Here is a 57,671-nt window from a genome sequence, read left to right as displayed (position 1 = left end):
AAGCAGGAGTATGGTCAACGATAAAAATTCCAATTAGACCAACATCAGAAACTTCATTGGATAAGACAGGAGTCAATTTAATCATTATTGAAAATATCAAATCTTCTAATGTAAAAACTATTTATCTAGATAATATGTATTTCTATAAAGAGTAACAACAATGGAGAAAATATTAAAACAAGAAAAAATGAAAAAAATAAATAGAAATTTAATGTTAATAAAAGGACTAGTTTCTAAGGCTCTCCTTTTGGTATTGCCAATATTTGTGATTTCTAGTTGTACTACAGATGAAAAGCAAACGGTCACCACTTTTAGTGAATTGGTTATGGCGGATGAGTTTGATACTGATGGTGCTCCTAATAATAAGATTTGGGGGTTTGACATAGGTACTGGAACTAATGGATGGGGAAATAATGAATTGCAGTATTATACAAAACGTACCGATAATGTAAAAGTTGAAAACGGATACTTATTGATCACCGCTAAAAAGGAAGATTTTAATGGATCTTCATATACTTCTGCAAGACTATTAACTAAAGGTCTGTTTGCACAGAAGTATGGTCGTTTTGAAGCGCGAATTCGACTTCCGTATGGTCAAGGGATCTGGCCAGCTTTTTGGTTATTAGGAGACAATTCGGATGAAGTTGGTTGGCCTAAATGTGGAGAAATTGATATTATGGAATATCGCGGTCAGGAACCTACTAAAGTGTTAGGTACTGTACATGGTCCTGGATATTCAGGTGCAACATCAATTTCAAAAGGGTATAGCTTGTTAAATGATCGTTTTGATACAGGCTTTCACATATTTGGTATTGAATGGGGACCAGAATATATCAATTATTATGTAGATGATGTTTTATATAATCAAATTACACCAGCCAATGTTACAGGTGAATGGGTTTTTGACCATCCTTTCTATATCATTATTAATCTTGCAGTAGGGGGCGATTTTTTAGGAGCTCCTAATAATGAAACCGTTTTTCCTCAAACCATGTTGGTTGATTATGTGAGGGTATATAAAAATAATAAACTAAACTAATAAACTAAAAATTATGAAACAATTTCTAAAAAAAGCAATGACCTTTATTACGATATTGGTAGTATCACTATCCTTTAATGGTTGTGAAAACGATGACTGTAATATGCCTGAAATCTTTGCTGGTTTCTCTCATACTATTAATGCAAATACTGTGACATTTATCAATACGTCTACAGAGGTTAGATATTACGATTGGAATTTTGGAGACGGAACAACTTCTACCGAAATAAATCCTGTTAAAACTTATGCTAATGGTACTTATACGGTACGTTTGAAAATAACAAATGTTGCTGGAGAATCAGCCGTTTATGAGGACATTATAATAATTAGTGGTGCTAGCGTAGGTAGTGCATGTACAACTGAAACAGCTGAGTCTATGCTTGCAGCAAGTTTGAATGTGACTTTTAAGACAGATCAAACAGCAAATATCATTAAAGATGGTGCTAATTTTAGTTGGTCAGACAACCCTAAATCAGATGCAGGTATCAATTTGTCATGTAAAGTAGGTAAAGTAACAAAAACAGGAACGAACCCTTGGGATAACGTTCAAATCAGTTTAGATGCGAAATTAGACTTTACAACTAAATCAGGTTTGAAGTTAAAAGTGTTTTCTATTGTACCAGGATATAAAGTTTTAGTAAAATTGGAAGATAAAGCTAATCCAGGAACAAATACGGAACTTGAAATTACAACAACTAAAACTAATGAATGGGAAGAATTAAGCTTTCCTTTTGCAGGAACTCAAAGTGGTAAATATGATAAAATTGTTTTGATTTTTGATTTAGCGACCAAAAACACTAATAGTTATTATTTTGATGACCTTACTTTATACGGTACAGGAAGTGGTACGCCTACTGGTACTGCATGTACAACTGAAGCAGTTGAATCTATGGCAGCAGCAAGTTTAAATATTACTTTCAAAACAGATCAAACGCCAAATGTAATAAATGATGGAGCCAATTTTAGTTGGGTAGCTAATCCTAAATCTGACACTGGAATAAATACTTCATGTAAAGTGGGTAAAATAGTAAAGCTAGGGAACAACCCTTGGGATAACAACCAAATTAATTTGAATGCAAAATTAGATTTTAATACTAATTCTGGTTTAAAGATAAAAGTGTATTCTGCAAAAGCTGGATTTAAAGTTAGAATCAAGTTAGAAGAGAAAGCAAATGCGGGAAATAATACGGAACTAGAAGTTACAACCACTAAAACCAATGAGTGGGAAGAACTTACATTTCCTTTTGCTAGTACAAATAGTGGCAAATTTGATAAAATAGTATTGTTTTTTGATTTGAATGCTAATAATAAGGATACGTATTATTTTGATGATCTTGCTCTTTATGGTACTGGGTCAGGAACAGGATCAGGAACTGGTGGAGGAACAGGGACACCTGGGACAGCTACTGGAGATATAGCTGTAAACGGTGGTTTTGAAGATGGAAACCTTGATGGTTGGGCAGTTTATAAAAATGGAGGAATTATTATTGCTGATAATACAACAAGTAAAACAGGAACATGGTCTGCAAAACTTTATGCTAGTCCTGATGGAAAGAACCCAACGCTTAAGCAAGAAAGAAAAGGTGCAGGTGGAATTAAAGTAGGAGATAAAGTAAAAATCACTTTTGATTATAAGGGAGCATTAACTGGAGAAAGTGGTACTTATTCATTACAATCTTTTGTTGAAGCGGCAAATGGCGTTAATCAAGTGGTAAACATGTCAGTTAATCCAACAAGTACATGGCAAAATTATACTATAACTTATACGGTAGCAGCGGGCGATGTAAGTGGTGGAATTACTACTGAGTTTGTCGCAATTTGTGGTGGAGTAGCAGGTTGTAGTTCAACTTTATATTTAGATAACGTTTCTGTTGTAATAAATCCATAATATTAATAATACTGACTGGCGGCATAGATTAGCTGCCGCTAGTCAGTACTTTTATTGACAACGTAAATAGGATTCAATACAGAAAATTAAAAAATAAAAAAGGTAGGTTTTTTTGCCTACCTTTTATTATTATAAAAAAGCAAACAAATGAAAAATTTATTTTTATCATGCAGCGTAATTGTTTTAGTCTTTGCCTCTTGCAGTAAAAAAATCACACAACCCTCGACTGCTTTCTCTATTGAGAATCCTTTAGAGAGAAAAGTTGATTCAGTTTTAAAGTTGATGACTTTAGAAGAAAAAGTGGGACAACTGAATCAATACAATGGTTTTTGGGAAATAACTGGACCAACTCCTAAAGAAGGACAGGCGGCTAAAAAATACGCAGACCTTAAAAAAGGTTTGGTAGGATCAATGCTAAATGTAAAAGGAGTCAAAGATGTTAGAGCACTTCAAAAAATTGCTGTCGAAGAAACACGATTAGGAATTCCACTTGTTTTTGGTTTTGATGTCATTCATGGTTATAAAACAATAAGCCCAATACCATTAGCTGAATCAGCAAGTTGGGACATGGAAGCGATAAAAAAATCAGCAGCTATTGCTGCAGAAGAAGCAGCTGCCGTAGGTCTAAATTGGACTTTTGCACCTATGGTCGATGTGGCTAGAGATGCAAGATGGGGAAGAGTAATGGAAGGAGCTGGTGAAGATCCTTATTTAGGAAGTAAAATTGCTGTAGCTCGTATACAGGGCTTTCAAGGTGATGATTTAGCAGCAACCAATACTATTTTAGCTTGTGCAAAACATTTTGCAGGTTATGGATTTGCTGAGGCCGGAAGAGATTATAGTACTGTTGATGTTAGTGAAACGGTTTTACAAAACACTATTTTCCCTCCATTTAAGGCAGCTGTTGATGCAGGCGTTAGAACTTTTATGAACTCTTTTAATGAGTTGAATGGAATTCCGGCAACGGGTAGTAAATATCTACAAAGACAGATTTTAAAAGGCGATTGGCAATTTGAAGGTTTTGTAGTCTCAGATTGGGGTTCTATCAATGAAATGATGAATCATGGGTATGCGAAAGACAGTAAACAAGCTGCAGAAATAGCTATTAATGCAGGGTCTGATATGGACATGGAATCCAGTGCTTATGTGGATCATTTGGTTGCATTAGTTAACGAAGGAAAAGTAACAATAGCCATTGTTGATGATGCTGTTAAAAGGATTTTAAAAGTAAAATTTGAATTAGGTTTATTTGATGATCCTTATAAATATTGCGACGAAAATCGCGAAACTGCAACCGTAGGAAAACCAGAATTTCAAGCGGGAGTTTTAGATATGGCAAAAAAATCAATTGTGCTTTTGAAAAACGAAAAGGAATTATTACCTCTTAAAAAATCAGGACAAAAAATTGTTGTAATTGGAGCATTAGCAAATGATAAAACAAGTCCGTTAGGAAGTTGGAGAATTGCTGCTGATGATAATACAGCCGTTTCTGTTCTGGAAGGAATGCAAAACTACAAAGGCAATCAAATCACTTATAAAAAAGGAGCTGATGTCGCTGTGGGAAGAACTGAATTTGTTTGGGAAACTAAAATCAATATGACTGATAAAAGCGAATTTGCCGAAGCTATTGCTGCTGCAAAAGGAGCTGATGTTGTAGTAATGGTTTTAGGAGAACATGGCTTGCAATCTGGAGAGGGTAGAAGTAGAGCCGATATTGGCTTGCCTGGTGTTCAGCAAGAATTATTAGAAGAGGTTTACAAAGTCAATTCTAATATAGTTTTGGTTTTAAACAACGGACGACCTTTAGCTATTCCATGGGCAGCCGAAAACATTCCTGCTATTGTTGAAGCATGGCAATTAGGAACTCAAAGCGGAAATGCAATAGCGCAAGTATTGTATGGTGATTACAACCCAAGTGGTAAACTGCCAATGACTTTTCCAAGAAATGTGGGGCAGCTACCTTTATATTACAATCATAAAAATACGGGAAGACCCGAAATGACTGAAGAAGATAGTGTTTTCTGGTCTCATTATATTGACGAAAAAACAACTCCTTTATATCCATTTGGTTATGGTTTGAGCTACTCAAAATTCGAATATTCTGACTTACAATTGTCGGCATCTTCATTCACACAAGGTGGTAGTATTAACGCCACAGTTACAATTAAAAATACAGGGAAAGTAACTGGTAAAGAGGTAGCTCAATTTTATATTAGAGATTTAATTGGTAGTGTAACAAGACCAGTTAGAGAACTAAAGGGGTTTGAAATGATTGAGTTAAAACCAAATGAATCCAAAACTGTATCTTTTGTAATTGATCAAAATACAATTCAATATTATACTGCGAATTCTAAATGGGAAGCAGAAGCAGGTGATTTTAAGGTTTTTATTGGAGGTAGTTCAGCTGCAACACTAGAACGCAGTTTTTCTTATACTAATTAATTTTATCTGGGCGATAAAAAATAATTAATTCATAATGAATCGTTTTAAATCTATATTCTTTTTACTTCTAGTAGTACCCTTTATTAGCTATTCGCAATTGGGTAGTTGTTCTGGAAGTAAGGGGATTCCTGTTTTTGTTGAGGATTTTGGAAGCGGAACTAATTATGGTCCTCAATTACCTTCAGGCGTTACCAATTATACATATATTGCTGGTAGTCCTAACGATGGTTTTTATACCTTGTTTAACAGAACAAATCTCTATGATACCTGGCACAATTCTTTAGATCATACTCCTAATGATACTGACGGAAAAGCACTAATTGTTAATGGAAACGCATTGACAACTGGAGAATTTTATAAAAGAAAAGTTACAGGTTTGTGTATTAATACAACTTTTGTTTTTTCGTCTTGGCTTTTAAATGTTTATAATCCTAATTCCAATTTTTGTGGTGCCAATGAAATCCCCATTAATGTTCGATTTGAAATTTGGGATGAAACAGAATCTACACTTTTAGGATTTGGAGATACGGGAAGTATTATTGGGAATTCAAGCCCTAATTGGCAACAATTTAGTCTGGTATTCACTACTGGAAATCAAACAGCAGTAGTGTTGAAAATGAAAAATAACAGTACTGGAGGATGTGGAAACGACTTAGCACTAGACGATATCGAATTTAGATCTTGCGGTGATTTCACAACGATTACAAGTCCAACCGTAACAGGAGATGCTTATAAAACTTGTTCCAATTCACCGCCTGTCACACTTGATTTAGAGGCTAAAACTCTCGGCTCTTCATCCTATTTTTATCAGTGGCAATCTAGTACTGATGGTGTAAATTGGACTGATATCATTGGAGCCAATACGGCTAATTATAAAGCTTCAAATGTCACTGTTTCGACTTATTATAGAACAAAAGTAGCTCAAGATATTGCTAATTTAGGTAATGATTTTTGTTCTGCTGTCTCGGATATTTTTACAATATCATTTTCAATTGTTACACCTAATGCTGTTAGTAATGGAGATAAGACCATTTGTAATAACACAGCAATACCTCCTTTAACGGTATCGGTAAATACTACCTCTGGTGTCAATTGGTATGATTCACTCACAGGTGGTAATTTGATATTAGCAAATAATGTGTCGTATACTCCCACAAGCGCTGGGACGTATTATGCAGAAGCTTATGATTTAAACACGACTTGTACTAGTAACTCTAGAACGCCAGTGAGTCTAACGGTTTTAGCTTTGCCATCTGTTTTAATTTCTAGTGTTAATACTGTTTATTGTGGAGATGCAGCAACAATTAATTTTGAGGGTACATCCAATGCAATTGTGCAATACAAAGTAGATGGAGGGCCAAGTCAAACGATCAATTTGGATGCTAGTGGAGTTGCAACCATAACCACTGCGCCACTGAAGAAGACTATTGTTTATCAACTTGAAAGTATTTCATTGTCTGGATCACTAAGCTGTATACAGTTGGTTTCAGGAGCAGTCTCAATAGGCGTCACTCGAATTCCAGTGGCAAATTATACAGGTATTGTAGCTTATTGTTCGAACGAACAGACAGCTATTAATTTAACTTCAGATATAGTAGGAACCACCTTTTATTGGACTGTTAATTCAAATGGAGTCGAAGGAGTTTCAGCAGGAAATGGAGATTTAATAAGTCAGAACCCTATTTCAAATAGTGAAACAGATACGGTTATCACTTATTTTGTAACGCCTGTTTATAATGGTTGTGACGGAGAAACAATTTCAATACCAGTAACGATTTATGGTTTGCCTATTCCTAAAATTACTGATGGCGTAATTTGTCTTAATTCGTCAAAGCCTTCTTCACAATTTTTTACTCTGGATACACAATTGAATCCTACTGATTTTAGCTTTTCTTGGTATTATGAGGGTAGATTGATACCCAATGCCAATAATAGTACTTATAATGCAGATGAAATTGGTAATTACACAGTAGAGGCAACCAGCAATATAACAGCTTGTACTTCTTTACGTGTAAATGCTGTTATCAATGAATTTGTTCAAGGTCAAAGTTTAGTTATTGAACAAGAAACTGCTTTCAATGACAATCAATCGATAGCGGTTACTGTAGTAGGGGGGAATGGTCCATTTCTTTATAAATTAGATTCCTTAGATTTCCAAGATTCTAATGTTTTTAATGATGTTTCATCTGGTACGCATCTAATAACGGTTATCGATGATGGACTGTGCACTAATTTGGAAATTGATGTTACCGTAATTAATTATCCTAGATATTTTACTCCAAATAATGATGGGTTTAATGATACTTGGAACATTAAAGACCTAGATTTAAATTCTACCATTTGGATTTTTGACCGCTATGGAAAGTTGCTTAAGCAAATTAATTCTTCAGGATTGGGCTGGGATGGAACTTTCAACGGAAAACAATTAGTAACGGATGATTATTGGTTTTTGACTAATTATGTTGAAAAAGGAATTGCCAAAACGTTTAGGTCTCATTTCACATTGAAACGATAAAATGTGAATAATAAATAGATGTATCTAATTTGATTTACATCAGGCTAGAGGAGTAGTATGACTATTAAAAAATGATTGTATTAAATCAAATAAAACAAATGAAAATGAATAAATATTTTATCATTATCCTTATAACAACTCTCTCTTTCGGACAAACCAAAAGAAAACTGGTTTGGGAAGAAAATTTCAATAAACCTACATTAGATGAATCGGTTTGGAATTTTGAGTTGGGAGATGGATGTCCTAATTTATGCGGTTGGGGAAATAATGAAAGACAAGTTTATACGAATAAAAATCACGAGATTAAAGACGGGGAATTAATCATTCATGCGAGAAAAGAAGAAGATGTTTACACTTCGACTAGAATAACAACGCAGAATAAAAAAGTGTTTCAATATGGCAGGATAGAAGCGAGGGCAAAACTTCCTGTCGGACATGGTCTTTGGCCAGCTTTTTGGATGCTAGGTGAAAACATTAGTAAAGTAGGATGGCCAAAATCTGGTGAAATTGATATTTTAGAATATGTAGGTAAAGAACCTCATACGGTATTTACCTCTTTGCATACACAAGATAGCCATGGTAATACGATTAATACTAAGAAAACCAAAATTGAAAGTATAGAAGATGGATTTCATATTTATGCTATAGATTGGACAAAGGATAAAATCGATTTTTTCGTTGATGACATACTCGTTTATACCTTTCAACCCGTTATTAAAAACGAAAATACATGGCCTTATAACCAGCCATTTTATTTGATTATTAATCTGGCAATTGGTGGTGATTTTGGAGGTCCCGCAGTTGACGATTCTGCTCTACCTCAAAAATTTGTAATTGATTATATAAAAGAATATCAGTAACGTTTAGTTTGTAGTCGTTATTTTTTTGAAAGAGAGAAGGTATTGTTTCAACAATACCTTCTCTCTTTTTTTAATTACTAAAGTTTGTTTTTCTATGAAGTAACAAATCGATTTTCATTGATAAAAAATCGCTGAACAATTTATTATAATATACGACGATGAAGTAATTTATAGGAAAAAAGCAAATATAAGTGAGTAATGACTAGGTTTAAGTAGTTGTAAATTAAACATTTATAATATTAATTTTAGTTTGTGTTTTAAGCGTTTTGGCTACATAAACTCATCGTATTTAGCTGCTTAAAAAAGCAATAGGACTAATTAGCTTATGAAACGGTACTGATATTTAACATATTAGCGCTGTGTTTGTTAATTTTTCTTAATTTTAATAGTAGGTTAAAGTAAATATTTGTTAAATTTGGACATTGAACTAACATAAAACTATAATTAGCCTATAACATAAAACTACTTTTTTAGAAAATTTTTTACAAATTTTAACCCAAACTAAAAGGTAAAACTATGGCTAATATACAAACACCAGATGCTTTATTGGTACAAAATTATGTAGCAGGAAACGAAGACGCTTTGGCTACATTAATCAAAAGGCATGAATCCCGAATTTACGGCTTTATATACTCCAAGATATCAGATAGAGATATATCAAATGATATTTTTCAAGACACTTTTATTAAAGTAATCAAAACGTTAAAGTCTAATTCTTATAACGAGGAAGGTAAATTTCTTCCGTGGGTGATGCGAATTTCTCATAATCTAATCATAGACCACTTTAGAAAAACGAAGAAAATGCCCCTATTTAGAGAAACAGAGGAGTTTTCTATTTTCTCCATTATGTCTGACGATTCTCCTACAATAGAAAACCAATTGATTTCAGCACAGCTTGAAAAGGATATAAAAAAATTAATTGAGGAATTACCACTTGATCAAAAAGAAGTTTTGGTTATGCGAATTTACCAAGACATGAGTTTTAAAGAGATTTCTGAGATTACAGGAGTAAGTATCAATACATCCTTGGGCAGAATGCGTTACGCTTTAATGAATCTAAGAAAAGTTATTGATAAGCATCAAATTGTTTTAACGAATTAACAATATATCGATATTTTGTACGTTGTAGTATAATAACAAAATTTATACAACATGGCAAAAATTTACTCTAAAGACTCATTGATAACTAGGACAATGAAACCAAGAAAGGAAATCGTTTCTTTTTTATTAAATTACTCTAAAGCGTTGAGTATAGTAAAAGTTGATAACAAGAATTTCGAAATAATATCCAATTAGATTTTTTTCAAAATCAAATAAGACAAGACTTGGTTTAAAGATCTTGTATGATAAGATTCACTAATTTGATTTTCAAATAAGTGAATCTTATTTTTTATGGTATTCATCTAAAACTGATTTTCTTCCTACAGTGTTAGTTATGATGTCTTTTTCTAAATCCCAACCTCTAGCAGGTGAATATTCTCTTCCGTACCAAATAATTTGTAAGTGCAAGTCATTCCAAATCTCTTCTGGGAAAATACGTTTGGCATCTTTTTCGGTTTGAACGACATTTTTACCATTGGTTAAATTCCATCGATACATCAATCTGTGAATATGAGTGTCCACGGGAAAAGCGGGAACTCCAAAAGCTTGAGACATAACCACACTTGCCGTTTTATGACCCACCGCAGGTAATTCTTCTAAATATTCAAAACTTTGCGGAACTTCGCCACCATGTTTATCAATTAAAATATGGGAAAGACCATGTATTCCTTTGGACTTCATTGGTGAAAGCCCACATGGACGAATTATTTCCTTTATCTCCTCGACTGACATTTTTATCATGTCGTAAGGGTTATCTGCTTTCGCAAAAAGTAAAGGCGTGATTTTATTCACTCGAACATCCGTGCATTGTGCCGAAAGCAAAACAGCAATCAATAAAGTATAGGGATCTTTATGGTCTAAAGGAATCGGAATCGTAGGATATAATTCTTTTAACGTATTTATAACAAATGTTACCCGTTCTTGCTTAGTCATTTTCGTAATTTTATATCTTGTAAAAATAGAATAAATTTCAGGATGTGCCTAATCCAGCTTTCCGTTACAACTCCTCATCCAGTTAGTACAATTATTAAGTGTTTTCAAGAGCTTCCTTTGGTCGCTTTATAAACACATAAAATTGAAACTAACCGTATTCCGGGGTTTTTACTTCAATCTGGGGCATATCATTAATCACTCATAAACATATAACGATGACAACATTAAAAAAGGGCGATAAAGCACCAAGTTTTTCAGGATTAGATCAAGATGGTAAAGAACATAAATTAGAAGACTATAAAGGGAAAAAATTAGTAGTTTTCTTTTACCCAAAAGCCAGTACACCAGGATGTACAGCTGAAGCCTGTGATTTAAGAGATAATTTTGAGCGATTTCAAGCTAATAATTATGAACTTCTAGGTGTTAGTGCTGATGCTCAAGCAAAGCAAGCTAAATTCAAGGAAAAGTATGATTTCCAATTCCCGTTACTAGCTGATGAAGACAAATCAGTGATCGAGGCGTTTGGTGTTTGGGGACCTAAGAAATTCATGGGAAAAGAGTACGATGGCATTCACCGAACCACTTTTGTAATCGATGAAAACGGAATAATAGATGAGGTAATTGAAAAAGTAAAGACTAAAGCACACGCTGATCAGATACTTAAGTAATTGTTCAACGACTCTACTAGATAGTTAATTGAATCAATTCTTAAATAGTTTCAAAAAATAAAAAGTCCATAATCAGGGTTGTTAAACACCTTAATTATGGACTTTTTTATATTACAGTTTTTTAATGTGCTTGTAGCTATTTTAGCAATTGAACATTATAAACGAAAGTTTTTTATTTGTCACTTTCTTTCAAAAGTTTATTTGGCTCATACCCAAAAAGGTAATGCTCCTTAATGATTTCAGCAATACCAGAAGGAAGCATAGGTTCCCAACCTGGTTTTCCATCATTAATCATTTTTAGTACTTCACGAGAGAAAACTTCAAGGATTTCAGGGTCATAATCACCTATGTCAACCACTTTACCGTTGAATTTAAAGAATTTGTATAACTCTTTCATTCTAGGATGAACTTTTAAATTTTCAGATGTGGTGATGTCTCCATTTTCGTCTAGCATTGGGTACAAGAACACTTTCATGTCGCGGAAGAATAATTTTCCAAACGCTTCAAGTATTCCACCACTTAGATGACGGTAGTATTTCTCATCAAAAATATCAACCAGGTTATTTACACCCATGGCCAGTCCCATTCTTGCTTTGGTATAATTAGCAAAATATTCAACTACTTTATAGTATTCTTGGAAATTCGAAATCATTACTGTTTGTCCCAATGAACACAGCAACTCTGCCCGATCCATGAAATCACGTTCGTCGATTTCTCCGTCAGAACGTAAATTAGATAAAGTGATTTCAAAAACCACCAATGTGTTGTCTTTTTCGACTTTGTTTTCTTGAAGGAACATTTTTAATGATTTCTCATACATGTCCATATTAACCTTTGTTACAGGTCGGAAACTACCTCTTAAGGCAAGGATGTTCTTTTTGTAAAGAATTGCTGCTGGAAGGATGTTTTTACCGTTAGGATCAAACATTACGGCATCAGTCATTCCGTTTTTTACTAATTGTAAACTCATCAAACGATTGTCTACATCAGCAAAACGAGGACCAGAAAAATTAATGGTGTCAATTTCAAGTTGGTCTTTGTCTAAGTGATCGTATAAATAACGCAACAATCGCTTAGGGTCATTGTACTTATAGTAAGCACCATAAATTAAATTCACTCCTAAAGTCCCAAGAGTTTCTTGCTGTAGTCGAGCATCTGTCTCTTTGAACCGAATATGAAGAATGATCTCATTATAATCTTCGTCAGGTTCGATTTGGTATCTAATTCCTACCCAGCCGTGTCCTTTAAATTGTTTTGCAAAATCGATTGTAGCAACGGTGTTTGCATAACTAAAAAACATTTTATTAGGATGTTTTTCCCTGCTCAAGCGCTCCTCAATCAACTGGCCTTCAAAAGTCAGCATTTTTTTAAGTCGGCTTTCTGTTACATAGCGGCCGTCTGCTTCAATACCATATATGGCATCACTAAAATCCTTGTCATAGGCTGACATCGCTTTTGCAATAGTTCCGGAAGAACCTCCAGATCTAAAAAAATGTCTTACCGTTTCTTGTCCAGCCCCAATTTCAGCAAAAGTTCCGTATATATTTTCATTCAAATTGATACGAAGTGCTTTATCCTTTATTGAAGGTATTTGTGCGATGACTTTATCACCTTTGAGTTTTATTTCAGTATCCATTTTTATTTTAAATATGGCTAATATGTTACAAAGTTAATTAAATAGGGTTCTAATGAAAGAGATTTAATCCTATTTTTGTAAAAAAATTAAACGCAATTGAAGGTATATTTTTTAGGCACCGGTACTTCACAAGGAATCCCAGTTATAGGAAGCGATCATCCTGTTTGTAAAAGCACTGATAATAAAGACAAAAGACTTAGGGTCTCCGTATGGATTTCTTGGGATGAGCACTCCTATGTAATTGACTGTGGTCCTGATTTTAGGCAACAAATGCTTGCCTCAAACTGTCAACATGTCGATGGGATATTGTTTACACATGAACATTCTGATCATACGGCAGGTATAGATGACATTCGACCTTTTAATTTTAAACAAGGAAAAATACCAATTTATGCACATCGAAGGGTAATTGATAATCTGAAAAATCGATTTGATTACGTTTTTGCTACTATAGACAGATATCCAGGTGCTCCTTCTGTAAAAGCGATTGAAGTGCTTAATAACGAATCTTTTGATCTAGGAGGTAAATCAGTAATCCCCGTTAATGTGATGCATGGAGACCTACAGGTTTTTGGGTATAGAATTGATGATTTTGCTTATGTAACTGATGCAAAAACAGTTGCCGAAGATGAGATTTCAAAACTTAAAAATCTAAAGGTATTGGTTATAAATGCATTGCGGGAAGAACATCATATATCCCATTTTAATTTGCAGGAAGCTTTAGATTTTATAGCCTTGGTAAAGCCAGAGAAAGCCTATCTTACTCACGTTAGCCATATGTTGGGGTTTCATGAGGAGGTTCAAAAAAGGTTGCCTGAAAATGTTTATCTTGCTTATGATAATTTAGAAATCACACTATAATTTAACTTAAAATGAAAAAATCATTATTACTCTATGCCTTTATTATACTTGTACTTATGAACCTATTTACGTACATGTTTTATAGTAAGGAAGTAGCATTCCAAGAAGAAAGATATGAAAAAGTAACCAAAAAATTGAAAGATAGCTTGGTTTCTGTTAATTCTAAACTGAATAATGCCAATTATTTTTCTTTGGAAAAAAACGAAAATGCGCAAAATTATTTTGATTCAGGAAGTTCAGAAAAAACGATTCAATATGAAAAACTGATTCCTTATGTAACGGAGAAATTATTAGATTATAATTCAAATCCCAAAGGAAACCCTTATGTTGGACAGGATAAAATAGGAGAAAACAAATTTATAATCAACAAAGTGAAAATTTTAAATCACAGATGGATTATTGCTGATTTTAGCGATGGAAATATTTGGGGAGAAGTACTACTTAAATACTTTGTAAATGGGGATGAAAGCATTTCATTTGAAGTCAATCAATCGTTGCTTTATCCAAAAGAGTAAAAAAGGAAGGTTCCAATTTAAATTGGAACCTTTGTTTTTTATGCCAATAACCAATTTTTAAAGTCATTAAATATTTGTGGGGATATCCCATGACCTATTGGGTATTCTTTATAAACAGCTGCGATGTTTAGTTTGTCTAGAAAAGGCTTTGTTTTACGAGCCCAATCAATTGGAATCACTTGGTCAACCGTTCCGTGAGATTGGAATATTCGCAATTGACTAAAATCATTATTTTGGTAATTAGGCTCCATAATATCTTCATTAGCATAACCACTTAAGGCTATTACATTTTTGATTTTTTCAGGATGCGAAAGCGCAATTGCATAACTCAAAATAGCACCTTGGCTAAAGCCTAATAAAGTAATATTGTTAGCGTCAATTGGATAATTAGCAATCAATTCTTCTATAAAACCAGCAATTAAATTTCTAGATTCTCTCGCCTGATCTAAGTCTGAAAATTTATTTTCATCAGCGTCAAAATTAATAGCGTACCAAGCGTAACTCCCGTATTGTAAATCATAAGGAGCACGAGCTGAAATGACGTAACACTCGTCTGGAAGTTCTGATGCAAACGAAAATAAATCAGCTTCGTTGCTACCGTATCCGTGAAGTAAAAGTATAAGTGGGTTTTTGTCTAACTTGATTTTTGGTTCTCTGATGAGGTAGTCCAGTGATAATTTCATTTGTTTAAGATATATTTACAAACCATTTTTGAAAAAGATTCCCTAATAATGGAACCGGTTTTGTTTCTCCTTTTATAGCAGTGAAAATTCCATAAGACCATAAAACGGATACGAAAATCCACATTGGTGCTGAAATCATTAAGCTGTCAAAATTGCTTATAATTAATCCCAATGAGATAAAAGTAAGTGTTAATCCTAGTCCTTGACGGATGTGGAATGAGGCAAAGGTATTTTTATCGTCGGAATTCATAGACATGGCAATAAATACCCCAATGCCTAAAATATAGCTTGTAATTGCCGCCGTTTTACCTGTTTCAATAGTGTTATTCATGTTGTTATGCTAAAATTAATTTTGCTTGATTTAAAATCCCGTAAACCTGACCTTTGGTTTCCATTCCTAGAAATGCGGAGTTTTTTGACTTGGACAGTATAGATGATTTTGTAAAAACGCTATTTCCTTCGGGATTGAATAAAGTGATGTTTGCTGGCGCGCCTTCTTTGATAGACTGACTTTCAATTCCGAAAACAGTTTTTCCAGAAGTCAGTTTTTCGATTACTTTTTCAAGAGGTAATACAGTCATCAAAGCACCATAAGCGCTTTCAAGTCCTATAGTTCCATTTTTAGCTGTATCAAACTCCATTTTTTTATGTTCAATGTCCATCGGGTTATGATCTGATGTAATCATATCGATCGTATTGTCTAATATCCCCGTTAATAATGCTTTTCGGTCTAATTCAGTTCTAAGGGGAGGCGATACTTTAAATCTGGTGTCAAATCCTTCTAATTTTTCGTCTGTCATTACTAAATGATGCACAGCAACGCTGCAGCTTACATTTAAGCCCTTTGCTTTAGCTTCTTTAATTAACTGGACTGATTTTGCTGTAGAAACTGTTGGGATGTGTAATTTGCCTCCTGTGTATTCCAGCAAAAATAAATTTCTTGAGATTTGCAGTTCTTCTGCTAGATTTGGAATACCTTTTAATCCCAAACCAGTTGAAACAATTCCTTCGTTTACAACTCCGCTTCCTTTTATTTTTTCATCTTGTGGAAATGCAATGACTAATCCGTCAAAATCCTGAACGTATTGTAATGCTATTTTTAGCAAATTAGCATTAGGCTGGCTTTTGTTGTAGTCTCCAAAAGCAATGGCTCCCACTTTTTTCATGTCAAACAATTCTGCCATGTCATTCCCTTCACTGCCTTTTGTTAAAGCACCTATAGGGTAAAGTTGTGTGGCACTGCCATTGGCTTTATTTTGTACGAAGTTAACCTGTGATTGATTGTCAATGATAGGGAAGGAGTTTGGTTGAAGAGCAATTGCTGTAAAACCACTTCTTGCGGCTACATTTAATCCATTTGTAATGGTTTCTCTTTCTTCAAAACCAGGTTCGCCAAGTGAAACACTGCTGTCAAACCAACCTTGGGAAAGATGAAGATTGTATCGTTTTACTTCTTCTATATTTTCTGTATTGGGAATGGAATCTCCAATTTTTTCAATTAAACCATCTACAATTAAAATATCTACTGTCTTGTTGTGAAAAGGACTTGTCGAATCGATAATTTTTGCTTCTCGGATGATTACTTTCATATGCGGGTATTATTTTTTTAATTCTGAATTCCAGAAACGAATTCGTTTATTTCATGAATCTTATGATTGCTGTTTCTATTGAAAGAAAGAGCAGTGCAAAGATAACAAACCATTTCCAAATTTGATTGTCCATTCGGTCCGTTTGTAAAGTATCGAAAAAAGACGCTATAGAATTAGTCGATTTATAGTCGGAAAGCATTTTTTCATTGGCTGCAGCCAAATCACTTTCTGTTCTACTATAATTAAAACTGATGTTCTCTAGTCTTTCATTTTTATTGAAAACTTCAAAATTTCCTGCTTGCTCCGGATAATCATTAAAAACTAATTTGACCTTATTGTTTAGAATCTGTTGAATGGGGATAAACTGTTCCGTCGTGTTTTTAACGGTTAGCACTGCGTCTTTTGACAATAACACATCTACAAGAAAAGGATTTGAATTGCCTATCGTTAAATTGTTGATGCCATTATTATGATTGCTTATTGCCATTTTATAGAACACAGGAACGATTAATGGCGACTGCTGAAAATTAGAATTTACCTTATTTATTGGTGCCGAGAATACATAAACTGTAGAACTAGAATTTGATATAGAGCTCAAGAAAGCACTTTGATCATCATTAGACAATGCCGCCGGACTTGAACTAGATAGTCTAAAGGAACTATTTGTTCTTGGATATTGGAAATTGTTAATTTTATTTTCGAATACTGAAGTAAATAAAGGATGGTTGAAATTGATTTTAGTAATTAGTTTCTCGACGTTTTCAAAGCTCTTAAATTGAATGGATCCAAAATTCATCAGAAATGTATTCATATTTGTAATTGGATTTTTTGCTGAAGGTATTATAATCAGATTGCCACCCTTTTGCACAAAAGACTTTAAAGTGCTTTGTAAGGCTTGCGGAATTTCATCAAGTTCGTTCAATACGATTGCGTCTTGTTTTTCAATTGCATTGTAATCTAATGAACCAATTGTTGAATTGTTGAAATTAAATTCATCACTGGTGTAAATCCGACTTAAGAAGTTGCTTTTTTCTGCTTCGCCAATGCTGATTATATTTGCCTTTTTGATTTCGGAAATGCTGAAATATAAAATATTGTCATAAGGTAATCCGTTGTCAGTTATGGAAACATAGCCATGAAAAGCCTGTTTTGGAATAGTGAAATTGACACTCTTTTTATTGGTTTCAAAGTCAATAAGCGTTTTTGCGATAAGCTTACTTTGATTGTATACAGCAATTGGAACGGGCTTAATACCAGATCCATAAGCGGACAAATTAACAGTGATTTCATAGAAATTTTCCAGTGTTTCATGGATGAAAACGCTATCAATGGCAACGTTGTTTTTTTGTTCTGCTTTTGGTATGATGAAATGTATTAGCTCATTTTGGTCACTTTTTTTGAGTTTTTTAGTATCAAGACCAACAGCATCAGTGATAATCACAATATCTTTTTTGAATGCCGATTTGTGGGACTTTATCTTAGCCAACACGTAGTCTAGTTGAAATGGTATTGCGCTGTATTTTATGTTTTGTAAGGTATTTCGAATTGACTTGATGTCAGTATTCCAGTAGTTTTCGGAATTAGTGAGTAATGAAAAAGTAGTGTTTTCAGGAGTATCTTCGAGTAATTCTTGGACAGCTCTTTTTAATAATTCTCCCTTTTTTCCTTTCGCCTGCATACTGAACGAATTGTCTAGTACAATGTACAATTCATTAGTTGTGTTTTTGTTGTCTTTAGCTTCGAAGTAAGGTTGTGCAAAAGCAAGGATAATGCAAGTAAGCAATAATAAACGACTGCTAAGAAGTAACCATTTCTTAATTTTAGAGCTTTTTCGGGTTTGTACAGAAAGTGCTTTAAGGAAGCGAACATTGGTAAAATATTCTTTTTTAAAACGACGAAATTGAAATAAGTGAACCAAAATTGGTACGATCAGCAAGAAGAGAAAATATAGAATTTCGGGATGTCTAAATTGCATTCTAATATTTAGTTTATCAAAAATACATATTTGTTTGCAGTTGTAAGGCGCTATTGTTTGATTTTTTATTGAAGGGAATCTATTTTATCTCTTTTTGCAACAAATGAGTTTTCAAATAACTTTATATTTTTAAAGGAATAGGAATTGGGTTCTGTATATTGTGTATTTTAGCTTTTCTAATAAAACTTCAAAAAATGAAAAAACAATATTTCACACTTTTTTTACTTTTAATTTTCACAATGGCGCAAGCGCAAAAGGATAAATTTAATTTACTGATTGGGACGTATACTCAGGGATGTGAGAGTAAAGGAATTTACGTGTATGAGTTTGATTCAAAAACAGGCGATTTTAATTTTAAAAATGCTTCTGAGAATGTTGTGAATCCAAGTTATTTGACTGTTTCGAAAGACAATAAATTTGTTTATTCTGTAAATGAATTCGGTGCTCAAAGCAAAGTAAGTTCTTTTGGTTATGATTCAGCAAGCGGAAAATTAGATTTTTTAAATTCTCAAGATTCAAAGGGAGCAGACCCTTGTTATATAATCAACGACGATAAAAACGTGATCGTTGCCAATTATTCCGGTGGAAATATTTCCGTCTTTGGAAAAAATAGTGATGGAAGTATTGCCGAAGCAAAACAAGTGATTCAGCATTACGGAAAAGGGCCTAACACCAAAAGACAGGAAGGGCCACATGTACATATGGTGCATTTTTCTCCTGACAAAAAGTTTGTATTGTCTAATGATTTAGGGAATGATAAGGTGTATTCGTATGAATATGATGCTAACTCAACTAACAAGACCTTAAAAGTAAAAGATAGCATTTCAGTAGGTGCGGGTAGTGGACCGAGACATTTGACTTTTAGTAAAGATGGAAAGTATGTTTATCTATTGCAAGAATTGAATGGTGCTTTAACCACTTTCTGCTATTCAGAAGGGAAATTGAAAAAAATGGGGGAAACCAGTATTTTAGCGAAAGATTTCAAAGGAGCATTTAGTTCTGCTGATATTCATATTTCACCAGACGGAAAATTTCTGTATGCATCAAATAGAGGAGAAGCAAATGATATTACGATCTTTAAAATAGCAAAAAAAGGGAAATTAGAATTACAAGGACAAACAAGTACGTTGGGTAAGGGACCACGTAACTTTGCAATTGACCCAACAGGAAACTTTCTATTGGTTGCACATCAATACACTAACAACATTATGATTTTTAAAAGAGATCAATCAACTGGTGCACTTACTGATACTGGAAAGAGAATCGACTTATGTTCTCCCGTATGTTTAGTGTTTACTGAAAAGTAGTAAATCGTAATGTTGTTTTTGTAAAAGCAAAAAGGCTAAAAAATGAATCTCATTTTTTAGCCTTTTTTTTATACTATTTGTTTTTGTCTTTTCTCTTTTTGTCTCTCGTTTTTAACATATTTCGATTGACAGATCCATGAGTTTTTTTCTTGGTAACTCCAGGACCACCTAAATTGACTTTCTTATTCTTTTTACTTTTCTCTTGGAAAGCGCCATCTCCTTCAAGTTTCTTCTTTTTCATTAAGAACTTAACTACTTGTCGCTCTTTTTCTGGCTCGATTAGTTTTGCAGAAACTTCTACCTCTTCAGGGAATGTCTCAATTGCTAATTCCATATTCATCAGGACTTCAACTTCAACTTTATACTCTTCCTCACGTGGCGCAATAAAACTGATCGCAATACCGGTTTTATCAGCACGACCTGTTCTACCAATTCTATGCATGTATAATTCTGGCATGTCTGGCATTTCGAAGTTGACAACATGTGTAATGTTAGAAATGTCCAATCCTCTAGCCATAATGTCCGTTGTTATAAGACCACGAAGATTTCCTTCTTGAAAAGAAGCCATAGTGCTCAAACGGTAATTTTGAGATTTATTAGAGTGTATTACTCCAAATTGATCTTCAAAATCTTCTTCGATACGCTCATGAAGCATATCAGAAATTTTCTTATTGTTGACAAAAACTAAAACACGACTCATGTTTTCGTTGTTTTGTAATAAGTGTTTCAACAGGTTTACCTTAGTATTAAAGTTGGGAGCGTTATACGCGATTTGCTTTATGTTTTCTAACGGAGTTCCAGAAGCTGAAAGTGTAACCTCTTCAGGATAATCGAAATAGTCATTCAAAATTGCATCTACTTCATCAGTCATAGTTGCTGAAAAGAGGATGTTTTGACGTTTTTTTGGCATCATAGCCAAAATAGCTGTCAACTGAGTACGGAAACCTAAATTTAACATTTCATCAAATTCATCAATAACCAGTTTTTGCATGTCCTCAAAACGGATTACATTGTCTAATGTTAAATCCATGATTCTTCCAGGCGTTCCTACTAGTATGTCACAACCTTTATAAACTGTTGTTTTTTGCGTGTTGATGTTCACTCCACCGAAAATAGCGACAGTACGAACCGACATGTATTTAGTCAGTTTTTCTACTTCCTCTGCAACCTGAACTACAAGTTCACGAGTAGGGACTAGGATTACTATTTTTGGGGTATGTCCTTCAGTGAATTTGTATAATTTTAATAAGGGTAAAAGATAGGCAAATGTCTTACCCGTTCCTGTTTGTGCAATACCCATCATATCGCGACCAGACATTATCACAGAGAAAGTTTTTTCCTGAATAGGAGTAGGTGTTGTAAACCCTAAATCATCAATTGCTTTTTGTACTGATTTAGGAAGGTTGAATTGCTCAAAAGTGGTCATAAAACGTATATTTTTTGCAAATATACGTTTTTATAAGACAATAAGCTTATGACTTTATTGTGTTTACTGTATAATGAATTGTGATTTGTATAGATATGTGCTTTATAGTAAAAAGCGCTTCACTCTTAAAGTTAATTCTATAGGGTTAAATGGTTTAGCAATAAAATCATCTGCACCAAGCTTAAAACCTTCTATAACTGTGTGATCTTCTGTTCCAAGTGACGATACAATTATCAAAGGAATTTTAGGGTAGTTTTTTTTAGAAAATGATGTGATTTCAAGTCCCGATTTATAAGGCATCATGATATCTGTGATTATTAGGTCAGGGTTGAGTTTTCCTATTTGATCAATACCATCAGTACCTTCTGTCGCTACGAACGTTTCGTACCCTTCTTTTTTTAAAATAAAAACTAAAATTTTTATTATAAGTGGATCATCTTCAATAATTAATATTTTCTTTTTCATTTTAGTGTTTTCTATATTTTATAGAGCTCAATTTCATCAATCATGACCATTGGTTTTTTTTGTTTTCGTTTTCTCCAAATTGGCAAATCATCTTGATTCTCAATTATGATTTTTAGTTTATTAAATTTAGTGAAGTTTTTATGATTAAGTACTATGCTATTTATTTTTATATCAGTATTTTGTGTTAAATCTTCAGTAAGTTCTTCTGTAATTAAGGACCATTCATTATTGTTAAAACCGTAGATAGAGATTTTTTTTGGAAGGAAGATCCAATGTCTTTGATCGTCTAAAAAATTTATTTTTATGCGGTTGAAATTCAACTTGTTTGTTAGTAATTCTATCTCAGGATTAGTTCCATACCATCCAATCCAGTTGATATTATAATCTTTATAGCCTCTAGCTCCATCAACTAATCCATAGGTTCCTTTACCAGTAAATTCTTCAGCGGGTGTGGTGATAAAATCAACTTTTAGATTTTCACCTAAATGAGGGCTTGAGTTGTTAGTTATTTCGAGCCAATCTTCGTAATATTCTTCTGGAGACAAGCCAGCTTCACTTAATTCATAGATTCCTAGTTCAGAACATCTTTTTGTAAAATTCAAGACTCTTTCAGTTAGTCCTTTTCTTATCGATTTTTCTCCATTTTCATTAATGGTAAACATACCATGTTGATCTTTACCATAAAATTTTGATTGCTCAAAAAAGACATATTCTAATGCTAATCGCAATTTTTGGACTCTTGGTTCTAATGTCGAGTCTTGAAGCACCGCAAGTTCAGCTTCATTTATTAAAATATCATATTGATCCATTGCTTCTGGAGATAAAAAGGTATTTCTACTTTGAACAGGACCAGAATAAATATCAAGAAAGGAATTTGATTTTTGTTGATTTTCGGTTAAAAGATTTAAATACTTTTTAATATATGGAGCTGCATTACCGTAAAAACCTCTTAGAAAATCATCTGTAACGGCATTGATATCAATATCGGAATTCCATAATAATTTGGCCAAAAGATATTGTCTTAATTCTGTGAAATCTCCTGGTATATCTGCATATCCCTGAACGAATAGGCCTTTTATGTTATTATTTTTAAAAAATTTATAGTTGTCAGAGAACGTATGGATATTAGGAAAAGGGGATAAATAATTGGAAAACTGAACTGTATAATCCCATAAATATAAATGCGATGAGGTTTTGTTCCAGTCTTCTAGTGTTTTTCTAAAAGACTTACTGGTATTGTCGTTTTCTATAGCAATTCCTCGATTTAGTTCAATAGGGCAAATTAAGGTGTATAAATTTGATTGCAGTTTTAATCTTTTTGGTGGTTTAAATGTATGTAGATAAGCTAGCGTTACTATTTTTGTTTTAGGAAAATGTTTAGCTATTTTATTTAAAAAATAATATAACGAACCTTGCGGACCTCCATATTTATTATTTATTGAGCTACATTTTTGACATTCACAATATACAACATCATCATTTTGACTTACAGAATAGAATTGAGCATTTGGATTTTGTGAGATTACTTTCTGCATGTTTTTTATAACAATATCAACTACAGTATCATTAGTCATACAAAGAGATTCGTCATTGCGATATCCTTCATAAAGTGCAAAGAAAGATGGATTTGTTTTGAAGTGTTCTTTAGGTGGTAAAAGTTTACCAAAGGAGTGGCCCCAAACATTAAAATCATTTAAATGCCAATCGAGTTTATGCCAGTCTCTAAAATCTTCATCATACGCATCTGGATATAGTAATACTCGATATTCAAAAGAAGGTTTATAATATTGTTCTGTATTTTTCGGAAATGTAATTTTATCTAGTTTTGGGATATAAGTTTCTTTTGCTGTGAATTTTCTATATCCCCAAGATTCTAATAAAGTATAAACGGCATAGCGTAACAACTTAATGTTGGGTGCAATTAAAAAAATATCTTTTTCATCACTCTTAATTACAAAACTATTATCTGTTTTTAATTTTGATATGCTGAGATAAATTGTAGCGTTTTTTTCAAGTTGTTTTTTTTCATTTTGGATTAAAAATAAATTCGTAAAAGATTTATCCAAATATGATTTTAGTAACATTGCTGCTGGTCTTTCACTCTCAGACGCAATACTTATTACATTGTCGTTTGCTGTTTGATTTTTAATAATAATATCAGATTGAGCCATCATTTTGAAGCTTAGAACAAGGAATAGAAACATTATGTTGTTTAATGTCAGTTTTTTATAATTCATATTAGAATTTGTATTGGAACATTAATGCTATTTCGAATTCATTTTGTGTTTTGTTTTGTACATATTCTTGATTGTTAAATATTGTTTGAATTCCAGTCAAATAATGATTATTAAATGATTTATAATAACCGGCGCCAATTCTATAGGAATTTAATGATATTCTTTTTTGTATGTCAACCAAAGAAACTCTTTCATCTGGCGATGATCCATAACCAATCAATACTGTCGCGTAGTCATATTTTGTATCAAAATAATATCTTGCAGTAGCAGTAAAAGCAGGATTAATTTCACTTTTATTTATAAGTAAATAGGATTTAAAATTGATCCAATAGGAACCAACATATTTTCCAACTCCAAATACGCCTGCATATAAATTATCATCGACTGTTTTTGTATAGCGTACTCCAATATCTCCTTCCCAACCTTTTTTAAAGTTATGAAAATAAGAATACCCAAGTCGTAATTTTGGAAAAACGATAGCATCACTATAGGAAGAACTTAGATAGGAATAACTTTTTGAATTATTTTTAATGTATGTTTCAAATTCATATTGAAATCCAGAACTGATACTAGTACCAAAAGATTGTCGGTCAGCATAGTTTATTCGACCAACTAATGTTATTTTTTCTCGTTCTCTAATGTATTGTAAACCAGAAAGCTGCCATGGACCAACACCGTTTCGGCTAAATGTTGTATAGCTGTAATTTATACCTATTCTGTCTGAATCTAGTTTAGTCTTTAACTGAGTCAATTTCTGTTTAAAATCTAAATTTGACGGATATTTTACAATCAAGTAATCTAAAAACTCAATTGTTTTATTCTTGTCATTTTCTAACTCTAGAATATTTAATTTCAATAGGTTAAAATCTAAATCGTCTGGATAAAAATGAAGTGCTTTATCGATACAGCTCTTAGCATTTGGTAAATTTTTATCTTGGATTTCAAGTTTTGTTAAATATGAAAAGACCTCTTTGTATTTTGGATTTTGATTTATAGCACGATTAAAATAAACCCTTGAACTATCGGTTTTTTTTATGAGCATGTAACTTCTTCCTAAGACTACATTAAAATCGACGTAGCTTGGTGCAGTTTTGATTCCTAATTTAGCAAGTTCAATTGCTTTTGTATAGTTTTTTGTAGTTTTTAATTCGTAATATGCTTTAACTAGTAAACTATCAGTGTCAATTTTTTGAGCTTGTAAATTAGCGATAAAAAGTACTATCGATAAGGTAATAAAGACTGTTTTTTTCATTTTTCTATTTTTGCTTTTAGGAATCCTTGACGTACTTGTATTCCCCATTTTTGTTCTATTTGTCTAAAAAAATGCCAATATCCTATAATAGATGCGAATACGTTTATAGGATGAAATACTAAAGGTTCAACAAAAATCATAAAAATGAGTCGTAGAACTTCTTTCATACCTGTATAATGATTGTAAATGACTTGATCTAAATATACAGAAATAAGCGTGATTGTAATATAAAATAAGTATACAAAACTACTCCCTATCATTAGGTAATATAGATTTATATCAAAGAAAAGGATATCTATTATTAATAATACTAGGCCTATGACCTCTACGATTGGTACTAAAAACTCAAAAAAGATAAAATAGGGGAAAATTAGAAAACCTGTTTTCCCATACTTTGGATTTAAAAAAACATTTTTATGTAAATATAATGTTTGTACCAATCCTCTTGCCCATCTTACGCGCTGCCTTAAAAATATTTCTAACGTACTTGGAACTTCAGTCCAACATAATGACTCTGGTATATATATAATTAAAAATTCTTCTTTTTTCTCATGCATCAGTTTTCTCATTCGAGTAATAAGTTCCATATCTTCTCCAAGAGACTTATGCCAATACCCGCCGGCCGCAATAGCTGTCTCTTTATCAAACATTCCAAGACCACCAGAAACTAGCAATAATCCATTTACACTAGTCCAAGCCATCCTTCCAAATAGATAAGCACGTATATATTCTAGTTCTTGAAAGCCAGCAAAAAAATTGCTTGGGTAATGCGATTTATATAAGGTTCCGTCTTTAAATTCACATGAATTTGAAATTCTAATTGCTGCACCAGTAGCAATTACTTTTTTAGTGTTTTCTATAAATGGTTTAGCTAACATTGTGATAGTATCTTTTCTTAATATGCAGTCTACATCAGTACATATGAAAAGATCGTATTTTGCAGAATTTATTCCTGCATTGGAGCCATCGGCTTTACTTTTTCCATTTAACTTGTCTACAACAAGTAGTTTAGAATATATTGGATTTGTTGATTTGTAATGACCTATAACTTTTTGTGTTGGAATTTTTTCCTGATAAAAAAAGTCCACTTTCACAAGGTTAAACCTGCTAATAAGTATTTCAAGAGTTTCATCTGTGCTGCCGTCATTAATAATTACAACCTCAAATTTGGGATATTCTTGAGAAAGAAGTGATTTAACATTATACTCAATTGTGACTGCTTCATTAAAAGCCGGAGCTACTATTGAAACACCCACTGCATGGTTAGACCTAACTAATATATCTTTGGGTAAAAAATATTTCATATCGTAATATTTTTTTATTGCTACCCAAGAAAGTATTGCTAAGGTCAAGTATAATAAAAGATAACTTATAGAGTAGTATATAATAAACGACTCAAAAGCATTGATTAATTTTTCTATTGTATTCAATTTATATATGGATTATTAACGTGAAGTAAAATTTTTTCTACTATACTTACTTCAGTGCCGTTATTGGTTTTATAGGTCTCAAAATAATGACAATCGAGTTTGTTTATTGTTTTAATAAGTTGAAATTTCACATCTATATGATCTTGTTCCAAGAATTTAGTGAGAAATTTTTTAGATGAATCATCTCCAATAACTGCAAAGGTTTTTAAACAAGAAATTTTAGTTTCTATATTTTCTATCGTTTCATAGTATTCAATTAAGTAATCATTTGCTTCAAATATGAACAGTAATCTAATAGCTAATAAAGTTTCATTTTTGACCTTAATCGAATCATAATTCATCAGCTGCTTTATTTCATCTAACGTTAGAGCCTTTCTATAGCGAACCATCAACTTTATAGCAAGTGTCACAATGGCTGAATTTTCAGAGTAAAGCCAAGTACTAATATTTTTAGGCAGATTGGCCTTCTTACTATATATAATATTTAGAATTTTAAGCTCATCTGCTTTTGAAATCTTTCTTTTATAATTAGCTATTAATTCAAAATGTTCATCTGATAAAACAATCATTGCAATTAAAGCGTTTGAATTAAGATATTTATTTTTTGGTTTGTTTAAATAGGGTCTAATGTAACCTGTCTTAATTTTATACCCCAATATTTGGTAATGGTTTAATCCTACTAATTTATTTTTCCAATTTCTGCTTAAGATCAATTTTTTACTATAGCGATCAAACCCAAAACTTTTATATATTTTTAGTAGAAAATTGGGATCAACTTCATTGATGTTTTGTTTAATTGAAATGATTTTATTTAAAATTATTTTCTTAAACCATTTTTTTTTAAAAATCGCTGTTTTTTTATATTCTTCAATTTTGCTATCAATTTCCGCTTTAGAAAAATTTGAAAAAATAAGTTCTGTAAGAAAATTATCTGATGTAATATCTAATTCAATACGTAAAAGTGATCTTTTTTGATAACGATATCGCTTCGTTATTAATAAGTAAATAAATATAGAAACGATTAATAATAATAGAGGGATAATTATATATTGTAATACATCATAAAAGATTTCAGTCGAATTTGTAGAATTGTAATAATTATACAATCCATTTTTTGTGTTAGTGAATAAATCCTTTAAAAAAGATAAAGCAGAGTCACCATATTGCACAGATAATTCATTTGTACATAGGTTGCTTAAATCGCTTAGTGTATTTAATATCAGCATTTATTGACTGGTTTTTCTTTAAATTAAGATAAGTAAAAGTTTGCGCTATATTAAATTTATGTAATTTTTAATACAATGATTTCTTTTTCCTATCAATAACCTAAATAGTCGTTAAAGCGTAACTATTGTAATGTATGATCTTAAATTTGAGGCAATTAGCTTATGTTTTTCATGGTGAAAACGGCAATTTATCGCTTAGTTTTCTAAATTAATTAAAATATTTAGAAATTGGGTTTTATTTTAAAATATTATAAAACCCTTATATAAGTAACTAAAGTAAACAAGCAAAAATCAGATTTTGGATGTTATGAACAAAAAAGCACAGGAGTTTAAATGCAACTAATCTGGTGTTTTTGCATCATTTTTTTTTAGATATTATTTTTTTTGCTTACTACTTTTATAGAGTAAATTTTAAAAAAAAAAAGAGTTTCAAGAAGCGTCAGGATTACTTTTCCTAATTCCCTAAACGATCTCATTATTAGCGTAGCATTGTCCTTCTAAAGTAAATACGGATCTAGTTTAGCGATGCTTATGTTTTGCTTTTTCTTTAATAGGTAGTAGCCGCGTGAATTCTAAATAATCAATAGCTTTTATGCTAATTTAGTATCGTTTAATTGCTCAAAAGTGGTCCTAAAATTAGATTCGTTATTTCACGATATTTTTTTAATCGCTGTGTTTTTATTTAAAACGAATATCCCATGACAAAGCAAGATTATAAATCCAAAAGTAATTCCCTTGATCAAAAGTAATTTCTTGATGTGTCACTCCAAATTGTGCTCCCCACGCATTTTTTTTGTTAGCCGAGGTAAAGTAGTAGCCCATATTTAGTTTTTGGGATTTTAGGTCCACAATTGCACTTTGATTTTCGCTAAAATTAAATTGGTTTATTTCTGGAGAAAACCCCATACCAAGAGTAAAGCCTAGGTAATTGTCAGCATCACTACGGTATTTTCTGTAGGTGAAAGTTCCAGAAGTACTGGTGCCATTGTCACTTGGAGTAAAATAAGGGCGGAAAGATAAATAACTGTTTCCAGTATACCATCCTATCGAACCCGTATAAATGTTAGTTGTAGTGTCGTATTGTAGAGAACGGAATCCAAGTGAAACTTCAAAACTTTTAGGTAATGATTTATACAATTCAGCACCATATCTTAAATCGGGAAAAAGGAAAGTATTGGCAACTCCTACGTTCAGATAAGCATATAGTCCTTTTGCAATTTTTGGATACATATCTAATTCAACTTGAGTTCCATTTTCATTAAACCTTCTGTTAAAATTAAATTTCGCTATTATACTTCCGTACTTTGTTTGTCGGCCGTAAGACAAAGTGTAATATTGCATGGGATCAAAGACTTCCGAGTACAAATCGACGGCCGTAGTAATTCCAATTGTATTATTTCGAAGTGTTGTACTTAAATTAACTTTATAGTCTTTCGCTTTTTGGTCTTCAGGGTTTTTGTCTAATATAGCTTGTATTGTACTGTAAGCTTCTAAAGGATTGTTTGTGTTTTCTTGTGCTGTGGCCTTTAAGTATAATATTTCGGCATCATCTGGAAATTTTTTCAATGCTTCAGCTGTTATCTCTAAAGCATTATATGGTTTTTCTGCCCAAATTTCATTTTTTATTGCGGCAATCCAAGTATTTTTATTTTGTGGATCCTTCTCTAATACATACGCAAATTCTTTTCTTGCATCTTTGTATTCACTATCCCACGAATAGGTAGAGGCTAAAAAAGAACGAATATCATGATAGTCAGGGTATTTTGTCAAAATGGATACTAAAGTATCTTGAGCTTGTTTCCTTTGCTCGTTAAATGCTAACTGACGAGCTGTTTCAAAAGAAGTGTCAGGATTACCGTTATAGACGCTTTTTTGACCATATATTTGAATCACGCATGCAAATGTGATTATTAAACTGAATTTAAATACTGTTTTTGAAATCATTCTTTTAAGGATTTTTTGAAATTTAAGAAATCAACATTTTTAGGATAAATTTTAATAATGCTATCTATGATTTTGTTTGATTTCGCAAGGTTGTTTGTTCTTTTATAAGCCTGAGCTAATTTAAGGCTCAGTTCTGGTGTCTTAACATCGTTTTTTATCGCTTTTTTAGCGATTGCAATTCCTTTTTCATTTTGGCCTGACCACCAATATACGTCCATCAAAGCGAGGTAACTGTCATTGTAAAAAGGAGTTCTTTTTATTACATTTAATAATTCGATTTCGGCATTTTTATAATCGCCATCCCAGGCTAGTGTTCTTGCTTTTAAAGTTCTTACATCACCATAATTAGGTAATTCATTTAAAATATAATTACACAGTAATCTTGCATTTTTTCTTTCTTTATTAAATGCAAGTTCTCTTGCTAGTAAGAATGTCTGGTCAAAATTCAATCCATTTGTCAATTTTTTAATTACGGCAAGTTCTTTTGTAGAAAACTCAAAGGCGGGTTGCGTGTATATATTTAAAGAATTTGGAATAATTTTGTTTTTCTGTGTTAAGTAGGCATTTAACCTCTTAAACTCTTGTAAAGAGTCGGAAATTGTTTTTAGAACAGCCTGATCTTCGATTTTGTTAGTTTTGAAATTTTCGGTTATTTTAAATAACTCTCCATCAGAATATAGGTAGTCCTTATAAATATAATCGTTAATGCTACCCTTATAGCGCATTAAAGGGATACGGTGTACATTTCTAAATTGTTTCGTGGTGTCTAATCCTTGACTCATCCATGTTGTTTTTTGCATCTTATTGAACTTGTAATTGTTCATTAAGAAAGAAAGTAAACTTGGAGTAACATCCCAATGTGATGAAACGGATTTAAAAGTTTCCGTTTTTTTCAACATAGGACTGTAAATATAAAAGGGAACATGAAAACGACTTAATTTGTCTCTTTGTGTTATAGGAATTAGTCTGTGATCCCCTGTGATTATGAAAATTGTGTTTTTATAATCAGGCCTTTTAGCATAGGACTCCATAAAATTTTTGATGGAAGTGTCTGTATATAGCAAACAGGCAAATATATCTTTATACGCTTTTATTTCAGATGCTGAAACTGCAATACTTTTATTGGAATTGCTGATGCTGTCTACCTTTTTTAAATACACATTTTTAGATGGAAAATCAAAAGGTTCGTGATTAGTAAGCGTCATAACGATATCTAAACGTGGTCCTTTTTTACCTGCAATTTCTGATAATGTTTTTTTGAAAATTTCAGCATCGGGGTAGCCCCATGAAAACCCGCCTGAGTTTTCTTTTGTTTTTTGATAACCGGGTCCAAATTTATTAATGTCTATTACATTATCTATTCCATTGTATTCTAAGAAATTAATTTTTCTGTCAAAACTGGATTCGTCACCGCTATAGTAAGAAGTAGTATATTCATTGGCTTTTAAAACACTAATTAGAGAGATATGTGATGGCAATGGATTTAATTCCAAGAAACCTTTTTCTCCATAGGGTAACGATCCTATTAACGAAGGAAGAGCTCCAAAAGTCCTACCAGCATTACTGACAAAATTTTCCCAATACAATGATTTTGGAATTAAGGAGTCAAGGTAAGGTGTAAACCCTCTAAAATCATTTTTGCCTATGAATTCACTTCCTAATCCTTCTACGATGATCATCACTATATTTGGCTTCTCCTCATGGATTTCAAAAAAAGGGGCCAAAACATCGTCAGATGACTTGAAAGGTTTGACTAGTGGATACTCCTTTTTATAAAATAAATTTGCTGAATTAGTTAAATTTTTATCATTCTGAAATCGGATGATGTCAGTTGTAAAGAAGGATAACTTATTTTGATATCGAGTATTTGTTACTTCAGGAATGATGAACCTTAAACTAACTAAAGTAAGTACTACTATTCCAGAAATAATATAAGTTTTCCATTGATTTGAATAGTTGATTAAAACAGTATTTACACCTAAATTGATGCCCAAATATACCATGGGAAACAAAATAAAAGGAAAGAAATAAAAATACGACAATGATTCTGAAGCGGTAACGGTTGTGTACATGTCTCCCATAGAGTAGCCAAGAATATCTGCTCCAAGATTTATAAGCGTGGTAAGACTGTATTTTACCAAGGCGAATTGGCCAATTACAATTAAACAAAACAGTATTTTAATTGCAATATCATTAAATGGCTTTTTGATGTAAATAAATGCCAAATATAACGGTAGAAGTAGTAGACCAATAATTATTCCTGTCCAGAAATCATTGATTAATTTGAATATAAGTGTGCTTGCAACTTCTATTTCTATTCCATTGGATATAATAGAATATATCTCAAATATGGTAATCAGCCAAAACGTTAGTATTAGCGAAAATGTAAGATAAATATAATTTGAAGTTGTAGTAAATGGAAATCTAATTGGCATAGAATAGATATTGGTTTTGTCTATATTGTTTCAGGATTTGTCATTCCTTTTCGTGTCATCTCTCCCCATTTTTTCTTTTTGTTGAAATAGTAATCTATGTTTCCTACGACAGCGGAATAGACAATAAAGGGATGAATGGCAAAAGGCTCTAAGAAAGCAATTTTTAATAAATTATACCCTATCCCTTTCTTTTTATATTGATGGTAAGTCAGTTCTTCTGATAAAATGGCAACAATAGAAAATAAAACTGTAAACAAATAGGCCATAATAATAAAGGCAGCTGTATAATCCCATCGCACTTGACCAAGGACAACGAGTATCGCGAAATACAGGATTCCAAGGACTTCGATTAATGGGGCCAACCTCTCGAAAAATAACCAATAGGGGTAGCTTAAAAGTCCCATGGAGTTGTACTTTGGGTTAAACCCAATTTTTCGATGTTTTCTAAGTGTTTCAATTGTACCGCGGGTCCATCTGTTTCTTTGGGAAATAAATATTTTATAATTATCAGGAGCTTCGGTCCAACAAAGGGGATCAGGGATATATGCTACCTTGTATTTTTCTTTTTGTTCCTCCATAAACCCTCTCATTCGAACAATGATTTCCATGTCCTCTCCAACCGTTTTTGTGTCGTAGCCTCCAACTTCTATCGCAATTTTTTTGTCAAACATACCAAAGGCACCCGATATAACTAATAAGCCATTAAGCCTGCTCCATGCCATTCGCCCCAATAAAAAAGCACGTATATATTCTAGAATTTGGCCTTTTTCGAGCATTTTTTTCGGAAGATTGACATCAATTAATTTTCCGTCTCTGATGATGCATGAATTAGCAATTCTTATAACTCCACCTGCGGCGATTACTTTTGTATCTGTTGATTCTAAAAATGGTTTAATCATTTTTTGAAGCGCTTCTTCAAGCAATAAACAATCTACATCAATGCATGCAACATACTTGTTTTGACTAATATTTAGACCAGTGTTCAATGCGTCTGCCTTTCCGCCATTTTCTTTATCAACAACAATCAATTTTTCAAATGCTGGATTAGTAGATTTAAAAATCCCTTCTCTTAGCGGTTTTGTTGGAATTTGTTGATTAATAAGATGCTCTACTTTGACTAAGTCATATGCTACGATTAGTTTTTCTAGACTGTCATCTTTGCTTCCGTCATTTACTATTATTACATCATAATTCACATAATGATTGGATAGTAAGGAGCGTACGTTTTCAATAATATTCAAACTTTCATTATAAGCTGGCGCTATAATCGAAATCGAAGGAGCAATATTAGATGATAAAATTTCTTTGTAGTTTACGAAGCTATTTTTCTTCATGTAGGCTACAGTTTCAACTGCAGAAATTATAGCCAATACAATGTACGATCCTATTGTTGTAATAGCATAAACAAAAAATAGATAACGAATTATAAGAAAAATTGAAATAGTATTGATCTCCATATTAGTTATTTTCTAAATATTCAACAATTTTCACAAAATCGGGCTCTGTTCCTTTGTGCTTTTGAATATTGAAAGTGTTTGAGTTAATCATTTTCAAAATCTTTAAGGCTGACAACTTAATTTCAAAATTTTCATGATGAATGTATTCTAACAAAAAAGATTCATCATCACTTTCAGGCATTTTTTCCATCATTTTGAAAAAGGCAATTTGTTCTTGTTGACTTCGTTCGATAAAATGATTCTTTAAAATAGTTTTAGCTTCTATAATATTTAAATTACCCAAAACATTAATTAATTCGATTCTTATTTTTTCGCTTTTGTGATCTAATAGCTCAATAAGGTCCTCTTTCGCTTGAAATTGTATGTAAATATCAGCTAGTTTTAAGGCGAAAGTCACTACTGAGTCGTTCGAAGATTTCAACCATGGTTTGATATCGAAAACTTGCTGATCGTCAAAGCGTTGCAAAACCTCTAGTAATTGAATTTGATCCCACTCAGATAAGGGTGTTTGTAAGACATCTAAAAAATCAAGCCCTTTAAAACTAAATAAATTCACCAAATATAATTGCATTTCTTTTCGAACCTCATTTTTTGGGTGATTTATCAAGGTTATTACTTCATCGTGAACTTCTTTTATGTGAAATTGTGTTAGCTCCCTAACTCCCTTTGCAACTACGTACCATTTTCTACTTCTCAGTTTTGAGATAGAAAAATTTATAAGCCCTGTTTGATAATAAAGTTTTTGAATAGATTCGTCCAGTTCTCCAGATATTTCGTTTTTTAATTTGAGAAGAGTTGCAACTACAATACTTCTTTTAAAAGAATCTGATAGATCTTTTTTTAATTCATCGATTATGGTTTGTTGTTCCGGGCTAATAGTCTCTTCTTCATTTCCAGAATATAAATAGGTTATGAGGTGTAACTCATACTTCATTTGATATGTTTCCCGTATTTTCTCATTGCTTCTCAAATGTGTTCTTAAATATTTTAAGTAAATTATTAAAATTAAAATAGACAAAAGAGAAACGCCAATCATGAACCAGACCAATTCAATGATAGGTGGAGAATTTTGCAGATATTCAAAAAAATATTGATTGTTATTCATGGAATTTATTTCAGCTCGCGATTTAAGATATTATCTTAACAGTCTTTTTATTCTAATAACTAATTCATTCGGGCTAATTGGCTTACTCATAAAATCAGTACCACCTAAGTTAAAAGCTTTTAAAACTATTTCTTCTTGTCCCGCTGCTGAAAACACTATTATTGGGGTTAGCATATTTAATTTATTTCTTACATGACTGATCACTTCTAGTCCGCTAACGAAAGGCATCATAATATCAGTCAAAATCAACTCAGGTTGATGTTGTTCTATCAATTCAATCGCATCTTTGCCATTCTCAGCAACTAACAGTTTATATCCTTCTTTCTCTAATCGGAACTTTAGTAATGAAGAAAGTAATGAATTGTCTTCAGCGATAACAATTTTTTTAATATCAACCATGTTGCATTATATTTTACTCGGTTAACTTTATTAAATTTTAAAATAGTATGTTTTTAAAATTGGTTAGACCAAAATTAAGATAATTTGATGTTTTTTTATAGATTAAAAGCTAAAATCAACGATTAAAGACAAATATTGTCGATTTAGCAGGTAGAAAAGAACGAAAAAAACTATTAATTTTTCAATCAGATTCAAATTAAAAGAAGACAATAGTTGACTTAAATCTTAACCGACAATTCTTTTCTATGAGACTATAAATTAAAACCCTTCAAATACTCCCAAACCAAATAGGGCAAAATCATATTTAACAGGATCCATCCTGTCAAATTCACGAAGTTTAATATCCAATTCAGCTAAGGCTTTTCCGTCATTTTGCTTCCGCGAAAGCAAACCCAATTTTCGTGCCACATTCCCAGAATGCACATCTAGAGGGCAGGAAAGTGAAGAAGCTGAAATACTTTTCCAAATCCCTAAATCGACTCCTTTATTATCTTGGCGAACCATCCATCTTAAGAACATGTTGATGCGTTTTGCAGCCGAATTGTTCATGGGATCTGAAACATGCTTTTGGGTGCGATATTGATGCGGAATTTCGAAGAATGTCTTTTTGAATTCTGAAATGGATAGTTGCATATTTTCTAAATGTTCGTTTTTAGTAAATACGTATTCTAATCCATTATGGTTTTGATAAATGTTTTTTAAACTCTTTATAAAAAAAGTAAAATCTTGTGCATTGAAAGTACGATGGACAAACGTCTCTAGCTTTTCTAAATCTTCTTCTGTATGAGACATCACAAAATCATAAGGTGCATTTCCCATTAAGTCCATCATTTTATGAGAGTTCCTGATAATCATTGTACGATTACCCCAAGCTATTGTTGCGCTGAGGAAACCGGCAATTTCGATATCTTCTTTTTGAGAAAATAAATGCGGAATTTGTATGGGGTCACTTTCTATAAATTCAAGAGTATTGTATTGAATGACTTTCTCGTCAAGGAAAGATTTGAGATCTGTATGATTCATTTTTGTTTATAGGCTAATGTTTAAAGTTGTTCTCTTTACAAAAAGAACCTTTAACTTATTTAGTTACTAATCAAACCGTCAATCATTATCAATTTCCGATCAGCCATATTGGCTAACTCTTCATTATGGGTCACAATCACAAAGGTTTGACCTAACTCATCACGCAGTTTGAAAAATAATTGGTGTAAATTTTCAGCAGATGCTGTGTCAAGGTTTCCTGAAGGCTCATCGGCAAATATGATCGCGGGTTTGTTTATTAGTGCTCTTGCAACAGCCACTCTTTGTTGTTCACCACCAGAAAGCTCATTTGGTTTGTGGTTTATTCGATGAGAAAGCCCCAGATATTCCAATAGTTTTTTAGCCTCAGTTTCCGTTTCTTGTTTCGGCTTGTTGGCAATAAAAGCAGGTATGCATACGTTTTCTAAAGCTGTAAATTCAGGCAGTAACTGATGAAATTGAAAGATAAAACCTAGGTTCAAATTCCTAAATTTGGATAGGTTTTTGTCGTTCATCGTCAAAATATCCTCATCGTTGATGCGCAGCATGATTTCATTTTCGGGTGTGGGTTTATCTAAGGTCCCAAGAATTTGTAATAGCGTAGTTTTACCAGCACCAGAAGCTCCTACTATAGATACGATTTCTCCTTTTTGAATATGCAAATCCACTCCTTTTAAAACATGGAGTTGGTCGTAATATTTATGTAAATTTTTTGCATGTATCATTTGAGGCAGTTTTTACAAAGAAACAAAGATTTTTAGAATTATATAATGGGCAAATAATAAATTTTAGTTAATAAGAATCGGCCTACTGTATTTAATACCCTAAATTTGAAATTGAATAATTTTAAGAACTAAAAGAGAACCTAATTATGGGAATACAAGAACGAACTGAGGTAGCAACCTTTGCCGGCGGCTGCTTTTGGTGTACAGAAGCAGTTTTTTTAGAGCTAAAAGGCGTTAAAAGTGTTGTCTCGGGTTACATAGGCGGAGAAACAATAGATCCGACCTACAAGGAAATTTGTGGTGGAGATACAGGTCATGCAGAAGCAATCCAAATCACATACGATGCTAATGAAATAGCATTTGGGGAATTATTGGAGGTCTTTTTTGCAACTCATGACCCTACAACATTAAATCGTCAAGGAAATGACGTAGGTACTCAGTATAGAAGTGAAATATTTTATCACAATGAAATGCAAAAGGAAATATCTGAAGAGTATATTTCTTTATTGGCAAATGAAAATACTTTTGGACAACCTATCGTAACTCAGGTTTCACCAGTTTCTACCTTTTATAAAGCAGAAGACTATCATAATAATTACTACAATGAAAATAAATCGCAGGGATATTGTTCTTATGTTATTACTCCAAAGATAGAAAAGCTTAAGAAGTATTTTCAGGAAAAATTAAAAGCGTAGTGGCATTACTTTTGCTTTAATTTACAGCAAATCAAATTTTACTTTAAAAATGGAAAGGGAAACAATTATAGATGATAAAAGCGTGAGAAATAGAAACCTGATTTTAGGAATTATTTTTGATGCCATTGGCATGCTATCCTTTACCGTACCTATGGTTGGTGAGTTCTCTGATGTTATTTGGGCGCCAATAGCGGCTTATTTAATGACAAGGATGTATAAAGGGACGGTTGGAAAAGTAGGGGGAGTAGTAACATTTCTAGAAGAAATCATTCCCTTTACGGATGTTATTCCCTCCTTTACGTTAACTTGGATCTATAATTATGTAATAAAGAAAAAACAATAGTTTAGCTATTCTTTTTCCTTAAACAGGAAACCAAATCCCAATCGTTTCAGCATTTTCTTTTCGAAGGCCCAAAAGAATTTGAATTGACCAAAAAGAAATCCAATCAGCACTAATAAAACCTGGTACAGTGGAAAAATGATAATCAATCGTGCAGGTGTATGCCAAAAGCCGAAGTCTTCTTTTAAAATTCCCAGCCAAAAACACACAGGTTTCGACAGCCAAGCTGAAGTAGAACCCGTAATTGCAAAAACGATAAATATAACTGCTAGTTGGAAATTAGAGTCAATGCCCCAACGTTTTTTTAATGCCTTCATTTTTATTTATAATGATTACAAATATAGTGACATTATCTCGCAGGAACATAACCAAAAAGTTTTTGTTTGTAGGTATTTTGAAAATAAACCAAATAATTATAAATTAAATAATTGACTTCGTATCCGTAATTAATATTTGGGTCGTAAGCTATGGTCATTTCATATAAATTAGGATTATAGCGGAAAGGTTGTAAAACGCGATTGTTCCATTCGTTAATCCAAAGGCTGTTTTTGTTTTCCAAATAACTCTGGGAATGGTAACCTCTAGGAAAGGCTCTTGAGGCTAGCCAGCTTGAAAAACCAATGTCAATAATGATTACTTCATATTCTAATTCATCATTAGCAATTCTTACCGTATCGTTTTGTGTAGCATTAGGATTATCTGATTTAGTTATTGTAGAGTTAGAAGTTTTACAACTATAAAAGGAAACTAAAATGATGGCTAATATGTAGAAGCTTTTTTTCATGATTGAAAGATTTGAATTAAAGTTACAAAAATTAACAATTGGTTTTTAGTGTTTTAGGAAAAAAAAATCATTTGCAACAGGCAAATGATTTATAATTATATGACTTTTGATTTTATTATTTTCCAAATAAACCACCTAGCATTCCACCAATTCCACCGCCTTTTTTATTGACAGCATCCATCGCATCACTTAGATCTACTTTTCCGTCCCCATTTTGGTCTAAACCAAATTGTCCTCCGTACTTAGAAATGGCATCCATAATACCTGAATTATCACCAGAACCACCAGAAATCGCAGCAATAATATCCGATATTTCAAAACTTGAATCGTTTGGGTCTTTAGCCTTTCCTACTAATGCTGCTACTATTTGCGGGATTAACTTAGAAGCTATTCCAGATGCATCTGAAGCATTAATTCCAAATTGTTCACCTAAGTTACCTGATAATTCATTTGTTAGTTTTTGAACTACTGGGTTCGATTTATCTGCAGCGTTATTGCCTTGAAATAATCCTGCTAATTGGTCGACACCTCCTTCTGAAACTATTTTTTGCAATCCGCTTATTACTGAATTACTAGCTTCAGTTATGACAGCTTCATTTTTTTCATTTGGAACTGCTGTGTTATTTACTACAGCCTCCTGTCCAAATTGTTGCGCTAATTGTGCTAATTGTTCAAACATTATATACTTTTTTTAGTTCATTTTACAATTTACAAAAAAAAGTGGGTTTGTTAAAATAAATTAACAAACCCACTCGTATAAATAACTAGAATTTCTCTTAACTATCCAATCAAATTAATGATTTGTGAAGCTAATTCAGTTCCAATTCTATCTTGCGCTTCTCCTGTTGCAGCTCCAATATGTGGAGTCAATGAAATTTTAGGATTCATTAAAATAGTCATTTCAGGAGTTGGTTCGTTTTCGAAAACGTCTAATCCTGCAAATAATACTTTTCCGCTGTCTAATGCTTTTACTAATGCTACTTCATCAATAACACCACCACGAGCACAATTTACAATACCTACACCATCTTTCATGATAGCTAATTCTTTCTCACCAATGATGTAACCATCTTGAGCAGGAACGTGTAAGGTAATAAAGTCAGCCTCTTTAAATAATGACTCAAGTGATTGAGAAACTATTGTTGAAGTGATTGACTGTCCGTCAAAGAATTCTACTTTTAAATCAACTTTAGGGATAAAACTATCCGCAGCAATGACTTTCATACCTAATCCAAGAGCCATTTTTGCAGTAGCTTGGCCAATACGTCCAATTCCTACAATTCCTAATGTTTTTCCTCTTAGTTCAACACCATTTGCGTATGCTTTTTTCAAACCATCAAAGTTTGAATCTCCTTCAAGAGGCATATTTCTGTTTGAATCATGTAAAAAACGAACTCCAGAAAATAGGTGAGCAAAAACTAGTTCTGCTACAGATTCTGATGAAGATGCAGGTGTATTAATTACGTGAATCCCTTTGCTTTTTGCATAGTCAACATCAATGTTATCCATTCCTACACCACCACGACCAATTATTTTTAGACCTGGGCATGCATCAATTATATCTTTACGAACTTTAGTTGCACTACGCACTAAAACTACGCTTACGTTGTTTTCGTTCACATAATTAGCTACTTGTTCTTGTGCTACTTTTGTAGTTATTACTTCAAATCCACCTTTTTCTAAAGCTAGAATTCCACTTTTAGAAATTCCGTCGTTTGCTAGTACTTTCATTTTATTTATATTTTAAGATTGGAAAATTTAAAGATTTAAAGATTCGATCTATTATTTAATGTAGTGAATGATTATAAATGGACTATTCAAATCCTTAAATCATTCAATGTTTTAATTTTTAAATTGCTTTTTCTAAAGCTTTCATTACATCTACCAATACTTGAACGCTTTCAATTGGCATTGCATTGTACATAGAAGCTCTGTAACCACCTACAGAACGATGTCCTGGTATTCCAGAGATTCCTGCTGCTTTCCACATAGTGTCAAAAGTTTCAGTATGTGCAGCATCATTCAATAAGAAAGTAGCATTCATGTTTGAACGATCTTCAACAGCTGCAGCTCCTTTAAATAAAGGGTTTCTGTCTATTTCGTTATAAAGTAACTCGGCTTTTGCATTATTCAGTTTTTCAACTGCTGCAACTCCACCTAGTTTTTTTAACCATTGTAAAGTCAATAATGAAGCATAAACTGGAAAAACAGCTGGCGTATTATACATACTCTCGGCTTTAATGTGCTTTTCGTAATCCAATATACTTGGAATAGTTCTTCCTGATTTACCAAGAATCTCTTCTTTAACAATAACAAGAGTTGTTCCTGCAGGGCCCATATTTTTTTGTGCTCCCGCATAAATGATATCAAATTTAGAGAAATCTAATACTCTAGAAAAGATATCAGAACTCATATCGCAAACAATTGGCATGTCAAGCGATGGAAATTCTTTCATTTGTGTACCAAAAATGGTGTTATTGCTCGTACAGTGAAAGTAATCTGCATCAGCAGGTACACTGTATCCTTTTGGAATATTATTGTAGTTTTCTTCTTTTGAAGAAGCTACGACCACTGTTTCTCCAAAAAATTTTGCTTCTTTTATTGCTCCGTTAGCCCATGTCCCTGAATCAAGATATGCAGCTTTACCGCCTTCTTTCATTAAGTTATAAGGTACCATTAGAAATTCAAGACTTGCTCCACCTGCAAGGAAAAGAGCTTTGTATCCTTTGCCTTCTAGTCCTAATAATTCAAGAGCAAGTGATCTCGCTTCATCCATTACTGCAACAAAATCTTTACTTCTGTGCGAAATTTCTAAAATGGATAAGCCAGAATCATTAAAATTTAAAATAGCTTGTGCTGATTTATCAAAAACTTCTTGTGGTAAAATGCATGGTCCTGCGCTGTAGTTGTGTTTTTTCATGGTGTAGTTTATGTCCGAAAAATTAAAACGCAAATTTCGGCATTAGGACTTTAAAAAGCGTTAAATAATTCGAAAAAATAAAACATTTTTAACCTATATTGTTAACAAAAACGTTATAGTATCGACGTTATCTGCATAATCCCATAATTGAGGATTTTGTGTTTCACCATAAATAATACTGTTTTCAACAAGATTATTACTAACGATACACTGTATTTGTTCGTCTTCTGACTTTAAACGTGTTTGTAAATCTACGATGTCATCATAGAATTCGTAAAACACACTCGAAATAGGAGAGGCGTGACTTTTATCTTCTTTTAAAGTTAGAAATCCATTATCTAATAACTTGAAATTACTCATTAAAAACACAGCCTTATTATAATCGTAATTATTTGCATATTTTTCATAATGAATCACATCTTGATACTCAAAAATAGATTCAAAAAAGCTGTCAAATGTGTAGCCTTTTGGTACGAATAGCTTCGATACATTGCGACATCCCAAGCCAAAATATCTAAAAATGTCCTCTCCTAAAGCGCTCAACTGCTCTTTAGTTTCGGTACCATTTAATACTGCAATGGAGTTTCGGCTTTTTCTAATTATGGACGGTTTGTCTTTAAAGTAATATTCAAAATAACGGGCTGTATTATTACTTCCGGTTGCAATAACTGCGTCAAAATTTTCTAGTTTCCCTTCAACAAATGTGATTTTATCGGCAAACTTAGGCTCAACTGCAATTATGTATTTGGCTAGAAACGGAAGTAAATGTTGGTCATTTGAAGATGTTTTTACTAGTACAGAGTGACCTGTAATTAAAACGGACAAGAAATCATGGAAACCAACTAATGGTATATTACCCGCTAAGATTAACGCAATGTTTTTGGGTTTTACGGTGTCAATTTCATAACTAGATAACCATTTGTCTAAGTTTTCTTGCGTTAGCGCTTTTGCCCATGATTGAATGGAAAAGTATACCTGTTCAGGTGTATACCATCCATTGTGGGACTGGGATAGTTTTATTAATTTGATAAAATCGTCAAAAAACAGATCGTTATGCAGAACAGTTTCTTCTTTGGAACTGTTGTCTTCGGAAAATTGACTTAAAAATCTCCCTAATTCAACAAAAACAGTTTTTTTTGTTTCTAATGTCATTATGTTTGCTTATGAATTGTTTTGATTGTAATTTTGCACAAAAATAAGCTTTAATAAGTCGAAAGTCAAAAGTCTTAAAGTCAAAAGTCACTTAATAGAATTTTTTTTGACCCGAATAACAAATAATATAGCAAATGGCAATTATAATAACAGACGAATGTATTAATTGTGGCGCATGTGAACCAGAGTGCCCAAATACTGCGATATACGAAGGAGCAGATGATTGGAGATATAAAGACGGGACTAAACTAACAGGGAAAGTAATTTTACCTGACGGTACTGAGGTTGATGCTGAGGATGCCCAAACGCCTATTTCGGATGAAGTATATTACATTGTTCCAGGAAAATGTACAGAATGTAAAGGCTTTCATGATGAACCACAATGTGCTGCGGTTTGTCCTGTTGACTGTTGTATTCCTGATGATAATCATGTAGAATCTGAAGAGACGTTACTTAACAGAAAAGCGTTTTTACACAACGAATAGCATCTAGAAATAGTAGAACAAAAAAAATCCTGTTCGCAGAGGCGAACAGGATTTTTTTGTTCAAATCTATTTTTTACTATTTTTCAATATGGTACGTAGTAATTGTAATCGTATCTGTTTTGTCATCATAAGTTTCTAATATCATGTTTCCATCAGAGTTAAAATGACCAAATGAAGTTTTATTTCCTGATTTATAGATATAATTGTTGTTTGATGTTTTTCTCAAAATAGCAGCTTTTTTTCCGTCTGGCATAAAAACTGAATAACCTTTTTTATCAGTAGAGACTTGATATTTTGTTCCATCTAGTTCATAATATGCTGATCTGTCTACATCAATTAATTTAGTAACCCCGTCAGCGGTAACTTTAGTAGTTGCTGTTACTTCAACAGGACTTTCTTTTATGTCTTTATTTAACACATTCGAATTGGCATCATTTAATTCTAAATTCTGAACCTCTTGAATTTCCTTAGTTTCGACTAACTTCTTTTCCCCTTGAGAATCTTTGATGGTCGTAATATTTGTCTTGACTTCTGTTTTTACATTCTTGTTTTGTGCTTGAATATTTACAGAAAATAAAAAAGCGGCCATTCCTAAAACTATAATTTTCATGATATTTTATTTTAAAGGTTTACAGTACAAATTTACAACTATATGACTTTTAATTTATTACAAAATTGTAGCTAAAGATTGTATTATTCACACTAAAAACAAAGTGGCTTTACTTACTCTTTTTTTTAGCAACAATGACGTAGGTGTCATAGGCGTATGTTTTTCGGTCGATTGTTTTTATAATTTCAAAATTATTTAAATATAGGAATAGTTGCATTTCATTTAATGTAAAAACCCGAACAGTAGAAAAATCATCAGCTATCAGGTTTTTTACACCATTTATGTTAGTGTAGTATTTTGCTTGCCATTCCACCATGAAATTATCTGCAGTCGTCGTTTCCCAGTGGCTTTCTCTTATGTAATTTATTCCCTCGTGTCGGGCTTGATGTATTATTTTTTGATTTTCATTTATATAGGGAATAAACCGATTGGCATCAATAAAATCAAATACAATTATACCTTCATCGGTGATATTGTTGAATAAGGACGCAAAGGTTTCATCCATATCCTCGTTTGTCGTCAGGTAACTAGTAGATCTGCCAGTAATAATTATAGCATCGACTTGCTTATCTAGATTGAAATCTCTCATGTCACCTTGAATGAAGGTGCAATCTTTGTTTCTTTCTCGGGCAATAGCTATCATGCTTTCGCTGTAATCCAGTCCTTTGTAATCTTGCTGACTCTCTTTAAATCTTTTGGCAAGGTTTCCTGTTCCGCTGCCTATTTCTAGGATGGTTTTGCAATTGTTTTCCTTGATAAAGCTATTGTAGAATGCATACTCTTCATCATAGTCAACAAAGGTTTGATACATGGCGTCATATATTGCGGCCATTTTTCCGTGATAAAGAGTTGCCATATTTTTTCGTTTAGAAGTGTATATTACTTTCGTTTGAACTGATATTGCAAAGCAGGATATAGCATCCAATCAATAGATTTTAAACACTTTATAAATTTATGGAAAAATAGTATATAAAAAAAGGGCTATCCGATGGATAGCCCTTTTGAATTACTCGATAATCGAATTAGAATTTATAGTTCAACGATAAGTTAAACATTGTACCTAATTGGCTAAAGTGAAAACCATCGTATGTCATTTGAGAATAACGTTGGTTAAAAGTAATCAAGTTAGATTGCTCTTTTACTAGTGCTGGATCGTTTAATAAAGTAGTACCTGCAGCGTTTTCAGCTTTGAATTCCCATTCTGGCAATACATTTAATAAGTTGTTTACGTTTAAAGATAAAGTTAACTTCTCTGTTGCAGAAAAATTAACTCCTAAATCTGTAACGATTTTAGGAATAAATTCTGTTCTTAAATTATCACTTAAACCAGCTTGTTTAAAGGTTGTTTTACCAAAATAAGTGTTGTTAAGAGAGAAATCGAATTTTCCAATTTCATAATTAGCTCCTAAAATCCATTTTGTGTTTGGTCTAGAAGTAAACATTAAAGCGTCAAGTGTTGCGCTGAAATTGTCTCTTTTTAATGGAGATATTCTTTCGTTATCTATAGTAATGTTTCCAGATAAGTTGAATCCTAATTTACCTTCTCCAAGTAAGATGTTGCTGTAATTTGCAACAAAATCTAAACCTGAAGTTCTTGAGTCAAATGAGTTTTCAAACCAAGCTACATCTCCGTAAGGTGTTGATACAATATCTCCTAAGATAATTCTGTCTTTAACTTTGATATTGTAATAATCTACAGTAAAATTGAAATTTCTTGAAGGTTTAGCTCCAATACCTACAGTAATATTAGTAGATTTTTCAGCATCTAATTTAGGTACGCCTATTAAACGAGCTTGTGGAGATACATTATTTATAATTCCGCTAACTTGAATTCCTTCTCCTGCAACGAATGAATATTGTGATTTTTGAGTATAGATTTGGTGTAATGTAGGAGCTCTGAAACCTGTAGAAACAGATCCTCTTAATGTAATTTTATCCTCAGCAAATTTATATCTTGAACTGATTTTCCAAACTGTTGCTCCACCAAAATCGCTATAATCTTCATAACGAAGGGTTCCGTTGATTAAGAAATCTTCAGTTACGTCATACGCAACATCAAAATAACCACCTAAGTTATAACGATTCCATTTTCCTGAATTTTGTGGAAGGTTACCAGCAAATGAGTCAGCTCCTTGTCCGTCATAAGATGCTAAGTCTCCTTCTATAACTTCAAAAGTTTCTGTTCTGATCTCAGATCCAAAACCAATACTGATTTTATCAGATAGAATTTTTGAGATATCTAGGTTTCCTACAACATGGTTGAAAGAAGTTCCACCTGGTTTGAATGCAATAGGGCTGTTTTCTAGGTAAATATTGGCTCCATTTTCATCTTGTAAATCTGATCTGTTGTGAGAGTTTTCCACTGAATAGGTTTGTGTGTTTCCACCAACAGTTACACTCGCATCAGTATTCCATCCGTTCTTAACTGATTTATAACCTAATGTAGCATTATAGTCATTCAAATCCCCTGTAAATGTAGGTACATAACCAACATATGAAGCGGGAGTACCGTCTCCAAAGAAATCCTTTAAGTAAGGATAGTCAGATAAAGTTCTCCAATATGGAGTTCTGTAATTAGCAAAAGAGTTTACTTTTTTGTAAACATAGGCTGCATTATAATAAAGTTGTGTTTCTTCAGATAGATCAAATCCACCATTTACTAAAAATTTAGCAGCGGCAGTTTCAGGAGAACCATTGATGTTTCCTGCATCTGGTTTTTTAGCTAAGAAAGCTTGTACGTCAGATAATGAAGCACCAAAATCAGTAGCTTCACCAGCAGCATCAACTGTACCAGGTCTGTTTGATTGAGAAACTTTAGAGAAATCTACAGTATAGTTGACAAAACCTTTACCATCACCTACTTCAGAACCATTGTTAAGACTTACTCCTAACATTTCTCCGTCACCTTCAGAGGTGATTCCAGTTCTAACAGTTACTGATCCGCCTTTAGTGTCTTTCTTTAAGATGATATTCATAACCCCTGCAATTGCATCAGAACCGTATTGAGCCGAAGCACCATCACGAAGTATCTCTACTCTTTCGATTGCATCAGTTGGTATAGCTGAGATATCAGCACCTGTTTCACCACGTCCTGGAGATGTTTGAACATAAAGTAAAGAACTTAAGTTTTTACGTTTACCATTAATAAGGATTAAAGTTCTACTAGGTCCCATGTTTCTGATTTCATAAGGGTCTAATAATGAAGTTGCATCATTTACCGGTGTTTGTACCGTGTTAAAAGATGGAATTTTGTACTGTAACGCCTTGTCAAAACTTGCTTGCCCAGTAGATGCTAAGTCTTTTGAAGAAATAACGTCAATAGGTAATGCAGTAGTTGTGTTACTTCTTGGAGCAGTTCTAGATCCAGTAATAACAATTTCTTGTAGTGCTTGTCCACCTGATTCAGCCATAACAACATTTACAGTAGAAGATGTTGCTGCTTTTTCAACATTAGAAAAACCAATGTAACTGAAAAGTAGCATAGCGCCTTCCTTAACTCTTATTTTATAGGTACCATTAATGTCTGTTGAAACACCGTTGCTGGTTCCTTTTTCTACGATGTTAACTCCTGGAAGCGCTGCCCCAGTGTTATCTTTTACTACTCCTGATATTTCTTTTTGTGCAAAAAGGAAACTGACGTTCAGTAGTAGAAATAATAATGTGATTTTTTTCATAAATAATTGAATTTTGGTTTTTGTTTGGTTTAATTTGGACTGCAATATAACATTTTTTTAACAAAACTTTAATATTTCGTTCGTGTTTCTAAAAATAAATACTGTAAATCTAAAATGTAGATAGCTAATTATAGATGTGGTAAATTATGATGGAAATTATTATTGCATCAATATAATAGTTAAAAATGATATCGATAATTTAACTTTTTAAGTTAGTCGAAATAATGTTCTATTAGACTAGTACGCGTTGTATTTATTGCGTTTAAAGGAGAATGTTATTTTAATAATGAAAGAACATGTCATATAATTGCCAGTAAGAAAACAATTGGGAGAATAAAAACGTTACCGAATTAAGTAACCGTTATAGTATTTTGAAGGTTGTTAATTGTTACCGAATCAAAGTGTTTGTTTTCAACCTCAGTTTCGTGCTGAAAAGGAAGAGTGAAAATTTGCTGAGTAAGTGCATTATATCTTATATTTGCAAACTTTAAAAAAGGAATTACTAAAGACGGATAATGAAAAATCATTATCTGTAAAAATAAATGTCATGAAAGCAGGAATTGTAGGATTACCAAATGTTGGAAAATCAACATTATTCAATTGTCTATCAAATGCAAAAGCGCAAAGTGCCAACTTTCCTTTTTGTACAATCGAACCTAATATAGGAGTTGTGAACGTTCCTGATCCAAGAATTGAAAAATTAGAGGAATTAGTAAAGCCAGAGCGTGTGCAAATGGCTACAGTTGATATCGTAGATATTGCTGGTTTAGTTAAAGGAGCAAGTAAAGGAGAAGGTTTAGGAAATCAGTTTCTTGGAAACATCAGAGAATGTAATGCTATTATTCACGTATTGCGTTGTTTTGATAATGATAACATTGTTCACGTTGATGGTAATGTAAACCCAATTCGTGATAAAGAGACTATTGATATCGAATTGCAGTTAAAAGATTTAGAGACAGTAGAAAAACGTCTTGAGAAAGTAAATCGTGCTGCTAAAACTGGAAATAAAGAAGCGCAAACAGAAAAAGCACTTTTAGATAGAGTTAGAGAGACTTTGCTTCAAGCAAAATCAGCTAGAACTATTATTCCTCAAGGGAACGATGAGGAAGTATTGATGGAAAGCTTTCAGTTAATCACTGCAAAACCAGTTTTGTATGTATGTAATGTTGACGAAAATTCAGCAGTTAAAGGGAATAAATATGTAGATCTAGTTCGTGAACTAGTTAAAGATGAGGATGCAGAGGTAATTATACTTTCTGTTGGTGCAGAAGCTGATATTACAGAGTTAGAAAGCTACGAAGAACGTCAGGTTTTTCTTGAAGATATGGGATTAACTGAGCCAGGTGCTTCAGTTCTTATTCGTGCAGCTTATAAATTATTAAAACAACAAACTTACTTTACTGCTGGAGTAAAAGAAGTTCGTGCTTGGACAATCGATATTGGGTCAACAGCACCACAGGCTGCAGGAGTGATTCATACTGATTTCGAAAAAGGATTCATTCGTGCTGAAGTAATTGCTTATGAAGATTTCGTTCATTACGGATCTGAGGCAAAAGCGAAAGAAGCTGGAAAATTCAAAGTAGAGGGTAAAGAATATATTGTTAAGGATGGTGATGTAATGCATTTCCGTTTTAACGTGTAGCTTCTAGAAAACAGAGTAAAGAATAAAGAAAATAGAAAGAAACCTGCAAGAGTCATTTTGCAGGTTTTTTTTATGGACCTAATTCCCGCTTTCCACTACAAGATTTTATCGTCTTGCCTTTTTTTATTAGTCAAAAAAGGAGCTTCCTTTGGGCGCTCTTTTTGGTCTATAAAAAAGTAGGAAATCCTGTTAAAATGCTTTTCGTTTCAATCGGGGGTAGGGAGTAGAGAAGAAAGAGAAGAAAGAAGAAAGAGAAGAAAGAAGAAAGAGAAGAAAGAAGAAAGAGAAGAAAGAGGAGAGAGAATAGAGAATAGAAAATAGAGGGGAGAGGAAAGAAGAAAGAGAGTAGAGAAAATAGAAAAAAGAGAAAAACGTATTAAAAATCTGCGAATTAGCGGTAAATAAAACCATCTCAATCTGCTAAATCTATCTGACCTGGATTCCATTTTCTTTTTAATACGTTGAATCTATGGCGGAATTTTACTATTTTTATAAAAAACTACTAGTATGAAGATAATAGCCTTTGGAGGAAGTCCAAGTAAAAACTCAATCAATAAAAAATTAGCTACCTATGCTGCGTCTTTATTTGAAAATGCTGATGTAGAAGTTTTGGATTTAAATGATTTTCAAATGCCTTTATTTAGCGTAGATATTGAGGAAGAAATAGGTCAGCATCCTTTGGCGCAAGCCTTTCTAGATAAAATTACCACAGCCGATATTCTGGTGGTTTCCATGGCGGAACATAACGGGAATTATTCCGCAGCTTTCAAAAATATTTTTGACTGGTGTACCAGGATAAATGCTAAAGTTTTTCAAAATAAACCTATGCTGCTTATGGCAACTTCGCCTGGGGCAAAAGGGGGGGCAAGTGTACTGGGAGTAGCTAAAAACGCCTTTCCTTTTTACGGTGGAAATATCAATGCAACGTTCTCATTGCCTAGTTTCAACGATAATTTCGATATCAAAAAAGGACAAATTTCTAATCCGGAATTGGATAATCAGCTAAAAGAAATTGTTAAAGGTTTTTAGTTTTAAAAATAAAGAAACAAAGTTTGGACAATAGCAATTAGCTCTCTTTGTAGTCCTTTGAAAATTTGAGACTCTGTGACTTTGTTACTGTCAAAAAAAATGTCAATATTATTCTTAATAACTTTGATGGGATCCTCTTTTAATTTTTATCATTTTATACTACATTAGCAACAAATCGTTAAAATTCAAAATGTCAGATAAAAATCAATATACCGAAGACAATATACGTTCGCTTGACTGGAAAGAGCATATCCGTATGCGACCCGGCATGTACATTGGGAAGTTGGGTGATGGTTCTTCACCTGATGATGGTATTTATATCCTTTTAAAAGAGGTGCTGGACAACTGTATCGATGAATTCGTTATGGGAGCTGGTAAGACGATCGAAGTGACCATTAAAGACAAAACTGTTACCGTAAGAGATTATGGTCGTGGAATCCCGCTTGGGAAAGTGATTGACGTAGTTTCTAAAATGAATACCGGTGGTAAGTACGATTCCTTGGCGTTCAAGAAATCAGTAGGTTTGAACGGAGTAGGAACAAAAGCAGTTAATGCTTTGTCTAATTATTTCCGCGTGGAATCTGTGCGTGATGAGAAACAAAAGGCCGCTGAATTTTCGGCAGGTAATTTGGTTCTCGAAGAAGACATTATTGACACCACAAAACGAAAAGGAACTAAAGTAACCTTTATCCCAGATGAAGCGATTTTTAAAAACTACAAATTTCGTTATGAATATATAATTAAAATGCTGAAGAACTATTGTTACCTAAATAATGGGTTGACAATATTGTTTAATGGCGAAAAATATTTCTCTGAAAATGGATTGAAAGATCTATTGGAAGAAACCATTAATACAGAAGATCTAGAATATCCAATCATCCACTTGAAAGGAGAAGATATCGAAATTGCCTTAACGCACAGTAAAACACAATATAGCGAAGAGTACCATTCCTTTGTGAATGGACAAAATACCACACAGGGAGGGACGCATTTAGCTGCCTATAGAGAAGCGATTGTAAAAACCATCAGAGAGTTTTACAACAAAAGTTTCGAGGCTTCTGATATTCGAAAGTCTATCGTTACAGCCATCAGTATCAAAGTGATGGAGCCAGTTTTTGAGTCACAGACCAAAACCAAATTAGGTTCTACGGATATAGGTTCTGAACCGGGAATGCCTTCAGTACGAACTTTTGTAAATGATTTTGTAAAAACGAAATTAGATAACTATCTGCACAAGAATCCTCCAACGGCAGATGCATTATTGAGAAAAATTTTGCAAGCCGAAAGAGAACGTAAGGAATTATCAGGAATCAGAAAATTAGCTACTGATCGTGCCAAAAAGGCAAATTTGCACAACAAGAAATTAAGAGATTGTCGCGCCCATCTTCCAGACACTAAAAACCCAAGAAATTTAGAGAGTACTCTTTTTATTACGGAGGGAGATTCGGCTTCTGGGTCGATTACTAAATCTCGGGATGTGAATACACAGGCTGTTTTTAGTTTGCGTGGTAAGCCATTAAATTCCTATGGAATGAGCAAGAAAATTGTTTATGAAAATGAAGAATTTAATTTATTACAGTCGGCATTAGACATTGAAGACGGACTGGAAAAATTACGTTACAATAATATCGTAATTGCAACAGATGCCGATGTCGATGGAATGCACATTCGGTTATTGCTGATTACGTTTTTCTTGCAATTTTTTCCTGAATTAATAAAAGAAGGACATTTATACATCTTACAAACGCCACTTTTTAGGGTTAGAAATAAAAAGGAGACGATCTACTGTTATACTGATGATGAAAGAAAAGCAGCGATTGAAAAATTAAAACCAAAACCAGAAATCACCCGATTTAAAGGTTTGGGGGAAATTTCTCCTGATGAATTTCAGTTTTTTATTGGCGAAGACATTCGATTAGATCCCGTTATGATGGACAAAAACACATCTGTAGAGCAATTGTTGTCGTTCTATATGGGAAAAAATACGCCAGACCGTCAAGAGTTCATTATTAAGAACCTGAAGGTAGAATTGGATGTGGTTGAAGCAGTATAAAATATAGTTTATAGTTGATAAGAGTAGCTCTTATACAATCCAAAAAAGATACATGGACGAAGAAGAAAATATAAATCCAGAAGGGCAACAAGAAGAAAAGAAGCCTGAAGGACATTTTTATGATAACCAAGAAGACGAGCAGGATACCATTACCAAAGTTACAGGAATGTACAAAGACTGGTTTTTGGATTATGCTTCTTATGTTATTTTAGAGCGTGCAGTTCCCGCGATTGAAGACGGTTTTAAGCCTGTTCAACGTAGAATCATGCACTCGCTAAAAGAGCTAGATGACGGCCGTTACAATAAAGTAGCGAATGTTGTAGGTCACACTATGCAGTATCATCCTCACGGTGATGCGAGTATTGGTGACGCGATGGTGCAAATAGGTCAAAAAGAATTGTTGATCGACTGCCAAGGAAACTGGGGAAATATCCTTACTGGTGACAGCGCAGCAGCTTCTCGTTACATTGAAGCGCGTTTGTCTAAATTTGCCTTGGAAGTACTATATAGCCCTAAGATTACCGACTGGGGAATGTCTTATGACGGACGTCGTGCAGAACCGAATAACCTACCAGTAAAATTTCCATTATTACTCGCTTCTGGCGCAGAGGGAATTGCAGTAGGACTTTCGACGAAAGTGTTACCTCATAATTTTAACGAACTAATTGACGCATCCATAAAAATTCTGAAGGGGAAACCGTTCACGATTTATCCTGATTTCATGACGCAAGGAATTGCTGATGTGTCTAATTATAATGATGGATTGCGCGGTGGTCGTGTTCGCGTGCGAGCCAAAATTGGCCAATTGGACAAAAATACTTTGGTGATTACCCAAATTCCGTTTTCTACAAATACAACCACTTTGATTGATAGTATTTTGAAAGCCAATGATAAGGGGAAAATCAAGATTAAAAAAATTGAAGACAATACTGCCGCTGATGTTGAGATTTTAATCCATCTTTTTCCAGGAGTATCGCCAGACAAAACAATAGATGCCTTGTTTGCCTTTACGGCTTGTGAAACATCGGTAGCGCCACTGGGTTGTGTGATTGAAGACAATAAGCCTTTGTTTATTGGAGTTTCGGATATGTTGAAAATTTCAACTAACAGGACCGTACAGTTACTTAAAAGTGAACTTGAAATTCAATTGAGTGAACTTGAAGAGCAATGGCATTTCTTGTCTTTGGAACGTATTTTTATCGAGAACAAGATTTACCGTGATATTGAAGAGAAAACGACAAGAGAAGATGTAATTCAAGCAGTTGATGACGGTTTAAGACCGCATATTAAGCACTTAAAGCGCGATATAACTGAAGAAGATATTCTGCGCTTATTGGATATACGAATCATGCGTATCTCTAAATTTGATAGTAATAAAGCACAAGATAAGATTGAAGCTCTGGAAGGAAATATAGAGCAGGTTAAACACGATTTAGAGCATTTGATTGATTTTGCAATTGCCTATTTTGCCAAACTGAAAGAGAAATACGGAAAAGGAAGGGAACGCCAAACTGAACTTCGAATTTTTGATGATATCGAAGCTACAAAAGTAGTTTTAAGAAATACAAAACTATACGTAAACAGAGAAGAAGGATTTGTAGGTACAAGTTTGAAAAAAGACGAGTACGTTACGGATTGTTCTGATATTGATGATGTGATTGTTTTTCTACGAGATGGAAATATGATGGTGACCAAGGTCGATGCCAAAACCTTTGTGGGGAAAGACATTATTCACATCGCCATTTTTGACAAAAGTGATAAACGCACCATTTATAATGTGATTTATCGTGACGGAAAATCTGGACCTTCTTATATCAAACGATTTAATGTTTCTGGTGTAACCAGGGATAAATTGTACGATTTGACTAATGGTACCAAAGGATCTCAGATTCTTTATTTCACTTGTAATAAAAACGGTGAAGCCGAAGTAATTACAGTAATATTGCGTCAGGTAGGTACTATCAAAAAATTAAAATTTGATATTGACTTTGCTAAACTAGCAATCAAAGGACGTGCTTCTAAAGGGAATTTGGCTTCCAAATATCCAATTAAGAAAATTGAAATAAAGGAAAAAGGAATTTCAACTTTGTTGCCAAGGAAAGTATGGTATGATGATACTATACAACGATTGAATGTTGACGGAAGAGGAGAATTATTGGGTGAGTTCAGACCAAGTGATAAAATTTTGATAATCCATCAATCAGGAAAATTGAAAGTGATTACGCCTGAATTATCTACACATTTTGAGGAAGATATGGTAGTGTTAGAAAAATGGGTTCCTAAGAAACCTATTTCTGCCATTTACTTTGATGGAGAAAAAGCACGTTACTATGTGAAGCGCTTCTTAGTGGAAGCCGAAAATAAAGAAGAGACTTTCATCACTGAGCATCCTAATTCACAATTAGAGATTGTATCAACAGATTATCGCCCTGTGGCCGAATTGGTTTTTCCGAAAATTAAGGGAGTGCAAAAAGAAAGTATGACGATTGATATTGAAGATTTTATTGCCGTGAAAGGATTTAAGGCAATGGGAAATCAATTGACAACTGATAAATTAAAACAAGTAAATCTTTTAGAGCCCTTGCATTACGAGGTTCCTGTAGAAGTAAAGGAAGAGCGTGTTAAAGGAGAATCAGATGATGATGATCCTGATGTACAACGCGATGAAGATGGTCAAATCATCTTATTCTAAATAAAAAAAGCTTCCGTTATATGCGGAAGCTTTTTTATTAGAACTGTTTTTTTTTATACTATTTCTTATTTTTAGTAGACTTCATATTCAATACTTCAACAAATAAGGAGAATGAAATCGCAAAATACAGATAACCTTTCGGTACTGGTGTCACATGACTACCAAATATCAGCGCATTCGATAAATGAGCACTTTCTGTAAGCAGCATCATTCCAATTAAAATCAAAAATGAAAGCCCTAAAATCTGGATCGATGGATGTTTGTTTACAAAATTCCCTACAGGAACTGCAAACTGCATCATGATTAAAACAGAAATTACAACAGCCGTAATCATAATGTACAAGGCGCCTTCAACACCGTTAGTCATACCTACGGCAGTAAGAATACTGTCAAAAGAGAAAACCAAATCAATCATAATGATTTGCAGTAATACATTCTGAAATGATTTTGTAGCGGCTTTACCTAATTCTTTTTCTTCAAGTCCTTTTTCATCTACTTTCTCTCGAATTTCACTGGTACTTTTATAAATCAGGAATAGACCTCCAAAGAGTAGTATTAAACTTTGTCCCGTGATTCCGGCAGAAAACCAACTAAGGTCAATGGTAAACCAAGCTGCTTTCATTTGAATTAATAAGTTAATCCCAAACAAAAGGGCAATTCTCATAAACATGGCCAAAAACATCCCTATTTTAGTCGCTTTTTTACGTCTTTCTGGGGGGAGTTTACCCGTTGCAATCGAAATGAAAATAATGTTGTCAATCCCTAGGACAATTTCCAGGAATGTTAATGTTAACAGGGCAATCCACGCATCCGGATTTAAAAATACTTCCATTTTAGTAAGGTGTTAATTGATTTATTGGCTTGATTGCATTCTGGTTGTTAGTCTTTACTCTGATAGTTTTGTTACGATTCCTTTTTGCTTTTGTGCAGCACCTACCATCCCAAATTCAAAGGTATAGGTGTTTCCTGATGTTGACAAAATTTTCATTGCAATTGCTTTTTCTTCTGCCATATTTTTAGGATACAATTTTTTCAAAATGTACTCGCAATCATTAACCCATCGTATTGAAGCCGTATCCGTTTTACCCTCAAAAGTTTCAATTTCTATGCTGTCATTTCGTTCAAACATAGTTGTTTTTTTAACGCCATCTACCTCGTATTCAAAACTGAATTTACCGGTTTTAAAATCTTTGCAGTTGTGTTCCACATTGTAGCAAGAAACAACTAATAGTAGTAGTGGTAATAAGAGTATGCTTTTTATATTCATGTTGTTGTTATTGAATTTTAATATCATATTTATCCAAAAGTCCTGGTATTCCTTGAGTCGAAAAGCGTGCTTTTTTCATCGGGTTAAACTCGGGATCGATTTTATAATTGTAAGCGGTTAAGAAATTGACTTCTTTTAATTGCGTATCATTAAAAATGGCGTCATCTAAATTGCAGTTGTCAAAAACCGATTGGATAAGGATAGTTCCTACGAAACTAACCTCTTTCATCGAGCAGTTGTTGAACTTTGTTTTGGGCATTTTTTTGTTCGCAAAAGAAGAGTAATCCAATACGCAATCCTGAAAATTCACTCCAAACAAGAAATCAGTACAACTGTTAAATTGAATTCCCATCAATTTACAATTAGTAAAATTGACTGTTTTCATACTTGTTCCAATCAATTGTGTCATCGAAAGATTGCAATCGATGAACTCGCAATCCATAAAGGTATTGTTAGAGAAATCACTGTTAGAGAAATCACATTTTTTAAAGGTACAATCCTCAAATTCTCTATTGTTTACTCTCTTGTTGACGAAAACAACTTTTTCAAATGTCTTTTGAATGTGTATAAGGTCTTCCATTAGTCGTTAAATAAGCTTTTCATGATTGTTTTTAAACCTAAATACATGAGGAACATTGCACCCAGACAAGCTATAATTCCGATTGCCAAAACGAGATAATGCCAAACGTTTTGTTTATTCATAAACGCATTATAAATGAGCGAGGGGCCAATAAACATCAACGGCAAAGCCCCTGATAAGTATTTGATTCCCTTGGATAGTATGTTCTTATTTGTCGCCATTAATTTTTGTTTAAAGTTTCAGGTTATTTTGTTTACGGAAAACAGTTTACTACTTATCGTTCCTAATTACTGAACACTGCTTCTAATTACTGCATACTGAACACTGTTTACTAATTATCGTTTCTCTTTATTATACACTGAACACTGAACACTGAACACTGAACACTGTTTACTGTTTATTATTATAAGAGTCAACTGCTTTGCGGACACTTCCGTGTGTTTCTAATAATTTTGCTGCTTCCTCATAACTGACTGGAATCTCTCCCATAATCATTTTTGTTCCGCGGTCAACGAGTTTGCTGTTGCTCAGTTGCATATCGACCATTTTGTTTCCTTTGACTTTACCCAATTGAATCATGGTGGCTGTCGAAATCATGTTTAACACTAATTTCTG

General features: G+C 33.1%; 51 protein-coding genes (2 of these 51 only partly in view). 18 read left to right on the top strand and 33 right to left on the bottom strand.

Annotated elements, in window-relative coordinates; all coding sequences use genetic code 11:
- The 7 genes from BLV91_RS03385 to BLV91_RS03355 form a co-directional block, all read left to right on the top strand.
- On the top strand, positions 1 to 155 hold the 3' end of the coding sequence (locus BLV91_RS03385) for an Ig-like domain-containing protein (protein ID WP_091429628.1). It extends 1,282 nt beyond the left edge of the window; 155 of the gene's 1,437 nt are visible here — the last part of the coding sequence; its start codon lies off the left edge, out of view; the stop codon is at positions 153 to 155.
- A 32-nt stretch (positions 156 to 187) separates the two neighbouring features.
- Entirely contained in the window at positions 188 to 1,039 is an 852-nt protein-coding gene (locus BLV91_RS03380) for a glycoside hydrolase family 16 protein (RefSeq protein ID WP_091429789.1), read from the top strand.
- A 13-nt stretch (positions 1,040 to 1,052) separates the two neighbouring features.
- Positions 1,053 to 2,927 (top strand): carbohydrate binding domain-containing protein, encoded by a 1,875-nt coding sequence (locus BLV91_RS03375; RefSeq protein ID WP_139262262.1) that lies wholly within the window; start codon positions 1,053 to 1,055, stop codon positions 2,925 to 2,927.
- 147 nt (positions 2,928 to 3,074) lie between these two features.
- Positions 3,075 to 5,369 (top strand): beta-glucosidase BglX, encoded by a 2,295-nt coding sequence (gene bglX, locus BLV91_RS03370; protein ID WP_091429624.1) that lies wholly within the window; start codon positions 3,075 to 3,077, stop codon positions 5,367 to 5,369.
- Between the two features lie 34 nt (positions 5,370 to 5,403).
- A complete protein-coding gene (locus BLV91_RS03365) occupies positions 5,404 to 7,884 on the top strand; it encodes a T9SS type B sorting domain-containing protein (protein ID WP_091429621.1) in 2,481 nt (826 codons plus the stop codon).
- 104 nt (positions 7,885 to 7,988) lie between these two features.
- Complete coding sequence (locus tag BLV91_RS03360) at positions 7,989 to 8,744, top strand: glycoside hydrolase family 16 protein (protein ID WP_091429787.1); 756 nt, start codon at positions 7,989 to 7,991, stop codon at positions 8,742 to 8,744.
- Between the two features lie 516 nt (positions 8,745 to 9,260).
- Positions 9,261 to 9,845, top strand: coding sequence for an RNA polymerase sigma factor (locus BLV91_RS03355; protein ID WP_091429619.1), 585 nt, complete (start codon positions 9,261 to 9,263; stop codon positions 9,843 to 9,845).
- A 282-nt stretch (positions 9,846 to 10,127) separates the two neighbouring features.
- On the opposite strand, the gene BLV91_RS03350 is transcribed toward BLV91_RS03355, so the two are convergent.
- Positions 10,128 to 10,778, bottom strand: coding sequence for an endonuclease III domain-containing protein (locus BLV91_RS03350; RefSeq protein ID WP_091429617.1), 651 nt, complete (start codon positions 10,776 to 10,778; stop codon positions 10,128 to 10,130).
- Positions 10,779 to 10,993: 215 nt separating this feature from the next.
- On the opposite strand from BLV91_RS03350, the gene bcp reads away from it, so the two are divergent.
- Positions 10,994 to 11,446 carry a thioredoxin-dependent thiol peroxidase gene (bcp, locus tag BLV91_RS03345; protein ID WP_091429614.1) on the top strand — a complete coding sequence of 151 codons (453 nt, stop codon included), beginning with the start codon at positions 10,994 to 10,996 and terminating at the stop codon, positions 11,444 to 11,446.
- A 172-nt stretch (positions 11,447 to 11,618) separates the two neighbouring features.
- On the opposite strand, the gene BLV91_RS03340 is transcribed toward bcp, so the two are convergent.
- Positions 11,619 to 13,082: a TonB-dependent receptor gene (locus BLV91_RS03340; RefSeq protein WP_091429613.1), complete on the bottom strand. Its 1,464-nt coding sequence runs from the start codon at positions 13,080 to 13,082 to the stop codon at positions 11,619 to 11,621.
- 96 nt (positions 13,083 to 13,178) lie between these two features.
- Here BLV91_RS03340 and BLV91_RS03335 point away from each other — a divergent pair, with 96 nt between their 5' ends.
- Complete coding sequence (locus BLV91_RS03335; RefSeq protein ID WP_091429611.1) at positions 13,179 to 13,943, top strand: MBL fold metallo-hydrolase; 765 nt, start codon at positions 13,179 to 13,181, stop codon at positions 13,941 to 13,943.
- 11 nt (positions 13,944 to 13,954) lie between these two features.
- Positions 13,955 to 14,458, top strand: coding sequence for a hypothetical protein (locus BLV91_RS03330; protein ID WP_091429608.1), 504 nt, complete (start codon positions 13,955 to 13,957; stop codon positions 14,456 to 14,458).
- Between the two features lie 38 nt (positions 14,459 to 14,496).
- Here the strand turns inward: BLV91_RS03330 and BLV91_RS03325 are convergent, their stop codons facing one another.
- From BLV91_RS03325 to BLV91_RS03310, 4 genes are read right to left on the bottom strand one after another with little or no spacing between them, the layout of a single operon-like run.
- The gene (locus BLV91_RS03325; protein WP_091429605.1) at positions 14,497 to 15,141 is read right to left on the bottom strand and encodes an alpha/beta hydrolase; all 645 of its coding nucleotides are present in this window, start codon (positions 15,139 to 15,141) and stop codon (positions 14,497 to 14,499) included.
- Between the two features lie 4 nt (positions 15,142 to 15,145).
- On the bottom strand, positions 15,146 to 15,472 hold the full coding sequence (locus BLV91_RS03320) for a hypothetical protein (protein WP_091429604.1): 327 nt from the start codon (positions 15,470 to 15,472) through the stop codon (positions 15,146 to 15,148).
- Positions 15,473 to 15,476: 4 nt separating this feature from the next.
- Positions 15,477 to 16,730: a dihydroorotase gene (locus BLV91_RS03315; protein ID WP_091429602.1), complete on the bottom strand. Its 1,254-nt coding sequence runs from the start codon at positions 16,728 to 16,730 to the stop codon at positions 15,477 to 15,479.
- 46 nt (positions 16,731 to 16,776) lie between these two features.
- A complete protein-coding gene (locus tag BLV91_RS03310; protein ID WP_091429600.1) occupies positions 16,777 to 18,705 on the bottom strand; it encodes a vWA domain-containing protein in 1,929 nt (642 codons plus the stop codon).
- A 194-nt stretch (positions 18,706 to 18,899) separates the two neighbouring features.
- Here BLV91_RS03310 and BLV91_RS03305 point away from each other — a divergent pair, with 194 nt between their 5' ends.
- Complete coding sequence (locus BLV91_RS03305; protein WP_091429598.1) at positions 18,900 to 20,012, top strand: lactonase family protein; 1,113 nt, start codon at positions 18,900 to 18,902, stop codon at positions 20,010 to 20,012.
- Positions 20,013 to 20,085: 73 nt separating this feature from the next.
- On the opposite strand, the gene BLV91_RS03300 is transcribed toward BLV91_RS03305, so the two are convergent.
- From BLV91_RS03300 to BLV91_RS03240, 13 genes are all read right to left on the bottom strand, one after another.
- Complete coding sequence (locus tag BLV91_RS03300) at positions 20,086 to 21,438, bottom strand: DEAD/DEAH box helicase (RefSeq protein WP_091429597.1); 1,353 nt, start codon at positions 21,436 to 21,438, stop codon at positions 20,086 to 20,088.
- A 102-nt stretch (positions 21,439 to 21,540) separates the two neighbouring features.
- Complete coding sequence (locus BLV91_RS03295) at positions 21,541 to 21,903, bottom strand: response regulator transcription factor (protein ID WP_091429595.1); 363 nt, start codon at positions 21,901 to 21,903, stop codon at positions 21,541 to 21,543.
- An 11-nt stretch (positions 21,904 to 21,914) separates the two neighbouring features.
- On the bottom strand, positions 21,915 to 24,140 hold the full coding sequence (locus tag BLV91_RS03290; RefSeq protein ID WP_245709596.1) for a DUF4838 domain-containing protein: 2,226 nt from the start codon (positions 24,138 to 24,140) through the stop codon (positions 21,915 to 21,917).
- 1 nt (position 24,141) lies between these two features.
- The gene (locus tag BLV91_RS03285) at positions 24,142 to 25,392 is read right to left on the bottom strand and encodes a YaiO family outer membrane beta-barrel protein (RefSeq protein WP_175513942.1); all 1,251 of its coding nucleotides are present in this window, start codon (positions 25,390 to 25,392) and stop codon (positions 24,142 to 24,144) included.
- Positions 25,389 to 26,822: a glycosyltransferase gene (locus BLV91_RS03280; protein ID WP_217636950.1), complete on the bottom strand. Its 1,434-nt coding sequence runs from the start codon at positions 26,820 to 26,822 to the stop codon at positions 25,389 to 25,391. The genes BLV91_RS03285 and BLV91_RS03280 overlap by 4 nt, the downstream gene beginning before the upstream one ends.
- On the bottom strand, positions 26,819 to 28,048 hold the full coding sequence (locus BLV91_RS03275) for a hypothetical protein (protein WP_091429592.1): 1,230 nt from the start codon (positions 28,046 to 28,048) through the stop codon (positions 26,819 to 26,821). The genes BLV91_RS03280 and BLV91_RS03275 overlap by 4 nt, the downstream gene beginning before the upstream one ends.
- Before the next feature lie 678 nt (positions 28,049 to 28,726).
- Positions 28,727 to 29,992: a YaiO family outer membrane beta-barrel protein gene (locus tag BLV91_RS03270; RefSeq protein WP_091429590.1), complete on the bottom strand. Its 1,266-nt coding sequence runs from the start codon at positions 29,990 to 29,992 to the stop codon at positions 28,727 to 28,729.
- A complete protein-coding gene (locus BLV91_RS03265; RefSeq protein ID WP_091429588.1) occupies positions 29,989 to 32,427 on the bottom strand; it encodes an LTA synthase family protein in 2,439 nt (812 codons plus the stop codon). Before BLV91_RS03265 ends, BLV91_RS03270 begins: the two co-directional genes overlap by 4 nt.
- Positions 32,428 to 32,447: 20 nt before the next feature.
- Positions 32,448 to 33,884: a glycosyltransferase family 2 protein gene (locus BLV91_RS03260; RefSeq protein WP_091429586.1), complete on the bottom strand. Its 1,437-nt coding sequence runs from the start codon at positions 33,882 to 33,884 to the stop codon at positions 32,448 to 32,450.
- A gap of 1 nt (position 33,885) precedes the next feature.
- Complete coding sequence (locus BLV91_RS03255) at positions 33,886 to 34,989, bottom strand: HEAT repeat domain-containing protein (RefSeq protein WP_091429584.1); 1,104 nt, start codon at positions 34,987 to 34,989, stop codon at positions 33,886 to 33,888.
- Positions 34,990 to 35,019: 30 nt separating this feature from the next.
- Positions 35,020 to 35,388 (bottom strand): response regulator transcription factor, encoded by a 369-nt coding sequence (locus tag BLV91_RS03250; RefSeq protein ID WP_091429580.1) that lies wholly within the window; start codon positions 35,386 to 35,388, stop codon positions 35,020 to 35,022.
- A gap of 258 nt (positions 35,389 to 35,646) precedes the next feature.
- On the bottom strand, positions 35,647 to 36,411 hold the full coding sequence (locus BLV91_RS03245) for a TIGR02757 family protein (RefSeq protein ID WP_091429577.1): 765 nt from the start codon (positions 36,409 to 36,411) through the stop codon (positions 35,647 to 35,649).
- A 59-nt stretch (positions 36,412 to 36,470) separates the two neighbouring features.
- Complete coding sequence (locus tag BLV91_RS03240) at positions 36,471 to 37,133, bottom strand: ABC transporter ATP-binding protein (RefSeq protein ID WP_091429575.1); 663 nt, start codon at positions 37,131 to 37,133, stop codon at positions 36,471 to 36,473.
- A 146-nt stretch (positions 37,134 to 37,279) separates the two neighbouring features.
- On the opposite strand from BLV91_RS03240, the gene msrA reads away from it, so the two are divergent.
- Together msrA and BLV91_RS03230 are read left to right on the top strand one after the other, a co-directional pair.
- Positions 37,280 to 37,828, top strand: a complete 549-nt coding sequence (msrA, locus tag BLV91_RS03235; RefSeq protein ID WP_091429574.1) for a peptide-methionine (S)-S-oxide reductase MsrA — start codon at positions 37,280 to 37,282, stop codon at positions 37,826 to 37,828.
- Between the two features lie 49 nt (positions 37,829 to 37,877).
- The gene (locus BLV91_RS03230) at positions 37,878 to 38,171 is read left to right on the top strand and encodes a hypothetical protein (protein WP_091429572.1); all 294 of its coding nucleotides are present in this window, start codon (positions 37,878 to 37,880) and stop codon (positions 38,169 to 38,171) included.
- Between the two features lie 5 nt (positions 38,172 to 38,176).
- Here the strand turns inward: BLV91_RS03230 and BLV91_RS03225 are convergent, their stop codons facing one another.
- The 6 genes from BLV91_RS03225 to BLV91_RS03200 all read right to left on the bottom strand — a co-directional run bounded on the left by BLV91_RS03225 (position 38,177) and on the right by BLV91_RS03200 (position 43,024).
- Positions 38,177 to 38,485, bottom strand: a complete 309-nt coding sequence (locus BLV91_RS03225) for a DUF6787 family protein (RefSeq protein ID WP_091429570.1) — start codon at positions 38,483 to 38,485, stop codon at positions 38,177 to 38,179.
- A gap of 32 nt (positions 38,486 to 38,517) precedes the next feature.
- On the bottom strand, positions 38,518 to 38,952 hold the full coding sequence (locus BLV91_RS03220; protein WP_091429568.1) for a DUF6146 family protein: 435 nt from the start codon (positions 38,950 to 38,952) through the stop codon (positions 38,518 to 38,520).
- 115 nt (positions 38,953 to 39,067) lie between these two features.
- A complete protein-coding gene (locus tag BLV91_RS03215) occupies positions 39,068 to 39,631 on the bottom strand; it encodes a hypothetical protein (RefSeq protein WP_091429567.1) in 564 nt (187 codons plus the stop codon).
- 101 nt (positions 39,632 to 39,732) lie between these two features.
- Positions 39,733 to 40,683, bottom strand: a complete 951-nt coding sequence (locus BLV91_RS03210) for a D-2-hydroxyacid dehydrogenase (protein ID WP_091429565.1) — start codon at positions 40,681 to 40,683, stop codon at positions 39,733 to 39,735.
- A gap of 118 nt (positions 40,684 to 40,801) precedes the next feature.
- Complete coding sequence (gene serC / locus BLV91_RS03205; RefSeq protein ID WP_091429564.1) at positions 40,802 to 41,872, bottom strand: 3-phosphoserine/phosphohydroxythreonine transaminase; 1,071 nt, start codon at positions 41,870 to 41,872, stop codon at positions 40,802 to 40,804.
- A gap of 93 nt (positions 41,873 to 41,965) precedes the next feature.
- On the bottom strand, positions 41,966 to 43,024 hold the full coding sequence (locus BLV91_RS03200; protein WP_091429562.1) for an acyl-CoA reductase: 1,059 nt from the start codon (positions 43,022 to 43,024) through the stop codon (positions 41,966 to 41,968).
- 134 nt (positions 43,025 to 43,158) lie between these two features.
- Between BLV91_RS03200 and BLV91_RS03195 the strand changes: the two genes are divergently transcribed.
- Entirely contained in the window at positions 43,159 to 43,509 is a 351-nt protein-coding gene (locus BLV91_RS03195) for a 4Fe-4S dicluster domain-containing protein (protein WP_091429560.1), read from the top strand.
- 76 nt (positions 43,510 to 43,585) lie between these two features.
- Here the strand turns inward: BLV91_RS03195 and BLV91_RS03190 are convergent, their stop codons facing one another.
- From BLV91_RS03190 to BLV91_RS03180, 3 genes are all read right to left on the bottom strand, one after another.
- On the bottom strand, positions 43,586 to 44,119 hold the full coding sequence (locus BLV91_RS03190; protein WP_091429557.1) for a hypothetical protein: 534 nt from the start codon (positions 44,117 to 44,119) through the stop codon (positions 43,586 to 43,588).
- 109 nt (positions 44,120 to 44,228) lie between these two features.
- Complete coding sequence (locus BLV91_RS03185) at positions 44,229 to 44,975, bottom strand: class I SAM-dependent DNA methyltransferase (protein WP_091429554.1); 747 nt, start codon at positions 44,973 to 44,975, stop codon at positions 44,229 to 44,231.
- A 166-nt stretch (positions 44,976 to 45,141) separates the two neighbouring features.
- Complete coding sequence (locus BLV91_RS03180; protein ID WP_091429780.1) at positions 45,142 to 47,793, bottom strand: TonB-dependent receptor; 2,652 nt, start codon at positions 47,791 to 47,793, stop codon at positions 45,142 to 45,144.
- Positions 47,794 to 48,340: 547 nt separating this feature from the next.
- Between BLV91_RS03180 and ychF the strand changes: the two genes are divergently transcribed.
- From ychF to BLV91_RS03160, 4 genes are all read left to right on the top strand, one after another.
- The gene (ychF, locus tag BLV91_RS03175) at positions 48,341 to 49,435 is read left to right on the top strand and encodes a redox-regulated ATPase YchF (protein WP_091429777.1); all 1,095 of its coding nucleotides are present in this window, start codon (positions 48,341 to 48,343) and stop codon (positions 49,433 to 49,435) included.
- 507 nt (positions 49,436 to 49,942) lie between these two features.
- The gene (locus BLV91_RS03170) at positions 49,943 to 50,464 is read left to right on the top strand and encodes an NADPH-dependent FMN reductase (protein WP_091429551.1); all 522 of its coding nucleotides are present in this window, start codon (positions 49,943 to 49,945) and stop codon (positions 50,462 to 50,464) included.
- A gap of 190 nt (positions 50,465 to 50,654) precedes the next feature.
- Positions 50,655 to 52,517, top strand: a complete 1,863-nt coding sequence (locus tag BLV91_RS03165; RefSeq protein ID WP_091429548.1) for a DNA topoisomerase IV subunit B — start codon at positions 50,655 to 50,657, stop codon at positions 52,515 to 52,517.
- A gap of 52 nt (positions 52,518 to 52,569) precedes the next feature.
- Positions 52,570 to 55,209, top strand: a complete 2,640-nt coding sequence (locus BLV91_RS03160) for a DNA gyrase/topoisomerase IV subunit A (protein WP_091429546.1) — start codon at positions 52,570 to 52,572, stop codon at positions 55,207 to 55,209.
- Between the two features lie 58 nt (positions 55,210 to 55,267).
- Here BLV91_RS03160 and BLV91_RS03155 read toward each other — a convergent pair whose 3' ends face one another.
- The 5 genes from BLV91_RS03155 to murQ all read right to left on the bottom strand — a co-directional run.
- Positions 55,268 to 56,041 carry a TerC family protein gene (locus tag BLV91_RS03155; RefSeq protein WP_091429544.1) on the bottom strand — a complete coding sequence of 258 codons (774 nt, stop codon included), beginning with the start codon at positions 56,039 to 56,041 and terminating at the stop codon, positions 55,268 to 55,270.
- Positions 56,042 to 56,095: 54 nt separating this feature from the next.
- Complete coding sequence (locus tag BLV91_RS03150; protein ID WP_091429775.1) at positions 56,096 to 56,476, bottom strand: DNA topoisomerase IV; 381 nt, start codon at positions 56,474 to 56,476, stop codon at positions 56,096 to 56,098.
- A 7-nt stretch (positions 56,477 to 56,483) separates the two neighbouring features.
- The gene (locus BLV91_RS03145; protein WP_091429541.1) at positions 56,484 to 57,056 is read right to left on the bottom strand and encodes a pentapeptide repeat-containing protein; all 573 of its coding nucleotides are present in this window, start codon (positions 57,054 to 57,056) and stop codon (positions 56,484 to 56,486) included.
- Positions 57,056 to 57,277, bottom strand: a complete 222-nt coding sequence (locus BLV91_RS03140) for a DUF6095 family protein (RefSeq protein ID WP_091429539.1) — start codon at positions 57,275 to 57,277, stop codon at positions 57,056 to 57,058. The genes BLV91_RS03145 and BLV91_RS03140 overlap by 1 nt, the downstream gene beginning before the upstream one ends.
- Positions 57,278 to 57,446: 169 nt before the next feature.
- Positions 57,447 to 57,671: the final stretch of an N-acetylmuramic acid 6-phosphate etherase gene (gene murQ / locus BLV91_RS03135; protein WP_091429537.1), read on the bottom strand. Its footprint extends 594 nt past the window's final position; only the last 225 of its 819 coding nucleotides appear in the window; the start codon falls outside the window, past its right edge — the gene reads right to left on this strand; it ends in the stop codon at positions 57,447 to 57,449.

It is taken from the genome of Flavobacterium degerlachei (assembly GCF_900106645.1).
GTDB classification, from domain to species: Bacteria; Bacteroidota; Bacteroidia; order Flavobacteriales; family Flavobacteriaceae; genus Flavobacterium; species Flavobacterium degerlachei.
This window is presented reverse-complemented; position numbering and strand designations above follow the sequence as displayed.

What these genes read in the sequence shown, in the direction of transcription:
- BLV91_RS03150 (WP_091429775.1), bottom strand. Translation starts at nt 56,476, where the DNA reads ATGAATATAAAAAGCATACTCTTATTACCACTACTACTATTAGTTGTT.
- BLV91_RS03155 (WP_091429544.1), bottom strand. Translation starts at nt 56,041, where the DNA reads ATGGAAGTATTTTTAAATCCGGATGCGTGGATTGCCCTGTTAACATTA.
- BLV91_RS03170 (WP_091429551.1), top strand. Translation starts at nt 49,943, where the DNA reads ATGAAGATAATAGCCTTTGGAGGAAGTCCAAGTAAAAACTCAATCAAT.
- BLV91_RS03300 (WP_091429597.1), bottom strand. Translation starts at nt 21,438, where the DNA reads ATGACCACTTTTGAGCAATTCAACCTTCCTAAATCAGTACAAAAAGCA.
- BLV91_RS03190 (WP_091429557.1), bottom strand. Translation starts at nt 44,119, where the DNA reads ATGAAAATTATAGTTTTAGGAATGGCCGCTTTTTTATTTTCTGTAAAT.
- BLV91_RS03245 (WP_091429577.1), bottom strand. Translation starts at nt 36,411, where the DNA reads ATGAATCATACAGATCTCAAATCTTTCCTTGACGAGAAAGTCATTCAA.
- BLV91_RS03270 (WP_091429590.1), bottom strand. Translation starts at nt 29,992, where the DNA reads ATGATTTCAAAAACAGTATTTAAATTCAGTTTAATAATCACATTTGCA.
- BLV91_RS03165 (WP_091429548.1), top strand. Translation starts at nt 50,655, where the DNA reads ATGTCAGATAAAAATCAATATACCGAAGACAATATACGTTCGCTTGAC.
- BLV91_RS03160 (WP_091429546.1), top strand. Translation starts at nt 52,570, where the DNA reads ATGGACGAAGAAGAAAATATAAATCCAGAAGGGCAACAAGAAGAAAAG.
- BLV91_RS03350 (WP_091429617.1), bottom strand. Translation starts at nt 10,778, where the DNA reads ATGACTAAGCAAGAACGGGTAACATTTGTTATAAATACGTTAAAAGAA.
- BLV91_RS03325 (WP_091429605.1), bottom strand. Translation starts at nt 15,141, where the DNA reads ATGAAATTATCACTGGACTACCTCATCAGAGAACCAAAAATCAAGTTA.
- BLV91_RS03330 (WP_091429608.1), top strand. Translation starts at nt 13,955, where the DNA reads ATGAAAAAATCATTATTACTCTATGCCTTTATTATACTTGTACTTATG.
- BLV91_RS03240 (WP_091429575.1), bottom strand. Translation starts at nt 37,133, where the DNA reads ATGATACATGCAAAAAATTTACATAAATATTACGACCAACTCCATGTT.
- BLV91_RS03305 (WP_091429598.1), top strand. Translation starts at nt 18,900, where the DNA reads ATGAAAAAACAATATTTCACACTTTTTTTACTTTTAATTTTCACAATG.
- ychF (WP_091429777.1), top strand. Translation starts at nt 48,341, where the DNA reads ATGAAAGCAGGAATTGTAGGATTACCAAATGTTGGAAAATCAACATTA.
- BLV91_RS03140 (WP_091429539.1), bottom strand. Translation starts at nt 57,277, where the DNA reads ATGGCGACAAATAAGAACATACTATCCAAGGGAATCAAATACTTATCA.
- BLV91_RS03180 (WP_091429780.1), bottom strand. Translation starts at nt 47,793, where the DNA reads ATGAAAAAAATCACATTATTATTTCTACTACTGAACGTCAGTTTCCTT.
- BLV91_RS03230 (WP_091429572.1), top strand. Translation starts at nt 37,878, where the DNA reads ATGGAAAGGGAAACAATTATAGATGATAAAAGCGTGAGAAATAGAAAC.
- BLV91_RS03355 (WP_091429619.1), top strand. Translation starts at nt 9,261, where the DNA reads ATGGCTAATATACAAACACCAGATGCTTTATTGGTACAAAATTATGTA.
- bglX (WP_091429624.1), top strand. Translation starts at nt 3,075, where the DNA reads ATGAAAAATTTATTTTTATCATGCAGCGTAATTGTTTTAGTCTTTGCC.
- BLV91_RS03185 (WP_091429554.1), bottom strand. Translation starts at nt 44,975, where the DNA reads ATGGCAACTCTTTATCACGGAAAAATGGCCGCAATATATGACGCCATG.
- BLV91_RS03195 (WP_091429560.1), top strand. Translation starts at nt 43,159, where the DNA reads ATGGCAATTATAATAACAGACGAATGTATTAATTGTGGCGCATGTGAA.
- BLV91_RS03275 (WP_091429592.1), bottom strand. Translation starts at nt 28,048, where the DNA reads ATGCTGATATTAAATACACTAAGCGATTTAAGCAACCTATGTACAAAT.
- BLV91_RS03320 (WP_091429604.1), bottom strand. Translation starts at nt 15,472, where the DNA reads ATGAATAACACTATTGAAACAGGTAAAACGGCGGCAATTACAAGCTAT.
- BLV91_RS03215 (WP_091429567.1), bottom strand. Translation starts at nt 39,631, where the DNA reads ATGTTTGAACAATTAGCACAATTAGCGCAACAATTTGGACAGGAGGCT.
- BLV91_RS03310 (WP_091429600.1), bottom strand. Translation starts at nt 18,705, where the DNA reads ATGCAATTTAGACATCCCGAAATTCTATATTTTCTCTTCTTGCTGATC.
- BLV91_RS03295 (WP_091429595.1), bottom strand. Translation starts at nt 21,903, where the DNA reads ATGAAAAAGAAAATATTAATTATTGAAGATGATCCACTTATAATAAAA.
- BLV91_RS03210 (WP_091429565.1), bottom strand. Translation starts at nt 40,683, where the DNA reads ATGAAAGTACTAGCAAACGACGGAATTTCTAAAAGTGGAATTCTAGCT.
- BLV91_RS03380 (WP_091429789.1), top strand. Translation starts at nt 188, where the DNA reads ATGAAAAAAATAAATAGAAATTTAATGTTAATAAAAGGACTAGTTTCT.
- BLV91_RS03365 (WP_091429621.1), top strand. Translation starts at nt 5,404, where the DNA reads ATGAATCGTTTTAAATCTATATTCTTTTTACTTCTAGTAGTACCCTTT.
- BLV91_RS03375 (WP_139262262.1), top strand. Translation starts at nt 1,053, where the DNA reads ATGAAACAATTTCTAAAAAAAGCAATGACCTTTATTACGATATTGGTA.
- BLV91_RS03200 (WP_091429562.1), bottom strand. Translation starts at nt 43,024, where the DNA reads ATGACATTAGAAACAAAAAAAACTGTTTTTGTTGAATTAGGGAGATTT.
- BLV91_RS03255 (WP_091429584.1), bottom strand. Translation starts at nt 34,989, where the DNA reads ATGAATAACAATCAATATTTTTTTGAATATCTGCAAAATTCTCCACCT.
- BLV91_RS03285 (WP_175513942.1), bottom strand. Translation starts at nt 25,392, where the DNA reads ATGAAAAAAACAGTCTTTATTACCTTATCGATAGTACTTTTTATCGCT.
- msrA (WP_091429574.1), top strand. Translation starts at nt 37,280, where the DNA reads ATGGGAATACAAGAACGAACTGAGGTAGCAACCTTTGCCGGCGGCTGC.
- BLV91_RS03265 (WP_091429588.1), bottom strand. Translation starts at nt 32,427, where the DNA reads ATGCCAATTAGATTTCCATTTACTACAACTTCAAATTATATTTATCTT.
- BLV91_RS03315 (WP_091429602.1), bottom strand. Translation starts at nt 16,730, where the DNA reads ATGAAAGTAATCATCCGAGAAGCAAAAATTATCGATTCGACAAGTCCT.
- BLV91_RS03225 (WP_091429570.1), bottom strand. Translation starts at nt 38,485, where the DNA reads ATGAAGGCATTAAAAAAACGTTGGGGCATTGACTCTAATTTCCAACTA.
- BLV91_RS03145 (WP_091429541.1), bottom strand. Translation starts at nt 57,056, where the DNA reads ATGGAAGACCTTATACACATTCAAAAGACATTTGAAAAAGTTGTTTTC.
- BLV91_RS03260 (WP_091429586.1), bottom strand. Translation starts at nt 33,884, where the DNA reads ATGGAGATCAATACTATTTCAATTTTTCTTATAATTCGTTATCTATTT.
- bcp (WP_091429614.1), top strand. Translation starts at nt 10,994, where the DNA reads ATGACAACATTAAAAAAGGGCGATAAAGCACCAAGTTTTTCAGGATTA.
- BLV91_RS03250 (WP_091429580.1), bottom strand. Translation starts at nt 35,388, where the DNA reads ATGGTTGATATTAAAAAAATTGTTATCGCTGAAGACAATTCATTACTT.
- BLV91_RS03290 (WP_245709596.1), bottom strand. Translation starts at nt 24,140, where the DNA reads ATGAATTATAAAAAACTGACATTAAACAACATAATGTTTCTATTCCTT.
- BLV91_RS03340 (WP_091429613.1), bottom strand. Translation starts at nt 13,082, where the DNA reads ATGGATACTGAAATAAAACTCAAAGGTGATAAAGTCATCGCACAAATA.
- BLV91_RS03360 (WP_091429787.1), top strand. Translation starts at nt 7,989, where the DNA reads ATGAATAAATATTTTATCATTATCCTTATAACAACTCTCTCTTTCGGA.
- BLV91_RS03220 (WP_091429568.1), bottom strand. Translation starts at nt 38,952, where the DNA reads ATGAAAAAAAGCTTCTACATATTAGCCATCATTTTAGTTTCCTTTTAT.
- serC (WP_091429564.1), bottom strand. Translation starts at nt 41,872, where the DNA reads ATGAAAAAACACAACTACAGCGCAGGACCATGCATTTTACCACAAGAA.